Origin of the sequence: Streptococcus sp. 400_SSPC (assembly GCF_001072745.1) — a bacterium.
Taxonomy (GTDB): domain Bacteria; phylum Bacillota; class Bacilli; order Lactobacillales; family Streptococcaceae; genus Streptococcus; species Streptococcus xiaochunlingii.
Genome location: NZ_JVIQ01000055.1, coordinates 1 through 44,868, shown reverse-complemented (window position 1 = coordinate 44,868; position 44,868 = coordinate 1). Strand labels below are relative to the sequence as shown.

The following is a 44,868-nucleotide window of genomic DNA, read 5'->3' as shown; positions in this document are numbered from 1 at the left end:
AGCGAACTTCGAAGAAGTTCCATGACTTAGTTTTGGACCTAAGGTTCCAAAACTCCCGAGTGCCTGAAACAATTGTGTTTCAGGCACTTTTCTCACGGCGGAAAGCCTCTAGATATTCATGCATAACTTAAAAATATAAACATTTCTTGATTTTTTAAGTTATGTAACATGAAAAAATACGTTATCTACATTAAGAGGAACTGTTTTTTAAGCTAGCCTCTTCATTTTTAAATTCACCAACAAACTCCTTGATGGCTTCTGCAAGTTCATGGGGTTTCTGAGTATTGAGTAGATGGCCCCCGTCTGCGATTTCTAGATAGTGACCTTTAGGCAGGAGATTGGCCAACTTTTTAGAAGAAGCCTGATTGGCCCCATCCTTGCTGCCGCAAATCACTAAGCTAGGAAGAGGGCAAGTTTTAGCGGTATCGGTTAGATTGAGGCTTTTTAATTCGGTAAAGATTTGCAACATGTGCTGTTTATTGGCCCCCTGCTTTTCAAAGACATGTTTGGGAATCAGACGAAAAAGGAGAATTTGGAGCCTATAGAGGAGATTGGTGTTGAGTTTGTATTGCGTCCCTGAAAGCACCAAGCCCTTGAGTTGTGGCAAGTCTCGGCTGGAGAGATCGAGAGCGAGAACGCCTCCCAGTGAGAGTCCAACCAGAATAAAGGGCTCGCTTTCTTGCTGGAGGTGCTCCGTCAATCTTTCTTTGGCCTCTTGGTAGCTTTCGCTTGGATGGGAGAAAATAGCGAAAGATTCAGATTGCAAGGGGGAAAGTGCATCTTGGACCCCTTGCCAAGAGTGAGCATCCTGGCCTAGGCCATGTATAAAAATAAGTTTCATTCTGATTCCTCTCTAGTGAAATCGAGTGGATAGAGGCCACGCAGGGCATTACAGGCATAGACTTGGTCAGCGACTCCTAAATCCTTCAGCGTTAACAGTTTTTCTTCTACTTGTCCAGTTTCTAAGAGATGGCGGCGGTAAATCCCGTCGAGGATAGGGAGGTGAGCTGGTGGGGTATAGAGATTACCCTTGATTTCAAGGATGAGATTGCCAATTGTCGTTTCTAACAAGCTGCCATCAGGAAGATAGAAGATCTGCTCGTGATCTTTAGCTACTAGATGGGCTCGCTGGCTAGTCTTAAAATAAGTAAATGGCTTCGCTAAATCAAGCTTTTGCTCGGTCAGTTGAGCCTGCAGATAGCTAGCTGGCAAGTCCTTCAGTTCGGTGATAGCCAGCTGGAAGGACCCGTTTTTTTGCAAGGCAATCCGACAACGATAGTCAAGGTTGGAATCACAACGAGCAAGCTCTTCTTGAAGTTCTTTCAGGAGTTTTGGCTCATCATAAGGGTAGGCAAAGTAGCGGCTGGCCTCTCTCAAACGGGTCAGGTGTTGCTCCAGGAAGGTCAGTTTTCCTTGGTGGATGCGGCCGGTCGTCAGGAGCTCAAAACGAGGCTCTTGTCGGTAGAGGACTGCTGATTTTTGCTTGGTCTCTCGGTATTCACTTTCCCATTTGCTGTCCCAAGTGATGCCTCCACCTACGCCATAGATGGCTTGATGCCCTTGCATTTGGAGGGTTCGGATGGCCACATTAAAAATTCGTTTACCTTTTGGAAGAAGGATACCGATCGTTCCACAGTAGACGCCACGAGGAGCAACCTCTGTCTGTTGAATAATTTCCATAGTAGAAATCTTCGGTGCCCCTGTGATAGAACCACAAGGAAAGAGGGCCTGGAAGGTTTGGACTAGGTCGACTTCGGGGCGCAAGCGACTTTCAATGGTCGAGGTCATCTGCCAAACAGTAGAGTATTGCTCAACCTGGCAGAGACGGGTCACCTGCTCACTTCCAATTTCCGAAATCCGGTTCATGTCATTGCGGAGGAGATCGACAATCATCATGTTTTCTGCTCGATTTTTGGGATCAGCTTCTAGCCAAGCAGCCTCTTGAAGATCTGTTTGGTTGGTAAGCCCACGACGAGTCGTCCCCTTCATAGGGCGCGTGGTCAGTAGCCTGTCATCTTGTTTAAAAAAGAGCTCAGGACTAATAGAGAGGATGGACACATCATCGTGCTGAATGAAGGCATTGTAATGGGCCCTCTGTTCTACCACCAAGCGATTGTAGATGGCCAAAGGGTCAGCTTTTAGCTCTTGAGAAAGCTGGACAGTGTAGTTGACCTGATAGGTATCCCCTTGGCGGATGTGGTGCTGGATGGTCTCGATGGCTTTTTGATAAGCAGGCGCCTCTACCTCTTCCTGCCAATTGGCTGGAAGATCCACTGCCTCGTAGTCCTCTGGGAAAGGAAGGGTTTCTACTTTTTCGTGGATGGTGAAATAGAGGAGATACTCTCCCATGAGAGGTGCTGGGTGGACGGCTAATTTTTTCTCAAAAGCAGGAGCGGCTTCATAGCTGACATAGCCTACGGCATAAAAACCAGCTTCCTGATAGGCTTCCACCTCTCTCAGAAGAGTCTCTACTTGGTCAAGGTCTCTTGTTTTTAATTCCTTTAGCGGCTTGGTGAAAAGCTGTCGCAATCCAAGCTCTTTAAAATCAATAATTGTTTGTTTATGCATGCTTTGAGTATATCAAAAATAGAGGAAAAAAGGTAGATAAGGAGGCAAGGATTCCTTGCTTGGTCCTCTCTTTCATGCTAAAATAACCATAGAATCTGCATTTGGCGAAGGAGTAGGACCATGAAAAAGAATTCCCTCTATAACACTTCCAGTATTAGTCTTTTTCAATACCTCTTTGCGATTGCAGTGATTTTGGTGCATAGTGGTCGCTTAACTTCCTATGAGCCAGTGCATTTTGGCCTTAAGAGTATCCTTGGACGGCTAGCGGTGCCATTTTTTATCGTCTGTGCCAGCTTTTTCCTCAAGCCATCACTAAGAGATGCAAGGAAAATGAAGGCCTACCTGGTCAAAATCGTAAAAACCTATTTATTTTGGAGTTGTGTCTATCTTCCCTATGCCTGGGTCTTTTTTTCTAGTCTCCATCTCCCTGTCTATCTCTTTCCAGCAGGCGTTCTGATTGCTCTGCTCTATCTGGGAATGTGTTACCAACTCTGGTATATCCCTGCCTTTTTGCTGGGCCTGTTTTTGGTCAATCAATTGGTCAAACGCTTAGGTATGGTTTGGACGGGGGTGATCACCTTTCTTCTTTACTGCTGGGGCTTGATCGAGACCTATTCAGCTTATCTGGACACCACGAGTCTTCTCGAGGGTTACCAGCTCTACAGCAATTTATTTTTTACAGCTCGAAATGGTCTCTTTTACACGCCCATTTTTATCTTTATGGGTTACTATCTCTATGATCATTTTCATGCACAAACCTTTAGGGTTCACCGTTGGGAAAAGCTATCTCTCGCCTTTGGCTTGTTCTGTATGGAAGGCATCATCATTTTTCAACATGAAGGAATCGATAAGAACTTTTACTTGCTCCTTCCCTTTGTGACGGTCTATTTGGTTAATGCTTGTCTGCGATCGTCCTTTTTGAAAAGCTATGATTTACAGTACTTAAAGCAGATGAGCATGGCGCTTTATTTTTCGCATCCGATCTTTATCGAATGGGCTCGCTATGGCTTTAGCAATGTCCCGCTTTCTTATCCAGACAGGGGCAAGTTGATTTTTGTGACGGCCTTGTTGGGAAGTCATCTCTTTGGATTGGTCATGCTCTCTTATCACTCTTGGCAAAAAGAAAAGAAAAACAGAAGTCTTGAAAAGGAAGTTCTCTAGAGAGACTTTCTTTTTTATTTTAAGGGAGACTGATAGGTCAGCTGAGAGTTGCAATTCTTTTCCAGTTTGGTTATGATGTAAGGGATTACAAGTGAAACCAAAAAGGAGAAGCGCATGAAGAAAAAATGGTGGCATGATGCCGTGATTTATCAAATCTATCCCAAGAGTTTTTTAGATAGCAATGGAGATGGAATCGGTGACCTCAAGGGGATCATCAGTAAGCTGGATTATTTGGAGAAGTTAGGTATTACGGCCATTTGGCTGTCTCCTGTCTACCAAAGCCCTATGGATGATAATGGCTACGATATATCTGATTACGAGGATATTGCTTCCATCTTTGGCACCATGGAAGATATGGAAACATTGATTGCGGAGGGGCAAAAGCGCGGTATTAAGATGATCATGGATTTGGTGGTCAACCATACATCTGATGAGCATGCTTGGTTCATCGAGGCCAAGGAAAATCCAAACAGTCCAGAGCGAGACTACTATATTTGGAGGGACCGACCCAATGATCTTGTCTCTACCTTTAGTGGTTCAGCTTGGGAATTTGATCCGGCTTCCCAGCAGTATTATTTGCACTTCTTTAGTAAGAAGCAACCAGACCTGAATTGGGAAAATGAGACCCTTCGGCAGAAGATTTATGACATGATGAACTTTTGGATCGACAAGGGGATCGGTGGTTTTCGGATGGATGTCATCGACATGATTGGGAAAATTCCTGATCAGAAGATCGTAGCCAATGGTCCCATGCTCCACCCTTATCTGAAAGAAATGAATCGAGCGACTTTCGGGGATAAGGATTTGTTAACGGTCGGGGAGACCTGGGGAGCGACACCTGAGATTGCTAAGCAATACTCTGGTCCTGACAATGAAGAATTATCGATGGTCTTTCAATTTGAACACATTGGGCTTCTCTTCCAAGAGGGTCAGCCCAAATGGCACTATGCGAAGAAGCTTAATGTTCCTAAGTTGAAAGAAATCTTTAACAAGTGGCAGACGGAGCTGGGCATGGACGAAGGCTGGAACTCTCTCTTTTGGAACAACCATGACCTCCCTCGGATTGTTTCTGCCTGGGGAGATGACCAAGCCTATCGGGTGAAGTCCGCTAAGGCCCTAGCTATTCTTCTTCATTTGATGAGAGGGACACCTTATATCTACCAGGGGGAAGAGATTGGCATGACCAACTATCCTTTTAAGAGCCTGGACGAAATCGAAGATATTGAATCTATTAACTACGCCAAGGAAAGCCTCGAAAAGGGAGTGAATCTCGACACCATTATGGACCAGATCCGACATATTGGCCGGGACAATGCTCGAACCCCTATGCAGTGGTCCAAGCACCCACAGGCTGGTTTTACAACCGGTCACCCTTGGCTAGCTGTCAATCCAAACTATCAGGAAATCAATGTAGAAGCGGCTTTGGCTGATCCCTCATCCATTTTTTATACCTATCAACAATTGGTTGCCCTCCGTAAGGAGCAAGACTGGTTGATCTCGGCAGACTTTGAGCTACTGGATACAGTCGACCAGGTCTTTGCCTACCAACGAGTAGATGGGAATCAACGCTATTTGATTGTGGTCAATTTGTCTAGTCAAGTTCAGAGCTTTGAACTGGAGGAAGACTATCAGGAGGTCCTCATTAGCAATACCAATGTAGAGCAGGTCAAACAGACAAAAGTATTGGAACCTTGGGATGCTTTTTGTGTGCAACTAACTTGAGCATAAGTTCCTACAAAAAAAGAAGCGGATAGCTTCTTTTTTTGTTTTAGAGGGGACGAGGACTGTCCAATGGGAGGGGGGCAGTCTGTCTGGTAGAAGCCTTATAGTTATTTTTTATAAGGACTATTAGTTCTGGTCAATGGCAAGCGGCGAAAACCCTTGATCTATAAGGTTATAGCTTCTGGCTATACCATAAACCATTGAAAAGCAATTATACAGAAGGGGCTTCTTCTGATAAGATAGACTCAACTTGAATTTTTGGAGGACAAAACATGTCAACTACAATCATCGGATTCCCTCGTTTGGGTGAATTCCGCGAACTAAAATTTACAACTGAGAAATATTTTAGAAACGAAATTACAGCTGAAGATTTGTTGGATGCTGCAAAAGAATTGCGTGCCAAACACTGGAACATTGTCAAAGAAAAAGGCATTACTGAAATCCCATCAAATGACTTTTCACATTATGACAACTTCCTAGATGCAGCCTTCCTTTTCAACGTGGTTCCTGCATCGGTTCAAAACTTGGACTTGTCTGACCTTGAACGCTACTTCGCCTTGGCGCGTGGTTACCAGGGAGAAAAAGGGGATGTGCGTGCTCTTCCAATGAAGAAATGGTTCAACACTAACTACCACTATATCGTTCCAAAATTTGAAAAAACAACAGAAGTCAAATTGGCTGGTCACAAGATTTTTGATGAGTACCAAGAAGCCAAAGAATTGGGTCTCGATACTCGTCCGGTTGTGGTTGGGCCATTCACTTTCCTTCAATTATCAGACTTCGAAGAAGGCGTAAAAGCAGAAGACTTCGTGGATAGCTTAGTGGCTGCTTACCAAGATGTTTTTGCTAAATTGGCTGAACTTGGTGCAACTCGTATCCAACTCGACGAAGCTGCTCTTGTCAAAGACTTGACAGAAGAAGAAAAAGCCTTCTTCTTGAACATCTACAACAAGCTATTGGCTGACAAAAAAGGTCTTGAAGTCTTGCTTCAAACTTACTTTGGTGATGTTCGTGATGTCTACAATGACCTTGTGAACTTGCCAGTAGATGCGATTGGTTTGGACTTTGTGGAAGGGAAGAAAACTCTTGAACTCGTCAAAGGTGGCTTCCCAGCTGATAAGACTCTTTATGCAGGTATTGTCAATGGTAAGAACATCTGGCGCAACAACTACGAAGCAAGCTTGGAAATCTTGAAACAAGTACCAGCTGAAAACATTGTTTTGACAACTTCTTGCTCACTGCTTCATGTGCCATTTACAACTGCCAATGAAGACTTTGAACCAGCTATCTTGAACCACTTTGCTTTTGCAGTTGAAAAATTGGAAGAACTTCGTGACTTGGATGCTATCCGCAATGGTCAAGGTGAAGCAGCTCTTGCAGCAAACAAAGAACTCTTTGCGACTGAACGTGTCGGAGCAAATGCGGAACTTCGTGCGCGTATCGCTGGATTGACTGATGCAGACTACACTCGTTTGCCAGCTTTTGCTGAACGTGAAGCAATCCAAGAAGATGCCTTCAAACTTCCAGCCCTTCCAACAACAACCATCGGATCCTTCCCTCAAACGAAAGAAGTTCGTGCGAAACGTTTGGCCTTCCGTAAGGGTGAATTGTCACAAGAAGAATACGATGCCTTCCTTGCTGAAACCATCGACGAATGGATCAAATGGCAAGAAGAAGTTGGATTTGACGTGCTTGTACACGGTGAATTCGAGCGGAATGACATGGTTGAGTACTTCGGTCAAAACTTGTCCGGTTACCTCTTCTCTAAGAATGGTTGGGTACAATCATACGGTATGCGTGGGGTGAAACCACCAATCATCTGGGGGGATGTGACTCGTCTCAACCCAATCACTGTCAAATGGTCTAGCTACGCACAAAGCCGTACGGACAAACCTGTAAAAGGTATGTTGACTGGACCTGTTACCATCCTTAACTGGTCATTCCCACGTGAAGACATCTCTATCAAGGATTCTACTCTTCAAATCGCTCTTGCGATCAAGGATGAAGTTCTTGACCTTGAAGCTGCAGGCGTGAAGATTATCCAAATCGACGAGGCTGCTCTTCGTGAGAAATTGCCACTCCGTCGTAGTGACTGGTACGAAGACTACCTTGACTGGGCTATTCCAGCCTTCCGCTTAGTACACTCAACCGTAGCACCAGACACACAAATCCACACGCACATGTGTTACTCAGAATTTACAGATATCATCCCAGCGATCGACAACATGGATGCAGACGTCATCTCATTTGAGGCAAGCCGTTCAAACCTTGAAATCTTGGACGAACTCAAAGCGAAAAACTTCCAAACAGAAGTTGGACCTGGGGTTTACGATATCCACTCACCTCGTGTGCCTAACGAAGGCGAAATCGATCACACCATCGAAGCTATCCTTGCCAAAGTACCAAGCAGAAAAGTTTGGATCAACCCTGACTGTGGTTTGAAAACACGTGGAATTAAAGAAACAAAAGAAAGCTTGATCCGTCTTGTAGAAGCGGCAAAAGCTGCTCGTAAAGCGCTATAAAGCAAGTAGAAATTCCTAAGCTTGCTCGATAGCAAAAAAAGAATTGCTCAATCAAGAAAGGAATACATTTGATGACTAAGCAAACACCGTCGCTCTCCTTTGAGGTTTTCCCTCCAAACCCAGCAGTAGGCAATGACAAAATTATTGCAGCCCTAAAAGATATGCAGGGCTTGGCTCCCCACTTCATCAGTGTGACTGCCAGCAATAATAAATTTAATATCAAAGAGACGACGGTTCGTTTGGCAGACTATATCCAAAATGACTTGGAGATTCCGACCATTGCTCACTTGCCAGCTATCTACCTAACTAAGGATAAGGTGGCTGAGACTATTGCAGATTTGGATAAGGTTGGGGTTCAGAAAATCTTGGCTCTTCGTGGAGATATCATTCCGGGTGTTGAGCCTCAAAAGGATTTTCGTTACGCCACAGACTTGATTGAGTTCATCAAGGAGCAAGCTCCTCACTTTGATATTGTTGGCGCTTGCTACCCAGAAGGGCACCCTGACTCTCCAAATCAGATCTCGGATATTCAAAATCTCAAGAAGAAAGTGGACGCAGGCTGCTCCAGTCTCGTAACGCAACTTTTCTTTGACAATGAGCGTTTCTATGATTTCCAAGACAAGTGTACCTTGGCAGGTATTGATGTTCCAATTCATGCGGGAATCATGCCGATTCTTAACCGTAACCAAGCTCTTCGTCTACTGAAGACTTGTGAGAACATTCATCTCCCACGTAAGTTTAAGGCTATCTTGGACAAGTATGAGAATGACCCTGAATCTCTCAGAGCAGCAGGACTTGCCTATACTGTAGACCAAATCGTGGATTTGGTTACTCAAGATGTAGCAGGAATTCATCTATACACGATGAATAATGCAGAAGTAGCTCATCAAGTGTATAAGGCTACGGAAGCTCTCTTCCACCACAAAACCAAATTTGAAGTGAGTTGAGAAATCAAAAAATAGGGAGAAGAACAGAGGGAATTCAAAAGTACCCTCTTGCTCCTCTCCCTTTTGATTTTTTTGTTTAAGAAAAATACATGCGAAGATACACTTTTTTATAGTAATCCTAAAAATCGGAAGCTTAGATCTTGTTTGACAGGCTGACATCACGATTTACGATGCACCAAATCTAGATTATCTCTTCTATTTCTTCGCGACCAACCTAGTGACAGATGTCTATAAAAATGGTAAAAAAGTGATTTGATCCTCTCGTTTCAAACGTGACCTAAATAGTAAAAATCCCCTCATCAACTGATTCTGATGAGGGGATTTTAGTGCTTAGAACAGTATTTCCAAAGGGAGTTGGAAAATCTTTAAATGCCAACTTTGACATCTGGGAATCTCTCAGACACCTGTGCAAAAAGAGTGTAGAGTTGTTCTTCAGCGTTCTTCCTATTCTTAATGGATAGGCGGTGCTGTTTCTTTGGTTTGTCCTTGCGGATGTAGCACAATTGGAAGATCGAGCGAGCAATCCCTGATTGACGAACTCGAGTGACATGTAAGTATAGTTGTTGAACCTCTCGTAAATCAATCGTTTGCGTTCCTTTGAAATAGGTGATCAAATGATTCTTGTACAAGATAACTTTTAAGTCTTGATTGTAGTAGCTGGCTCCATCAGACAGGCGGGACAGATCTCCTTGGAGTTCGGGATAGTTTTGGTGGAGTTCCTGATAGGAAGCAATGGTCCGTTTCCGAACGGAGAAGCTGGCTACGACCATTATGATAGAAAGTCCAGCAAGAGCAGCTGAACCAATCAAGAGGAATAAGGAGTCTTTGTTGTACTCTGTAAGGCTTAAGTAATAGCTGGTCGTCATATTAAGGGACACGACAGAAGTCGGGTCGAGAAGGGAATGGATGTAGTCGCTATAGCCGACAAGGCGACCGTTACGAGACGTATTTTTGCTATCCTTTGCCAAAGGGGCCAATTGCGTTCCCTTTAGTTGATAAGGTTTGGTCAGCAGTTCCCCATTTTTTGCCTTATCAACGATTTCTTTAATCGTCGCATCGTCTTTTTTGGCTTCGATCCCTGCAAATTTACCATCATTTTGGTTATCATATTGGACGATATAGAGGACGTGGCCGTTGTCCACAGTTCCGACAGGTTCTTGTGTAATATCATAGACTTGCATCGTTACAGGATCCCCAGACTTTTCTGCCTTCGCAAAGCTAGTAGAAGGGTTCTGGCGTCCCATCCATAATGAAAATACTAATCCTGCGAATGCAAGAAAGACAAGGGCAAGCACCAGACCTGAAACAAATCCTTTGTTAGGTTTTTCCTTCATCATAACGATCTCCTTTAGTTTGATATCTAAAGTATATCATGAAAGGTTTTATGTGACAAGGGAATTTATAGATAGCTGATTTCAAAGGCTTTTTGAGAGGTTTAAGCAAAAACTTGTTTGTAAAATGATTGAAAAATGCTTTGATTTTAAAAGAGATTTGCAACTTTTTATAAAAAACTATATTTTTTTTAATTTTTTCTATATACAAAAAGCTAAATTATTGATAGAATAGAAAAGAATTGAATTAAATTTGGTTCGCGTTCGTTCTGTCTTAATATGAATGAAACAGAATGTTTATAACCTAAATACTTGCACTGGATTCTAATTCATCAGAATCATAGCTAGAATTTGAGAGGAGACAATATGACTGTTGATTTTAACAGCAAAGCTTACTTGGATAAAGTGGATGCGTGGTGGCGTGCAGCCAACTACATTTCGGCTGCTCAAATGTACTTGAAAGACAACCCATTGTTGAAACGTGAAGTGGTTGAAAACGACTTGAAGGCTCACCCAATCGGACACTGGGGAACTGTACCAGGACAAAACTTTATCTATGCTCACTTGAACCGTGCCATCAACAAATACGACTTGGATATGTTCTACATTGAAGGACCAGGTCATGGTGGACAAGTAATGGTGTCCAACTCTTACTTAGATGGTTCGTACACAGAATTGAATCCAAACATCCCACAAAATGAAGAAGGATTTAAACACCTATGTAAAATCTTCTCATTCCCAGGAGGGATTGCATCTCACGCGGCACCTGAAACTCCAGGATCTATCCACGAAGGTGGAGAACTTGGTTATGCTCTTTCTCACGCAGCTGGAGCTGTTTTAGATAATCCAGATGTGATTGCTGCAACCGTAATCGGTGATGGTGAAGGAGAAACTGGTCCATTGATGGCTGGTTGGTTGGCTAATACCTTCTTGAACCCAGTTAACGATGGTGCTGTTCTTCCAATCTTCTACCTCAACGGTGGGAAAATCCACAACCCAACAATCTTCGAACGCAAAACAGACGAAGAATTGGCCCTTTTCTTTGAAGGTCTTGGATGGAAACCAATCTTTGCAGACGTAACCGCTATTTCTGACGACCACGAAGCAGCTCATGCTTTGTTTGCAGAAAAATTAGACGAAGCGATTGAAGAAATCAAGAAAGTCCAAGCAGAAGCTCGTAAAGGTTCTGCAGAAGAAGCAACTCAACCAGTATACCCTGTCTTGATTGCTCGTATTCCTAAAGGTTGGACTGGACCAAAAGCTTGGGAAGGTACACCAATCGAGGGTGGATTCCGTGCGCACCAAGTTCCAATCCCAGTAGATGCTCACCATATGGAGCATGTGGATGCTCTTCTTTCATGGTTGGAATCATATCGTCCAGCTGAATTGTTCGACGAAACTGGTAAATTGCTTCCTGAAATTGCTGAAATTGCACCAAAAGGTGACCGTCGCATGGCTATGAACCCAATCACAAACGCAGGTGTCATTAAACCAATGGACACTGCTGATTGGAAGAAACATGCCTTCAAGATCGAAACACCAGGTGCTATCATGGCCCAAGATATGATCGAGTTTGGTAAGTATGCGGCAGATCTTGTGGATGCGAACCCACATAACTTCCGTATCTTTGGACCAGATGAAACTAAATCAAACCGTCTTCAAGAAGTCTTCACTCGTACAAGCCGTCAATGGTTAGGACGTACGAAACCAGACTACGATGAAGCTTTGAGCCCTGCTGGACGTGTCATTGACTCTCAATTGTCAGAGCACCAAGCAGAAGGTATGCTGGAAGGATATGTCTTGACAGGTCGTCATGGCTTCTTCGCTTCTTACGAATCATTCCTTCGTGTCGTAGACTCTATGATTACTCAACACTTTAAATGGTTGCGTAAATCTAAGACTCACACGACATGGCGTAAAAACTACCCTGCCTTAAACTTGATTGCGACTTCAACTGTTTTCCAACAAGACCACAATGGCTACACTCACCAAGATCCAGGTATCTTGACTCACTTGGCAGAAAAAACTCCAGAATACATCCGTGAGTACTTGCCAGCAGATACGAATACGTTGCTTGCGGTGATGGACCAAGCCTTCAAGGCAGAAGATATGATTAACTTGATCGTTTCTTCTAAACACCCACGTCCTCAATTCTACTCAGCTGATGAAGCAGAGGAATTGGTTCGTGAAGGATACAAGGTGATCGATTGGGCATCAACTGTGTCAGCAGATGAAGATCCAGATCTTGTCATTGCAGCTGCAGGTACAGAGCCAAACCTTGAAGCTCTTGCTGCCATCACAATCTTGCACAAGGCCTTCCCAGAATTGAAGATCCGCTTTGTCAATGTGGTAGATATCTTGAAATTGCGTCACCCATCCGTTGATGCGCGTGGACTTTCAGATGAAGAGTTCGATAAAGTCTTCACAACTGATAAACCAGTAATCTTTGCCTTCCATGGTTACGAAGGCATGATCCGTGACATCTTCTTTAACCGTCACAATCACAACTTGCGTGTGCATGGTTACCGTGAAAACGGAGATATCACAACACCATTCGATATGCGTGTGATGTCTGAATTGGATCGCTTCCACTTGGCACAAGATGCAGCCAATGCAGCTCTTGGAGCAGAAGCAGCTGAATTCGCAGCTCAAATGGACGAAACAATTGCCTTCCACAATGCTTACATCCGTGAACATGGTGATGATATTCCAGAAGTACACAACTGGAAATGGGAAAACGTAAATAAATAAGTTTATTCCAAAAGAAATCAGAAGTTATTCTGGTTTCTTTTTTGATAGATAGTATTGTAAAAAATCTAAAAGCTCTTATCCATAATAATTGGATAAGAGCTTTCAATATTAAGTACTTAACTTTGTTTTTTCCACCCAGACACTGCGGACTAAGAAGAGGCTGATGAGGGCAAGGGCTAGGAAAAACCCTGCGACATAATAGTAGGGTTGGTCGAGAGTTGTTGAGCGACCAGAGAGGTTGACAATGCCTCGATAGAGAGCCCCCGCAGTTGCCGTGGCAACTGCTGAGTTCCAAAGATTAAGAGTGATTCGAGAAAGGCCTTTTACCACTAGTTGCAGAGTCACTAGCAAGGTACCGCCAATCAAAGGGATCAAGAAGAGATAGTGCATGAAGGCAGAGGTTTCCCCAAAACTAAAGTGTTCGTAGATGCGACTCCCGATGAAGAAGAAAGATGAAGTCAGAGTGTACCATAGGATGGTCTTTTTCAACCGTTGTTTGATAGGATTAGTAACCGATGTAGACAATGTCACTCACCGCCCTTTCTGAGATAGTACCATTTGTAGTTGGTTTGTTAATAACTTGGCCATTGAAGTAGAGGGTAGAAGATCCACCACCATCCAGGTTGTAGGCTGTTTTAACGCCATACGATTTCATCACTTCCGCTAATTGGTAGAGAGAAAGCCCTTCACTCTCTGAAGTCCGGCCGTCCGAGACGACAATGATGTAGTGGTTTTCATCGATGATCCCAATGGCGGTACGTGGATTAGAGGCCATGGATTGACCAACCTCTGAATTGGTATCGACAGTTATTTCTCCATCTTCAACTAAGGAAGGACCGAAAGCGAGGAGATTGACGACGCCATCTTCGACTAATTGATCGGCAGAGATTTCATCTTCGTAGATAATTTTGAAGGAACCATCCTTGTAAATGGCTAAGTCGCCATTGCTAGAGTCTTCACGAACCGTATCGCGATAAACCACTCCGTTTCGGATGACATAGCCGGTGCTATTGGCTCCGTAGTAGTCTCCATTGACGGCTAGAAAGGCATTATTCTCAGCTGCAGTGACAGAGGTCTTAGCCGTCACGTTTGTTCCATAGGTATTTTGGGCTAGAGCCGTCTTGAGATAGTCTGAGGAGCTAACCCTAATATCTGCAATGTAAACCTGGGTGTTTTCAACTGTTTTTTCTGTCAAGTTTACCTGGATATTGTCATCGGAGTAACTGGTATCTGTAGTGGTAGCAGTTGCTGCAGCTTTTTTGGCCGCCGTGGTATCCGATGTGGTCGCACTAACGGTTTGGATGGCATCTGATAAGACGAAGGTCTTAAGCATAGAATAGCTGAAGGAGCTTGTTAGCAGGATACCAAAACAAGCAGCATAGGTATAAGATTTTTTAAAGAATTTCATGAGTAGGTGCAGTCCTTTCCTTGAAAATAATTTTTTTTTGAATCAGCCATGAGACGACGAAAAGCAAGAGTCCGACGAGCACTTTGCTGAGGAGCAAATGGAGACCGAAGCTTGTATAGAAGAGTCGAATCAAGAGGGTATCGAGAATAAAGAGTCCAATCGCAAGTCCCAAGTAACCACTTCCGGTTCGAGCCACGCTGTCTTTGTTCTTAAAGACTAGACGTTTGTTGGTCGAGTAGTTAAAGATGGAGCTGGCCACACGAGCAATCCCGTTTGCAAGGAGGATCCGAAGGCTAATCGGCACAGCCATCATCACGAAAAGGAAGAAGGCGTAGACCAGATAGTCAACGATAAAGCTACTCAGGGAGGAGAGGGCAAACTTGAACATGTCCTTGTAGATCATGAGACCGTCTCGAACAGGACGGAAGTGGGACCCTTCATTGTCATTGATATAGACTGTTTCGATCGGAACTTCCAAGATGGGGAAGGATTTACTAGCTGCGAGGAGAACATTCATTTCGTACTCATACCGTAGTCCATCAATTTCTAACATAAAGGGAATCATGTTGGTTGTAAAGGCTCGAAGGCCAGTCTGGGTATCTGTCACAGCGACCCCTGTTTGTTGCTTGAATAAGAAGCGGGTCAATTTATTTCCGAATGCAGAACGCAAGGGAACCTTTCCTGAAAAGGCGCGTGCCCCTAGAATCAATTGATTCGGATTATCTTGCGACTGGTTGGCCACGCGGAAGATATCCCAAACCTTATGTTGGCCATCGGCATCGGCAGTGATGACTGTTCCGTATTGCCCTTGCTCTTGAATGTAGGTGTAGGCTGTTTTGAGAGCCCCTCCTTTTCCAAGGTTCACTTCGTGGTGAAGGACTGTAGCTAATCCGTCTAATTTTTCAAAAATAGCCTGGCACTCCTCAGAACTACCATCGTCCACAACGATAATGGAGAAGTCACATTTTTCTCTCAGTTTTTTCACCAGTTTGAGAAGTTTTTGATCGGGTTGATAAGCGGGGATGACTAAATAATTCATAACCGTTCCTCGTTTCTTGTTTGTGATGAAGGTAGTATAACGGCCCTTTCTTAAAGCTAACTGATATCAGTTTTCTTTAAGGAAAGGAGGAGATTTCCTTGCTGTATAAAAACTAGAGAAAATAATAGAAGAAAAATAAATCTTCTCGAAAAGTATCAAGGGAAGGTATTTTTACTTGCCATCTATCCTAAAGTCTGGTATAATAGTTTCTTGTGAGCAAACCTCACTTACCCCTTGCAAAGGCTTGGGGTCATTAGACCAAAAGGAGGAACATATCAATGGCTAAATACGAAATTCTTTATATTATTCGTCCAAACATTGAAGAAGAAGCTAAAAACGCTTTGGTAGCACGCTTTGACTCTATCTTGACTGACAACGGTGCAACTGTTGTTGAATCAAAAGATTGGGAAAAACGTCGTCTTGCATACGAAATCCAAGATTTCCGTGAAGGACTTTACCACATCGTAAACGTTGAAGCGAACGACGATGCAGCTCTTAACGAGTTCGACCGTCTTTCAAAAATCAACGGTGACATTCTTCGTCACATGATCGTAAAAGTTGACGCGTAAGCCCTAACGAATAAAGAAGGTGACTAATGATTAACAATGTTGTACTTGTAGGTCGTATGACTCGAGATGCTGAACTTCGTTATACCCCTCAAAATCAGGCTGTTGCGACATTCTCACTCGCTGTTAACCGTAATTTTAAAAACCAAAATGGTGAACGAGATGCGGACTTTATCAACTGTGTGATTTGGCGTCAACAAGCTGAAAATTTAGCAAATTGGGCTAAAAAGGGTGCCTTAGTTGGGATTACAGGTCGTATCCAGACTCGTAATTATGAGAATCAGCAAGGTCAACGTGTTTATGTCACTGAAGTCGTAGCGGACAGCTTCCAATTGTTGGAAAGCCGCGCGAATCGTGAAGGACAAGCTGGTGGAGGCTATGCTTCAGCTGGAGGATTTGCAGGAAATGCAGCTCCAAGCTTTGGAGGATCTGAACCATCGAATGCAACACCAAACTTTGGACGTGATGACAATCCATTCGGAGCTAATCCAATGGACATCTCGGATGACGATCTACCATTCTAAGAATGGGTTTAACGAATTAAAACTATAAAGGAGAAATAAACATGGCTCAACAACGTCGTGGCGGATTCAAACGCCGTAAAAAAGTTGATTACATCGCAGCAAACAAAATTGAATATGTTGATTACAAAGATACTGAGCTTCTTAGCCGTTTCGTTTCAGAACGTGGGAAAATCCTTCCTCGTCGTGTAACTGGAACTTCAGCGAAGAACCAACGTAAAGTAACAACAGCTATCAAACGCGCTCGCGTAATGGCTTTGATGCCTTTCGTAAACGAAGATTAAAGAAAAGACCCTTACGGGTCTTTTTTTCACGAGCTTAGAAATGTGATAGCGAGTTGAGGTTCGGGTGGACCTCTTTGACCTTTCCCTAGCTCTAATCGTGTTATAATGTGGGAAGAAATGTATCAAGGAGGGAACTATGAAGGAAGGTGTAATCATCAGGAGGATGATAAAGGCAGATATTGAGCAAATCTCTCAAGCCTTTATCCACCAAGGGTGGCCGGGTAGAAAGGATATCTTGACCAGCTATTTTCAGGATCAGGAGAATGGAGAAAGGGACGTATTAGTAGCTGAGTCGGATGGATTTGTGGCAGGTTATATCACTATATTGCCTGATGCCAAGCACGGTCCTTTCGTGGGAGTCTATCCTGAACTAACTGATTTTAATGTTTTTGAGCCATTTAGAAATCGAGGAATTGGGAATCAACTCTTAGAAGAGGCGGAAAAAAGAGTCTGGCTACTTTCAGAGATTGTGACTTTAGGGGTTGGTTTACACTCGGGTTATGGCCCGGCTCAAAGACTGTATGTTAAACGGGGCTATATCCCAGATGGATCTGGGGTTTGGTTTAGGGATCAGCCCTTGAACCCTTACAGTTCTTGTGAAAACAATGATGACTTAGTCCTCTATTTTTCAAAAAGGTTGAACAAGGACATGCAGTAAAACAAAAACGGATGAAGTGTTCATCCGTTTCTTTTTAGCGTCGTTGAGGTGCTGTATTGGCACTCTTGATATTGTATTTTTTCTTCAAATAGTAGCGAAGGAGAAGAGCCCCACCACCGAGTAAGAGCATGAACCAGTTCGGTACACGAGGGTTGAGGAATTGTGGAAGAAGAGCAGTGACCATGAGAATCACAACCCAAAGGATCATGGCTAACATTAGGATAGGAAGTGACTTGGTTAAAGCAGGCCGTTTCATTCCACGTTTAGAAACTTCGTAGTATTGGTAGAAGTAGTAATACATCAAATAGAGCACAACCCCACCAGCCAAGCTACCAAGAGTTAAAGTGAGAAGTCCATAAGTGGTTCCCTGAGGTGCAAAAAGGTTCATGAAGGCTGAAATGGCAGCAAAAAGACCAAAGACGAGAAGGAAAGAATCCGTAATCATGAGAAGAGGAGTATCATTTTCTTTTGGATGCTCTTTTTCGTAGCGTTCCTTATCACTAAAAGCATTGGCCCAAACAGTTGGCGCTCCAAAGAGAGTTCGCGCCGTTACTCCTTTTGGTTGGTTTTCAAAGATAGTTGGAAGAATTTCTTCAATCAGGCTAGTAGCCTCTTCTTCTGTTTTGCCGTTTTCAATCAATTGGTGTTTAGCGATGCGAATGAATTCTTGATTTTTTTTACTTAATTGGGTCAAATCAAATTGAGACATAAATACTCCTTAGTGTTATTAGTAGGTGTTAGAACCATTTTTTATGGATGAGGTAGACAACGAGCGATCCGGTCATGGCAAAGGCGATAAAGATAATGAGCCAAAAAGCATTAGCTTCTCCATTGAGGGGTAGGTCATTGTTCTTGAAGTTCATCCCATAGGCCGAGAAAATCATAGTTGGGATGGACATGACGATGGTCACCATGGCCAAGGTCTTCATGATATTATTCTGGTTGTTGGAGATGATCGATGCGAAGGTATCAGTCATAGAGTGGAGAATGTTTCCATAAATATCCGCCATCTCAATGGCCTGTTGGGTCTCGATCAAGGTATCTTCCAACAGATCCTCATCTTCCAGGTATTTCTTAATGTTGCTAGTGGCACTGGTCAATTTCTTGATCACGCGCTCATTGGTTTTCAGAGAGGCCTTGAAGTAGACAATGGTCTTTTCCAACTCCATCAGTTCAATCAACTCTTCATTACGCGTTGATTTGTGCAATTGACTCTCGATCTGTTCGCTCTTACGATCCAAGGTACGAAGCGCAGTCAAATAAAGTTCAGCATTGCGATAAAGGATCTGGAAGATGAAGCGCGACCGCATGAAAGTATAAAAATTCCGCAAGCGACGATTGATAAAGGTATCTAGGAGAGGCAACTCTTCCAAGCAAGTAGTGATGATGGCCTCTTCTGTTAGGATGATTCCCAAAGGGATAGTGACATAGTAGGTCTGATTGTTCCGCTCTTCCTTGATGGGAACGTCTACGATAATCAAGGTATACTCATCTTCGATGGTCATACGAGACATTTCTTCCGCATCGAGTGGTGCCCGTAAGTCGGCAATGTCGATACCGAAAGCAGATGCGATTTCCATTGATTCACTTTGGGAAGGGTTGACAAGGTTGATCCAGCTACCGGGTTCCAGTGTCTCTATTTCTTTAAATTCAGTTGTGGTTGATAAAAAGACCTGTTTCATGGTGCCTCCCCTTGTTTTTTTACACCTTAACATTATAACAGAAAAAGCACGCTTTTGGATAAAAGAATGCTGAAAAATTTGATATAATGAAGGATAAATAAATTGATGAAAAGTGGAAGAAATGCTCGATAAAATTGTCATTCATGGAGCGCGTGCTCATAATTTAAAAAATATTGATGTTGAAATCCCTCGAGATAAGCTAGTGGTGGTCACTGGTCTATCAGGTTCTGGGAAATCGAGCTTAGCCTTTGACACTCTCTATGCGGAAGGGCAAAGACGTTATGTAGAGAGTCTGTCAGCCTATGCTCGTCAGTTTTTAGGAAATATGGAAAAACCCGATGTGGACTCGATTGATGGCCTAAGTCCAGCCATTTCTATTGACCAAAAAACAACCAGCAAAAATCCGCGGTCAACAGTTGGAACGACAACTGAAATCAACGATTACTTACGTCTTTTATATGCTCGTGTGGGGACTCCATACTGTATCAATGGCCATGGAGCGATTACCGCTTCTTCAGTCGAGCAGATTGTTGACCAAGTTTTGGAACTGCCAGAGCGCCAACGCCTGCAAATCTTAGCGCCCATTGTTCGCAAGAAAAAAGGCCAGCATAAGAATATCATCGAAAAGGTGCAAAAAGACGGCTATGTCCGGGTGCGTGTGGATGGCGAAATCTTTGATGTGACAGAGGTCCCAGAATTATCCAAAAGCCAACAGCACACCATCGAGGTTGTCGTAGACCGGATTGTCATCAAAGACGGCATTCGTTCTCGTCTCTTTGATTCGGTAGAAGCTGCCCTTCGAATTGCGGATGGCTACGTGGTCATCGATACCATGGACGATAATGAACTGCTTTTTTCAGAGCACTACGCTTGCCCGGTTTGTGGCTTTACCGTCCCTGAGTTGGAACCTCGTCTCTTTTCATTTAATGCCCCCTTTGGCTCTTGTCCAGATTGTGATGGACTAGGGATCAAGCTAGAGGTGGACTTGGATTTGGTTGTTCCAGATGCTAGTAAGACTCTCCGTGAAGGAGCGCTGGCACCCTGGAATCCAATTTCTTCTAACTACTATCCTCAGATGTTGGAGCAGGCAATGATCCAGTTTGGGATTGATATGGACAAGCCATTTGAAGACTTGTCTCCAGAAGACCGCCACTTGGTTTTTTATGGTTCTGAGGGCAAGGAATTCCATTTCCATTATGAGAATGATTTTGGTGGGGTTCGAGATATTGACATTCCTTTTGAAGGGGTCGTCACCAACATCAATCGCCGCTACCATGAAACGTCTAGTGACTTCACCCGTAATCAGATGTTGTCCTACATGAATGAATTAACTTGTGCTACATGCCATGGTTATCGCTTGAATGACCAGGCCTTGTCTGTCCGGGTAGGAGGAGAGAAGGGGCTCCATATCGGGCGAATCTCTGACTTGTCTATTGAGGACCATCTTAAGGTGATAGCTGATCTCAAATTAACCAAGAATGAGGAGACCATTGCTCGTCCGATTCTCAAAGAGGTGAAAGATCGCTTGAGCTTCCTGAACAATGTTGGTTTGAGCTATCTGACCCTATCTCGCTCAGCCGGGACTCTATCTGGGGGAGAGAGTCAGCGGATTCGCTTAGCTACCCAGATTGGCTCCAATCTCTCAGGTGTCCTCTATATCTTGGATGAGCCTTCGATTGGTCTCCATCAAAGGGACAATGACCGCTTGATTGCCAGCCTTAAAAAGATGCGTGATTTAGGCAATACCTTGATCGTCGTCGAACACGATGAGGATACGATGAGAGAGGCTGATTACCTGATCGACGTCGGTCCAGGAGCCGGTGTCTTTGGAGGCGAGATTGTTGCGGCTGGAACACCTAAGCAGGTAGCCCGCAATAGCAAATCCATCACCGGTCAGTACCTCTCTGGAAAACGGGCTATCCCCGTACCAACGGAACGGCGGGTAGGTAACGGTCGCTTTATCGAGCTAACAGGGGCTGCTGAAAATAACTTAAAAGAGGTGACAGCGCGTTTCCCGCTGGGTAAATTCATTGCTGTTACTGGCGTTTCTGGCTCAGGGAAGTCCACCTTGGTCAACAGTATTTTGAAAAAAACGCTGGCGCAAAAATTGAACCGCAATTCAGAGAAACCCGGGAAATACAAAACCATTTCAGGTGTCGAGCACATTGATCGACTGATTGATATCGACCAAAGTCCGATTGGCCGCACTCCACGCTCCAATCCAGCTACCTATACAGGTGTATTTGACGACATTCGCGATCTCTTTGCTCAAACCAATGAAGCCAAGATTAGAGGCTACAAAAAAGGCCGCTTTAGTTTCAACGTCAAGGGGGGCCGGTGTGAGGCTTGTTCGGGAGATGGCATCATTAAGATTGAGATGCATTTCCTACCGGACGTCTATGTACCGTGTGAAGTCTGCCATGGGCGACGCTACAACAGTGAAACCCTAGAAGTTCACTATAAAGAAAAGAACATCTCCCAGATTTTGGACATGACTGTCAATGATGCAGTGGATTTCTTTAAACATATTCCAAAGATTAATCGCAAGTTGCAGACGATCAAGGATGTCGGCTTGGGCTATGTGACCCTGGGACAGCCGGCAACGACACTTTCAGGAGGAGAAGCCCAGCGGATGAAGTTGGCTTCTGAGCTTCATAAGCGTTCGACAGGTAAGTCTTTTTATATTTTGGATGAGCCGACAACAGGACTTCATACAGAGGATATCTCTCGTTTGCTCAAGGTTTTGGAACGGTTTGTGGATGATGGCAATACCGTTTTGGTTATTGAGCACAACTTAGATGTCATTAAGACAGCGGACCATATCATCGACTTAGGACCAGAAGGTGGTGTCGGTGGTGGTACCATTATTGCGACAGGAACACCAGAAGAAGTAGCCAGCAACCCAGCTAGCTTTACAGGACAGTATTTGAAAGGGAAATTACAATGAACCAACGAATTACAAATCTACGAACTAAAATGAAGGCACAGGATCTAAAAGCTGTCCTCATTAACAACTTGAAAAATGTCTACTATTTGACAGGTTTCTGGGGATCAAATGGGACTGTTTTGGTGACAGAAGAGCGCGTGGTCCTCTTCACCGATTCGCGCTATACCATTCATGCCCATGCGACTTGTTTCCCCTTTGTTGAGATTGTTGAAACCCGCAATGAATTGGAAGAAGCAGCAAAAATTGTCAAAGACGCAGCGATCCAAGAACTTGGCTTTGAGGATGAGATCACAGTTGCCTACCATACCCGTCTAGCGACCGCTTTCTCAGGAGTCGCTCTAAGAGCCTTGTCTGATTTTGTAATGGAGTTTCGTTTGATTAAAGATGAGACAGAAGTAGCAACCATCCGCAAGGCTTGCAGTATTTCAGATCAAGCCTTCCTAGATGTGCTGGAGTTTATCAAGGTTGGCCAAACAACAGAATTAGAAGCGGCGACCTTCCTCGATTTCAGAATGCGGGAATTGGGAGCGTCAGGTGTATCCTTTGATATCATATCCGCTGCGGGAGAGCGCTCTGCTATGCCCCATGCGACTCCAAGTGATCGCATCATCTCTGCTGGGGATGCCTTGACCTTGGACTTTGGCTGTCTTTACAACCATTACGTCAGTGATATGACCCGGACCATTTATGCAGGTCATGTCAGCGACAAGGAAAGAGAAATCTACGAAACGGTCTTGAAAGCCAACCAAGCTCTCATTTCTGAAGCCAAGGCTGGACTCGGTTTCCGTGAGTTTGATAAAATTCCTCGAGACATTATCGAGGCGGCAGGATACGGCCAGTACTTTACTCATGGAATTGGACATGGTATTGGCTTGGACATCCATGAAGAGCCTTATTTCAGTCAAACTTCCAAAGAAGTTATCAAGGCCGGCATGGTCTTGACAGATGAGCCAGGGATCTACATTGAAGGCCTATCTGGTGTCCGGATTGAAGATGATCTCCTGATTACGGAAACCGGTTGTGAAGTCTTGACCTTGGCACCGAAAGAATTGATTGTGATCTAAGGAAATTTGCAGAGACAGATTTGAGAAATCTGAGCATTTGTGATAAAATAAAGAGTAATATATTTTTAAAAAGAGGTATGAAAACATGATTGAAGCAAGTAAGTTGAAAGCTGGTATGACCTTTGAAACAGCTGATGGAAAATTGATTCGCGTTTTGGAAGCTAGCCACCACAAACCAGGTAAAGGAAACACCATCATGCGTATGAAATTGCGTGATGTTCGTACTGGTTCAACTTTTGATACAAGCTACCGTCCAGAAGAAAAATTTGAGCAAGCTATTATTGAAACTGTACCAGCTCAATACTTGTATAAAATGGATGATACAGCTTACTTCATGAATACTGAAACATACGACCAATATGAAATTCCTGTTGTCAATGTTGAGAACGAATTGCTTTACATCCTTGAAAACTCAGAAGTGAAAATCCAATTCTACGGAAGTGAAGTGATTGGGGTGACGGTTCCTACAACTGTTGAATTGACAGTTGCTGAAACTCAACCATCTATTAAAGGTGCTACAGTGACAGGTTCTGGTAAACCAGCTACAATGGAAACAGGTCTTGTGGTAAACGTTCCAGACTTCATCGAAGCAGGACAAAAATTGATTATCAATACAGCTGAAGGAACTTACGTTTCTCGTGCCTAATCAGCTCTAAAATAGGTCTGATAGAAAGGAACTTCTATGGCAACTGAACAATACGGCGAAATCGTCATTGCACCTCGTGTGCTAGAAAAAATTATTGCGATTGCGACTGCAAAAGTAGATGGTGTTCATTCTCTTGAAAACAAGAGTGTATCGGATAGCCTTTCAAAACGTGCTCTAGGACGTGGGGTTTACCTTCGTACACAAGAAGATGGTCAAATCTCTGTTGATATTTACCTTTATCTAGAGTATGGTGTAGCAGTCCCTAAAGTAGCGGTTGCGATCCAAAAAGCAGTAAAAACAGCTGTCTACAATATGGCAGATGTCACCTTGGATGATGTCAATATCCATGTGGTTGGAATCGTGACTGAAAAAGCAGCGAAACCTGATTTGAAAGATTTGTTTAATGAGGATTTCCTCAATGACTGATATTTTATTTGAATCACGTCGTGATCTACGGGAGCGTGCCTTTCAAGCTCTAATGAGTTTAGAGTATGAAGGGGATGTTGTAGAAGCGTGTCAATTTGCTTTTACTCATGACAAAGAGGAAACTGACCAGGAAGTGGAAATTCCAGCTTTTCTACTCAATTTGGTATCGGGTGTTCGTCAATCAAAGGATGAATTGGATCAACAGATTGCCCAACACTTGAAAACTGGATGGACCGTCGAACGCTTGACTCTAGTGGAGAAAAACATTCTTCGTTTGGGTGTGTTCGAAATCACTTCCTTTGATACCCCTCAGCTGGTTGCAGTGAATGAAGCAATTGAATTAGCTAAAACATTTTCAGATGAGAAATCTGCTCGGTTTGTGAATGGTGTCTTAAGTCAATTCGTAACGGAAGCAGAATAAGATAGAAAAGAAACCACCTTTGAGGGTGGTTTCTTTTTGAGTATAGAGCTTTGCTTGATCATGATAAGGAAAAAGACTGGTACAAAAGTTCGGTCTTCTCAATTGACTTTGGATTGTCTAACAAGACGCAGTGGTTGAGTGGGCTCTACTGCGCTGATTTTATCAGCTTTTACAGCCCTACTCAACTGTGCGGAGGTGGGACGACGAAATCGAATTCTAACGAATTACCGATTTCTGTCCCACTCTCTTTTAAACACTTTTTCCTGGTAAAACACTAACAGGGAGAAAATAGCCTGTTGTTTTTACATCTTTTCCTTCGATTTTTTGAAGAAGAAGGTCGACCGTCAGGCGAGCAATCTCTTGTAAGGGTTGCTTGATGGTGGTGAGACGGGGGAAATAATTTTCGATAAAGTAGGTCCCGTCATAGCCAATGATCTTCAGGTCTTCTGGAATGGCAATGCCGAGTTCGTCAGCGATTTTCATCACCAAAATAGCCGTTAGATCGTCAGACGCAAAGATGGCATCCGGTTTTTGCTGGGTCAAGATGGACTTGATTTCCATTTCTTTGCGAATGGGTGAATAATCACTGGAAACATTGATAATTTGTGCTTCTGGTAGGACGGAAGCAAAGCCAGCATGCCGGAGGCCAGTAGGGGAATTGGAGTTATCATTCCCTGTGAGCATGATAATCTTTTTTGCCCCCGTCTTGGCAAGGGTTTCCGCAGCGAGAACGCCCCCAGCGTAGTTATCCGACGAGACGACAGGAATCTCAGGGGAGAGGTTCCGGTCAAAGGCGATGATAGGAGCTGTGACTCGGTTATAATCTTCAATTCCCAGATTATGACTACCAGAAATAATCCCATCTACTTGATTGGCTTCTAGCATTTCGATGTATTCACGTTCTTTTTCCGAATCATGCTCGCTATTACAAATAATGGTTTTGTACCCATGTTTGAACAATTCTTCTTCCAGTTTATCGATTAATTCTGCATAGAAGACATGGCTGATTTTTGGGAAGATTAAGCCGATTAACTTGGCTGATTTTCCTTGTAGGCTCCGAGCGATCGAATTGGGCTTGTAGCCCAATTCTCTCATGGCCTCTTTAACTTTTGAGACAGTTTTTTCAGATAAATAGCCCTTTTTGTTAATGACTCGTGAAACTGTCGTGGGGCTGACGCCAGCTAATTTGGCGACATCAGTGAGCTTTGCGACCATAGTCTAGTTCGTAGTATGTTCCGGTAGGCGTTCCAGATTTAATCAAAATACCAGTTTGATCAGTATGCGGGAAGACGCGACCAGAGAATACTTTTTCTCCTTTGTTGATAAAAATTTCAAAAATAGAATGATCGATGAAAATAGTAGCAGTTGTAGCTTGGTTTTCAATAGGGCAAGTACGAGTAGTCCCAAACTCTTGGGCATATTGTTGGCCAGCTTGGCTACGATCGACAATGACTTGACCATTTGCAATATCGAAAGTAATAGAAAGTCCTTTGCCTTCTTTATCGGCTAGGAGAACAATCTCACTTTTGCTATTTGCTTCAAAGGCTAATTCTAATTCGTAACAATTGTTGGTAACTTCTTTGTTGGTAAACTCGGATGAAGTGGAGCGGAGCTCTTTAACAGCCTCAACTGGGTATTGATAAAGTTTACCGTCCTTAATACTTAACTCTTTGACCAAAGAGAAAGCTCCTTGGTGGTCGTAACGATCAGATGGATAAGCGACATCTGGTAAACCTAACCAGCTAACAGTTAATGCTCTTCCATCAGGGGCATTGAAGCCTTGAGTTGCATAAGCTTCGAAGCCGTAATCCAAATTTTGCAATTCAGATACGTCAACTAAACGAGCCTGTTCAGGATCAAAAGAAGCCCCAATCTTATACATATTTGGGTAGATATTGTCGTAATCGAGGACCGCTTTGTCCAAACCTTGAGGGCAATAAAGAAGGATAGGTTGCTCGCCGACGAAGACCAAGTTAGGACATTCCATCATATAAGCTGTACAATCATTGTTGAAATCAAGATCGCCTACCTCAACCCAGTTGGTATAATCGTTATTCACTGCTTTGTAAAGACGAACGAATCCTTTTTTCTCAAGGTCTTGACCACCGACGATGGCATAGTATTGGCCTTTGAAATTAAAAATCTGTGGGTCGCGGAAGTGATCAGTAGAATCAGCGGGTTGATCAATCAAGATTTTGTTAATTTTTTCAATCTTTCCTTCTTTGTCCATCAAAGCGCCGACTTGGTAGGGATGACGGACCCATTCTTCATCGCGAACATTTCCAGTATAGAATAAGAATAGTTTGTCATCAAACTGCATAGCAGAACCAGAATAGGCTCCATGGCTATCTAAAGGTGTGTCAGGCAAGACCTTCACTCCGGTTTCATTAAAATGGACTAAATCGTCACTTTCGAGTTGTACCCAAGACTTCAACCCATGAGCGGCTCCAAACGGAAAGTTTTGGTAAAAGAGGATCCATTTGCCATCAAAATAAGAGAAACCATTTGGGTCATTCAAGAGACCAGATGTTGGTTCAACATGGTAGTGAGTATGCCAAGGGGATTTGGCCATCTTTTCTTTAATTCGTTTCTTTTCTTCTTCGGTCCAGTCTTCATACCGTTTGTACCGAAGTTCGGTTGTCCATTCCATTTGACTCCTCCAAAATTTTTCTTACTTCCATAGTACCGATTTCTATAAAAAAAAGCAAGACTTTGGCCAAAGAATTGAGAAAAAATGTCAAACGTTTGTCATAAAATATTGGAGTCAATCCTAGATTTGGTTTATGAAAACAAATGAAAGTATGAAAGTTTTTGAAAATTTTAAAACAGGGTATAGACTTTGATATAGAGTGTATGGTCTTTTCGGTGAGTGAAAATGAAAAATTCATCTTTCAAACAATCAAAAATCGCAAATAAATACCAAAAACTTTCTGCAAAACGGTTGACATATTTTTAATACGTGGTACAATTAAGAGCGTAGAGATGGTTTAACCGTTTTCAAAACAATAAAAAATAAGGAGATTTTTGCAAATGTCAAATACAGAAATTGCAAAAAAAGTCATCGATGCGATCGGTGGAGTTGAGAACGTTAGCAGTGTTGCTCACTGTGCGACTCGTCTTCGTGTGATGGTCAAAGATGAAGCAAAAGTCGACAAAAATGCTGTCGAAAATATTGAAAAAGTTCAAGGAGCTTTCTTTAACTCAGGTCAATACCAAATCATCTTTGGTACTGGTACTGTAAACAAGATTTATGATGAGGTAGTAGCTCTAGGCTTGCCAACTTCATCAAAAGATGAAATGAAAGCTGAAGCCGCTAAACAAGGAAATTGGTTCCAACGTGCCATCCGTACTTTTGGTGATGTCTTTGTACCGATTATTCCAGTTATCGTTGCGACAGGTCTCTTCATGGGTGTTCGTGGTCTCTTGAATGCCCTAGGTGTAACTCTTCCAGATGATGTTACGACTTATACTCAAATTTTGACAGATACGGCCTTTATCATCTTGCCAGGTCTTGTCGTGTGGTCAACCTTCCGTGTCTTCGGTGGGAATCCAGCAGTTGGTATCGTTCTTGGTATGATGCTTGTTTCTGGTTCACTTCCAAATGCCTGGGCTGTTGCATCTGGTGGTGAAGTGACTGCTATGAAATTCTTCGGCTTTATTCCAGTCGTAGGCTTGCAAGGATCCGTTCTTCCGGCCTTTATTATCGGGGTTCTTGGTGCGAAATTTGAGAAATCACTTCGAAAAGTTGTTCCAGATGTCCTTGATCTTTTGGTAACACCATTCGTAACCCTCTTTGTAATGTCTATTCTTGGACTCTTCGTCATTGGACCGGTTTTCCACGTAGTTGAAACCTATATTTTATTTGCTACAAAGGCAATTCTTAACTTACCATTTGGTTTTGGTGGATTAGTTATTGGTGGGGTACACCAAGTTATTGTCGTATCAGGTGTTCACCATATCTTTAACTTGCTTGAAGTTCAACTGCTTGCAGCTGATCACGCAAATCCATTTAATGCTATTATCACAGCTGCCATGACAGCGCAAGGTGCTGCTACCGTAGCGGTTGGTGTGAAAACTAAAAATCCTAAACTAAAAGCACTTTCATTCTCAGCTGCTTTATCTGCCTTCCTTGGTATTACCGAGCCTGCGATCTTTGGGGTTAACTTACGTTATCGTAAACCATTCTTCCTTTCATTGATTGGTGGTGCTATTGGTGGTGGATTAGCTTCACTTCTTGGACTTGCTGGTACAGGAAATGGTATCACAATTATTCCAGGGACACTCCTTTACATTGGTAATGGACAACTCTTACAATACATTTTAATGGTAGCTGTATCGTTTGCTCTTGGATTTGCTCTTACTTACATGTTTGGTTTTGAAGATGAACAAGATGAATGGCAAGATCAAATGACAGATGTTCTTTCTAAAGCTACAATCCCAAGTGTTGCATTGCGAGTGGCTCTTGATAAAGAAAATAACGAAACGGAAAAATTAGTTGAAGAAGAAACAACTGGAACTGTTCCAGAAACTCTTCAAGATGAAACGATTATCTCTCCAATCGTTGGACAAGCGGTTGCTTTAGAAAATGTGAATGACCCTGTCTTCTCAAGCGGTGCGATGGGGCAAGGGATTGCAGTGAAGCCATCTGAAGGTGTTGTTTATGCTCCTGCAGATGCAGAAGTAACCATTGCTTTTGCAACGGGACATGCTTTCGGCTTGAAGACAGCCAATGGTGCTGAAGTTTTGATCCACGTTGGGATTGATACAGTTTCAATGAACGGTGAAGGGTTTGATCAAAAGGTTGCGCAAGGTGACAAGGTCAAAGCTGGCGATGTTCTTGGAACATTTGATTCTGCTAAAATTGCAGCAGCTGGTCTTGATGATACAACAATGGTCATCGTCACAAACACAGCTGACTATGCTTCAGTAACTCCAGTAGCTACTGGTGCAGTTGCTAAAGGCGATGCGATTATTGAAGTAAAAGCATAATTTAAAATATGATTGCTCAAGGACTGGTTAGGGTATCCTCCAGTCCTTGAATTTTGTTTGGAGATGAGGTTTGGAATAAAAAAGTTTCTCACCTAATGTTGAAACATAAATAAGAGTAGTTTTTTCTATAAGGAATAGAAGTGAACCGTTTTCCTTTATGATATAATAGAAAAAAAGAGAATTGAAGAAGAGGATTGATATGACTAAATTATATGGAAGTCTTGAAGCTGGTGGAACAAAGTTTGTTTGTGCTGTAGGTGACGAAAATAATAACGTCATTGAAAAGACACAGTTTCCAACAACAACCCCTATTGAAACCCTTGATAAATGTATTGAGTTTTTCTCTAAATTTGATAATCTTGCTGGTTTAGCGATTGGTTCATTTGGACCGATTGACATTGATAAAAATTCAAAAACATATGGTTTTATTACAACAACTCCCAAACCCCATTGGGCGAATATTGATGTGGTAGGGGCTTTCCGTCGTGCATTAAATGTACCGATTTACTTTACAACGGACGTAAATAGCTCGGCATATGGTGAAGTTGTCGCTCGTAATAATGCGGGTGCACGGATTGAAAACCTAGTCTACTATACAATTGGTACAGGTATTGGTGCAGGTGTCATCCAGCGTGGTGAATTCATTGGTGGAGTGGGACATCCTGAAATGGGCCATTACTATGTTGCTAAACACCCAATGGATGTTGAAAAAGAATTTAATGGTGTGTGCCCATTCCACAGAGGCTGTTTAGAGGGTCTTGCGGCTGGTCCAAGTCTGGAAGCTCGTACTGGTATTCGTGGGGAAAATATCGAACTCAATAGCTCTGTATGGGATATCCAGGCCTACTATATTGCTCAAGCTGCTGTCAATGCTACTGTAACCTTCCGACCAAATGTGATTGTATTTGGCGGAGGAGTGATGGCACAACAGCATATGTTGGATCGCGTTCGTGAAAAATTCACAGTATTATTGAACGGCTACTTACCAGTTCCAGATGTTCGTGACTACATCGTGACTCCTGCGGTAGCTGGAAATGGTTCAGCAACCTTGGGTAACTTTGTCTTAGCAAAACAAGTCAGCAAAAAAGACTAATCAGGTAAGGCTGAATCAACAAAAAGCATGAAATGCTAGGGGAGGGAGTTCTTCGTCGGTAAGATGGATGAATGACCTTCTCTTTTTTAAGCAAGAGAGGAGAGAAGATGGAAAAAGCCATTATGAAGGATCCCTTCTTTTTGAGTCAAGTGTCTGAAGAAGCGACAAAAGAGGATTTGTATCTGGCGCAAGATTTACAAGATACCTTACGAGCTCACCAGGATTCCTGTGTTGGCATGGCGGCCAATATGATTGGTGTACGCAAGCGAGTGATCATTATCCAATTTGGTTTGATGCCCTTGGTTCTCTTTAACCCTGTTCTAGTCAAGAAAGAAGGAGTTTATGAGACAGAAGAGGGGTGTCTTTCTTTGGCAGGGAGCCGAAAAACGAGCCGCTTTGAAAAGATTCAGGTCTCCTATCGCGACATGAATTGGAAGCCTCAGCTCATAAGCTTAGAAGGTTTTGCGGCTCAGATCTGCCAGCATGAGCTAGATCACCTGGAAGGGATTTTGATCTAGGTCCAGTTGCTGCTTATTAAGGAATCGATCGAAGAGAAATTGTTGATGAAAAAAGAATATTTGTTCTATGAACGGGTTAGACCATTTTTTGTGTCCCATCCCTATTATCTTTCTTTATTAAAGTGGGCTAACCGCCTCGTCACCCTCCTGATGCCACTCCTTTACTTTTATGTTCTTTGGGCAGCCTATCTGAAAGCTTCCGAGCTTTGGGTTGTTCTTGCCTATCTGTTGGTTCCAGCCTCTGGCTTTATTTTATTGAGTGTCATTCGAAAAGCAATCAATTGGCCCCGTCCCTATGAGCTTGGCGCATTTCCACCTCTCTTAGAGAGAGAAGGCAAGGGGAGTTCCATGCCAAGTCGGCATGTTTTTTCGGCGGCAATCATTTCGACGGTAGCTTGGGGTGTGAATCCTCTTCTATCGAGCCTAGGTCTCTTCTTGGCTCTGCTATTGGCAGGAGTTCGTGTTCTGGCGGGACTCCATTTTGTCCGTGATGTCGTAGTCGGATTTGTCGTTGCACTCCTATGGGGGATCGTCAGTTTTTCTCTATTAGGAATTTTCTGATAGAGGCTGTATGAGAGAAGAAAGAAATGATTAAAAACTGCCTAACTTAGTTAGGCAGTTTTTAATTATGTGAGATTTGGTGTTGGAATTTTTGGAAGAACCGTTCACGTTCTTCTATAATCGCAGGACTAGGGTTTTTGAGGGAAGTTAACAAATCAACCAAGTCAGGTGTGACTTCTCGAATCAGCTCTCCCAGTGACCAAATGGCTGTTGCAATATGAATCTGGTTTTGCGAGGTTTCGATGATTTCTAACAGTTTAGGAATAGCAGACCGGTCATTAGCATTGGCCAAAGCAATGATAGCATTGCGCTGGAGAATATTCTTTCCCCGCCAACTACCAGCGACCATTCCAAATTTTTCCTTGAATTGTCCATTGGATAACTCAATAAAGGGGATTAATTCTGGATGAGCTAGTTCAGGATCGATATCAGTGGCTAATGGATTGTCCAGACCACGATTGTAGGGGCAACAGATTTGACAGATATCACAACCGTAGATGACCGTTTTAATCTTTTTACGGAATTCCAGATCCATCATCCCTTTGTCTTGGGTCTGAAAGGAAAGGCAACGTCGGGCATTCATAGAGCCATCTCCGATTAAACAAGAAGTCGGGCAGGCTTCTACACAGCGGTTACAATCTCCGCAACCATAGTCAACGGCTTGATCGGGTTCAATCTCTAGGTTGGTGATAAGCTCCCCTAAAAACATATAAGAACCGTATTCTTTTGAGATGACGAGGCCGTTCTTTCCGATAAAGCCAATCCCTGCTCGTTGAGCAACCGCGGTATCCACTAAGGCACCGGTATCCACCATGCCCTTGTATTCGAAGTCGGCGGTTAATTCTTCAATCCCTCGTGCTAGGCGGTCTAATTTATCCTGCAAGACATAGTGATAATCAAGCCCCCAGCTATTGGGGGTGAATTTTCCGCGTTTATAGGCCGTCTTCTGAGGTTGTTGTTTTAACTTGTGGGGATAGGCAACGGCAATGGAGATAATCGTTTTAGCAGAAGCTAAACTTAAGCGTGGTTGGATTCGTTCTTCAATATTTTTGTGCTCAAAACCAGAATTTCGGCCTTCTTCCACAGCTAGGCGGAGGGATTTTTCTAAATAGGAAAAATCATCTGCCGTGGTAAAGCCAATTTTTGAAATACCAATGGAGTGAGCCAATTCAATAATAGATTCTTTGAGGTTCATATACCTATTATAGCGGAAAGCTGGTAAAAATGCGAAAAACGTGCAAAAAATTAAAAAGGGTCTAAACAGCTTGGCATGGCTTTCAAAAATGAGTAGAATTTGGTATAATAAGGTATTGAATACAAGGATATATGGAGGCAGGTATGTCACAACCGTTATTTTTACAATCCGTCATGCAGGAAAAGATTTGGGGTGGAACTAGATTACGAGATGAGTTTGGCTATGAAATCCCGAGCGATCATGTTGGTGAATACTGGGCTATTTCGGCCCATCCACATGGTGTTTCTGTTGTTAAGAATGGACCTTATGCTGGAATGGGCTTAGACCAACTATATACAGAGCATCGCGAATTGTTTGGGAATCGACCAGAACCGGTCTTTCCTTTGTTGACAAAGATTCTAGATGCTAATGACTGGCTTAGTGTTCAGGTTCACCCAGATGATGCCTATGGAATGGAGCATGAAGGAGAACTTGGGAAAACTGAATGCTGGTATATTATTGCCGCTGATGAAGGGGCAGAAATTATCTATGGTCACCACGCCCAGTCTAAGGAAGAATTGCGCCAAATGATCGAAGCCAAAGAATGGGATGATCTGTTAGCGCGGGTTCCTGTGAAAGCGGGAGATTTCTTCTATGTGCCAAGTGGAACCATGCATGCCATCGGTTCGGGTATTTTAATCTTGGAAACCCAGCAATCAAGCGACACGACGTATCGAGTTTACGACTTTGATCGCAAAGATGATCAAGGAAATTTACGTGAGTTGCACATTGAACAGTCCATTGATGTGCTGAACTTAGGGGCTCCAGCGAATAGCCGACCGGTTGAGGAAAAAGTCGATCACTTGTCGTCTACTTTGTTAGTGGCCAATGACTTCTTTGGGGTTCACAAGTGGGTAGTCAATGGGGAGGTTCGATTTGAAAAGACCCATGATTATAGCTTGTTGAGCGTTCTCTCAGGGCAAGGAAGCCTTCAGGTGGATGGGGTAGATTATCCGATTGGAAAAGGAGATCACTTTGTCTTAACGAGTGATGTTGAATCTTGGACTTTGGAAGGGCAAGATTTAGAATTGATCGTGAGTCATCCATAAAAAAGAAAGGGTTTGAGTTAAAAGCTGTGGACAACTCAACCCTTTTTTATCTGAAAACTATTTTTATGTTAAGTCTTGACTCTGACCTAAGGGGAGGGATTATACTATCTTTGTAAGGAGGAAATCATGTACCATATCAAAGAAGCTGCAGAGCTGTCAGGTGTCTCTGTCAAGACCTTGCACCACTATGACAAGATAGGACTTCTCGTCCCTGTGAAATCTGAAAATGGCTATCGGACATACAATCAAGAAGATTTAGAACGATTACAGGTGATTCTCTACTACAAGTATCTAGGGTTTTCCTTAGACCAAATAGCAGAACTCTTAGCCGAAGAAAAATCTAACTTATTGCCCCATTTGACCAAACAGTTGGACTATTTGACTCAAGAAAGGCAACGCCTGGATACCTTGATTTCCACCTTGCAAAAAACCATTCAGGAACAAAAAGGAGAAAGAAAAATGACCATTGAGGAAAAATTTACTGGATTTAGTTACCAAGATACTAAAAAATACCATCAAGAGGCGGTAGACAAGTACGGTCAAGAAGTCATGGACCAAGCGCTTGAACGCCAAAAAGGTCGAGAAGAGGAGGCGACAAGAGCCTTTAATCAAGTCTTCCAAGTCTTGGCGAAAAACTTCCAGGCTGGTTTGCCAGTAACAGCATCGGAAAATCAAGAAGAAGCAACCAAACTTTTAGATACGATTCGAACGTATGGATTTGACTGCTCTATAGAGGTTTTTGGCCATATCGGCAAAGGCTATGCCTATAATCCAGAATTCAAGGAAAACATCGACAAGTTTGGCGCTGGTACAGCCCAGTACACTTCGGATGTCATTGCCTTTTATGTCGAAAATCAAGCAAAATAAAAAAGTGAGAGTGGGACAGAAATCGGTAATTCGTTAGAATTCGATTTCGTCGTTCCACCTCCGCACAGTTGAGTAGGGCTGTAAAAGCTGATGAAATCAGCGTAGTAGAGCCCACTCAACCACTGCGTCTTGCTCGACAATCCAAAAATAATTGAGAGGCTAGGATTTTTGTCCCAGCCTCGTTTTTTGCTTGGATCAATTTGAAAAGAAGCTGGCAGATCTAAGAGAGCTCGAATGAATGAAGACAATGAAAACTTTATGAAAATTTCACAATTTAAGTTGACAGTCTTGAAAAAAAGGAGTAGAATAACCCCTGTTTTATGAAAAGAGGCAGGGAATTCCCGGCCTCATGATCTTTTTTCAAGGAGTTTTTTATGTTTTCAACATTGAAAAAATGGTTTATTGGCCGTCCGTTGAAATCTGGTGCAGAAGGTGAAGGAGGATTGCTAGGGAAAATGCAGGCCTTGGCCATGCTCTCTAGTGACGCACTTTCTTCTATTGCCTATGGTCCAGAACAAGTTATCCTGGTCTTGATGACCGTATCAGCAGGAGCTATTTGGTGGTCAATTCCAATTGGGATTGTGGTCCTGGTTCTCCTAGCCAGTTTAACGATTTCTTATCGTCAGGTCATTCATGCCTACCCTCAAGGGGGAGGAGCCTATATGGTGACTTCGGAGAACCTGTCTCCCAAAGCGGGGTTGATCGCTGGTGGAAGTCTTTTGGTTGACTATATGCTGACGGTAGCGGTATCTGTTTCTTCTGGTGCAGATGCCATCACGTCAGCGATTCCCTCTTTTCATCCTTATAATCTTCACATTTCCATTTTGTTGGTCTTGCTTTTGATGCTGATGAACCTTCGGGGACTGCGCGAATCAGCCACATCCTTGATGATTCCGGTCTATCTGTTTATTGTCAGTACCATTGCCTTAATCGGCTATGGCGTGATCCAAATTTTGACAGGGCATTTGGCCTATAACGCGACTGCGCATGTTGGCCAAACCATTTCAGGAGTCAGCATCATTCTCTTGTTGAGGGCCTTTACGAGTGGATCCGCTTCCCTAACAGGGGTGGAAGCCATCTCCAATTCGGTTCCCTTCTTTAAGAAACCAAAAGCAAAGAATGCAGCTTCTACCTTGACCATTATGGCTTTGATTTTGGGGATCATGTTTGCAGGGATTACCTTTCTCAATTACTGGGTGGGTGTTGTTCCAGCAAAAGGGGTAACAACTCTAGCCCAAATGGCCCAAGCTATCTTAGGGAATTCCCCAGTCGGTCAAGCCTTCTTCTACGTTTTCCAATTATCAACAGCCTTGATCTTGGCAGTTGCGGCTAATACAGGGTTCTCCGCCTTTCCAATGTTGGCCTTTAACATGGCCAAAAACAAATACATGCCACACATGTATATGGAAAAAGGGGATCGTCTAGGCTATTCCAATGGGATTTTGACATTGGCGATTGGTGCGATTGTTTTGCTCTTGATCTTCGATGGACAAACAGAAAGCTTGATTCCGCTCTATACCATTGGGGTCTTCATTCCTTTTGCCCTTTCTCAAACAGGGATGGTCATTCATTGGAAACGCCAATATCAAAAAGGATTTCTTAAGTATTCCCTTGCCAATATCCTGGGGGCAGCCATATGTTATGGGATTGTCTTGATCCTCTTATTATTCCGTTTGGGTGAGATCTGGCCCTTCTTCCCTATTATTGGTCTCTTGCTTTGGATGTTCTTGAGTATTCGTAATCACTATGATAAAGTTGCGGCTCAATTGCGCTTGGGAGGTAAGATTGAAAAGACAAGTTATGCGGGCAATACCGTGATTGTCCTTGTTGGGAATGTCACTCAGGTAAGTGTGGGAGCTATGAGTTATGCAAATAGCCTAGGAAACGATGTTATAGCTATGCACGTCTCAACGGAAGAAACCAAGGTCAAAGATGCTGAGGTAGCAGAAGAATTTAAGCGGTATTTCCCTCATATTCGCTTTGAAAATGTCATGACGAGTTACCGGGATATTATCCAGCCAACGGTTGAATTTGTCTCAAAAGTAGCTGAGGAGGCCAAGGAAAAAGGGAACACCGTCACAGTCTTAGTTCCTCAATTCATCCCTAAAAAACATTGGCAAAATATTCTCCACAACCAAATGAGTTTGAAATTGAAGTATGCGCTTCGTTGGCATGAAGAAGTGGTTGTGGCAAGCTATTCTTACCATTTGTCTGAATAACTATCGCATAAAGAAGAGATGTCTACTATAGAGGTGATTCGGATTAAAAACAAAGTTTTAGTAGATGATTGAATAATTCTAACGAGTATAATTTTTATAGAATTTATTAGATTTGTATCAATGAACAGTTTGTCTTCACTTTCAGATGTCTGCTTGAGTAGCCATCTTTTTGGATTTTCTCACACGAAAAAACCACTCGAAAGTCTTGTAAGATACAGCCTTAATCTTGAAAAAATGTTTAAAAAATGCTACAATAAAGAGAACGTTTAAAATTTAAGAAATTTGAAAAGTAAGGAAACTAATGGCTAATTTATTAAAAACAATTATCGAAAATGATAAAGGTGAATTAAGACGATTGGAAAAGATGGCAGACAAGGTCTTCTCATACGAAGATCAAATGGCTGCCTTGTCAGATGATGAACTGAAAGCGAAAACAGAAGAGTTCAAGCAACGCTACCAAGATGGTGAATCATTGGATGACCTTCTGTATGAAGCTTTTGCGGTAGTTCGCGAAGGTGCCAAGCGTGTCTTGGGCTTGTTCCCTTATAAAGTACAGGTCATGGGGGGTATTGTTCTTCACCATGGTGACGTTCCAGAAATGCGTACAGGGGAAGGAAAAACCTTGACTGCGACCATGCCGGTATATTTGAATGCCCTATCTGGCCAAGGAGTTCACGTTGTCACTGTCAATGAATACCTGACAGAACGTGATGCGACTGAGATGGGTGAGTTGTACTCATGGCTAGGTCTTTCAGTTGGGATCAACTTGGCTGCAAAATCACCGTCTGAAAAACAAGAAGCTTATGCTTGTGACATCACTTATTCAACCAACGCGGAAATAGGTTTTGACTACTTGCGTGACAACATGGTTGTTCGTGCCGAAAATATGGTACAACGTCCTTTGAATTATGCCTTGGTTGATGAGGTAGACTCCATCTTAATTGATGAAGCCCGTACGCCATTGATTGTTTCAGGTCAGACTTCTACAGAAACTAGTCAACTCTATCACATGGCGGATACCTATGTAAAATCTTTGGAAAAAGAAGACTATATTATTGATGTCCCTTCAAAAACGATTGGTTTGTCAGATTCTGGGATTGATAAGGCTGAAAGTTACTTTAATCTTGAAAACTTGTACGACATTGAAAATGTTGCCTTAACACACTACATCGACAATGCCCTCCGTGCTAACTACATCATGATTTTGGATATCGACTATGTAGTCAGTGAAGATCAAGAAATCTTGATCGTCGACCAATTTACAGGTCGTACCATGGAAGGTCGTCGTTATTCTGACGGCTTGCACCAAGCGATTGAGGCTAAAGAAGGTGTACCAGTCCAAGAAGAAACCAAAACATCAGCTTCTATTACTTACCAAAACTTGTTCCGGATGTATAAGAAACTTTCAGGGATGACAGGTACTGGTAAAACAGAAGAAGAAGAATTCCGTGAAATCTACAACATTCGCGTTATTCCAATTCCAACTAATCGTCCGATTGCTCGTATTGACCATCCGGACCTTCTCTACCCAAGCTTGAAATCGAAGTTTAAAGCTGTAGTAGAAGATGTAAAAGCTCGCTATGAAAAAGGACAACCAGTCTTGGTGGGTACCGTTGCCGTTGAAACCAGTGACTACCTATCCCGCCTCTTGGTTGAAGCAGGCGTTCCTCACGAAGTCTTGAATGCGAAAAACCACTACAAAGAAGCGCAAATCATCATGAACGCTGGTCAACGTGGTGCCGTTACCATCGCGACCAACATGGCCGGACGTGGTACCGATATCAAGCTCGGTGAAGGGGTTCGTGAACTCGGTGGACTTTGTGTGATTGGTACAGAGCGTCATGAAAGCCGTCGTATTGATAACCAGTTGCGTGGACGTTCTGGACGTCAAGGGGATCCAGGTGAATCTCAATTCTACCTTTCTCTTGAAGATGAGTTGATGCGTCGTTTCGGTTCAGAGCGCATCAAAGCCTTGCTAGACCGCTTCAAACTAAGCGAAGAAGAATCTGTTATCAGATCTAACATGTTTACACGCCAAGTTGAAGCAGCTCAAAAACGAGTGGAAGGGAACAACTATGACACTCGTAAGCAAGTCCTTCAGTATGATGATGTTATGCGGGAACAACGCGAGATTATCTACTCTCAACGCTATGATGTCATTACAGCGGATCGTGATTTGGCGCCAGAAATCAAGGCCATGATCAAACGGACCATTAAACGGATCGTTGAAGGAGCTAGCCACTCAAGCAAGGAAGAGCGGATCGAAGCTATTCTGAACTTTGCCAAATACAATTTGGTCCCTGAAGATACTATTTCTGAGAGCGATATTGAAGGCAAATCTGATAAAGATGTGATTGATTACTTGTACAAACGTGCTGAAGAGGTTTATGAAAACCAAGTAGCGAAATTACGCGATGAAGAAGCAGTCAGAGAATTCCAAAAAGTCTTGATCCTTCGTGTTGTGGATAGCAAATGGACCGATCACATCGATGCCTTGGATCAATTGCGTAATGCTGTCGGTCTCCGTGGTTATGCACAAAACAATCCTGTGGTTGAATACCAATCAGAAGGATTCCGTATGTTCAACGATATGATTGGCTCCATCGAATTTGATGTGACTCGTTTGATGATGAAAGCTCAAATCCATGAACAAGAGCGTCCACGTACAGAACACAGTATTTCAACGACAGCGACTCGTAATATTGCCGCTCAAAAAACTGATTTACCAGAAGATCTTGATTTGAGTCAAATTAAACGCAATGACATCTGTCCATGTGGATCTGGTAAGAAATTTAAAAACTGCCACGGTAAAAAACTCTAATCGGATGAAAGGATCAGCCTATGTCTTTTACAGTTACTAGCCCAATCATTGATGAAACAGCAGTAACCTCTCTTTATTGCTTAGAAGGTAAACATTTAGCTCGCAAAGAAGCGCGTGACCGTGAACTAGCCTCTATTTTGAAGGGGGAAGACAAGCGGATTTTGCTTGTGATGGGACCATGTTCATCAGATAATGAGGAAGCAGTGATGGAATATGCTCGTCGCCTTGCAGCCCTTCAAGAAGAAGTTCAAGATCGGGTCTTCATTGTGATGCGGGTCTACACTGCTAAACCTCGGACCAATGGAGATGGCTATAAAGGCTTGATGCATCAGCCGGATACTGCTTCAGAACCTAGTTTTGTAGCTGGCTTAAAGGCGGTTCGTCGCCTGCATCATCGAGTGATCACCGAAACTGGTTTGACAACAGCAGATGAACTGTTGTATCCAGAGACTTACCCATTTGTTGAGGATCTCCTTTCTTATGTTGCCATTGGGGCACGTTCTGTAGAAGATCAAGGCCATCGATTTGTGGCGAGTGGCATCTCAGTCCCAACTGGATTGAAAAATCCAACGTCTGGAAATCTGTCGGTTATGTTTAATGCAATTTATGCTGCACAACATGGGCACCATTTCTTCTATAATGGTCGTTCTGTGGAGACAAGTGGAAATCCATTCGGACATGCTATTCTGCGTGGAGCTTTAGACGCGAATGGGAAAAACATTCCAAACTACCACTATGAAGATCTGCTAGAAGCTGCGCATCGTTACCAGGCCTTGGGCTTGCAACATCCATTTATCCTGGTTGATACCAATCATGATAATTCTGGGAAGAAATTTGCTGAGCAGATTCGCATTGTCAGAGAAACCCTTACAAATCGTAGCTGGAATCCAATTATCTATGATGTAGTCCGTGGATTTATGATTGAATCTTATCTAGAGGACGGTCGTCAAGATCAACCAGAAGTATTTGGTCAATCGATCACAGACCCATGCTTGGGTTGGGAAAAGACAGAAAGCTTAGTACGAGAAATTTATCAGTATGTAGCTGAATAAGAGGAGAGGGCTGGAGAAAATATTCTCAGCCCTTTCCTTCTTAAATAGAGTTGCTGATAGAAAATCATTAAAGAGGAAAAGATATGATTGTTGGACATGGGATAGATATCGAATCGATCCAATCCATTGAACAAGCCTACCAGAGGCATCCGAGATTTGCTTCCAAGGTATTGACAGAGACGGAACGAGAACGGTTCGACCAATTATCTGGAAAAAGAAAAATGGAATACCTGGCAGGTCGATGGTCTGCCAAAGAAGCCTTTTCCAAGGCTTGGGGAACAGGAATTGGTCCAGTAGGATTTCAGGATCTGGAAATTCTGACCAATCAAAAAGGAGCTCCCTATTTTTCAAAAGCTCCTTTTAGTGGAAAGATTTGGGTATCGATTAGTCACTCAGGCGATTTAGTTTCGACCAGTGTCATTTTGGAGGAAAGAAATGAAAGCTAGTATACATAGACCAACGCGAGCATATGTGGATGTAGAGGCTATTGCCTATAATGTTCAGCAAATACAAGCCCATATTCCGAAAGAGACCTTGACCTTTGCAGTTGTCAAGGCAAATGCATACGGCCATGGAGTTGAGCCAGTGGTAGAACGTTTATTGCCACTAGTAGATGCTTTTTGTGTCTCCAACCTAGATGAAGCCTTGGAAGTTCGCCAAGTAGCAGGTGAAAAACCGATCTTAATTTTGGGCGTTGCACCAGTAGAACACGTTGCGATTGCCATCAAAGAGGAAATTCGTTATACAGTAGCTAGTCTCGAGTGGTTGAAAGCATTGTTGGCTGAAAAGTCTGATTTGACTGGGTTGAAGGTTCATATTAAAGTGGATTCAGGAATGGGACGAATTGGTTTTCGTTCGGCAGAAGACTTGCAGGAAGCCATGATCCTATTAAGAGACCATGGAGCAGAAGTGGAAGGGATCTTTACTCATTTTGCTACAGCTGATGAGAAAGATGACCGGCATTTCCAAGGCCAATTGCAACGATTTAAGAACTTATTGGAGCTCTTGCCCTATACTCCTAAAATCGTTCATGCCAGCAATTCAGCAACAACTTTATGGCATGCTGATACCATTTTTAATGCTGTCCGACTGGGCGATGTCATGTATGGTCTCAATCCAAGTGGAAGAGAGTTAGAGCTTCCCTATAGCATCCGTCCTGCTCTGAGTCTGGAAACAGAATTGGTCCATATCAAACCACTAGAAGTGGGGCAGACAGTTGGCTATGGAGCGACCTATCAGACTAGTGAGGAAGAGTGGATTGGGACCATTCCAATTGGCTATGCAGATGGCTGGACCAGAGATATGCAAGGTTTTCATGTCCTTGTTGATGGGCAATGCTGCCCGATTGTCGGTCGCGTATCCATGGACCAAATCACCATTCGCCTACCGAAGGCCTACCCGATTGGGACTAAGGTAGTATTGATCGGAAGGGATGGTGATTTAGCTATAACGACAACGGATGTAGCAGTCTATCGAGGCACGATCAACTATGAGGTTGTTTGTGTCTTGAGTGATCGCGTACCAAGAGTTTATCGTCCAACAAAGGAAGACAGTGGGAAGTAAGTTGTTTGTCTTTTCCCAGCTTCCTTTTATAAAAAGTTCGAGATGAAAGAGGTTGATGACGGTGGTCCCAGCCTCCTTTCTTATCTAGGAGGAAAGAATGAACTTACACCAACCACTTTCTGTCCTGCCAGGAATTGGACCGAAATCAGCAGAAAAATACAAGAAATTGGGAATCGAAACGGTTGAGGACCTCTTGCTCTACTTCCCATTTCGGTATGAAGATTTTAAATCAAAAAATGTTTTAGATCTGGAAGATGGAGAAAAAGCAGTTGTTTCTGGAATTGTTTCCACCCCAGCCAATGTCCAGTATTATGGTTACAAGCGTAACCGTCTTCGCTTTACCATTAAACAAAGGGAGCTGGTCCTAGCAGTTAGTTTCTTTAACCAGCCCTATCTAGCGGACAAGATTGAACTAGGGCAAACAGTAGCTGTATTTGGTAAATGGGATAAGGCCAAGGGAGCTTTGACAGGGATGAAGCTGTTAGCCCAAGTCGAAGATGACCTTCAACCGGTCTACCGCTTATCTCAAGGGGTGAGCCAGTCAGCTTTAGTAAAGGTTATCAAGACGGCTTTTGAAGTAGGCTTGGATCAGCTATTGGAAGAAAATCTCCCTCAAATCTTAATGGACAAGTACCACTTGCTTTCTCGCAGACAAGCAGTCAGGGCCATGCATTTTCCCAAGGATCTTGAAGAATATAAGCAGGCCTTGAGACGAGTGAAATTTGAAGAATTGCTCTTTTTCCAATTGCAACTGCAGGTCTTGAAGGAAGAAAATCGTTCCGTCGGACAGGGAATCGTCTTGGATTGGGATAAGAAGAAGCTAAAAGCTCTTCAAGCTAAGCTTCCTTTTACGTTGACAGAAGCTCAGGAGCGAAGTCTGAACGAAATTCTAGCAGATATGCGTTCTCCTTACCACATGAATCGTCTCTTGCAAGGGGATGTCGGAAGCGGGAAAACGGTCGTTGCTGGGTTGGCCATGTATGCTGCTGTGACAGCTGGCAAGCGAGCGGCCTTGATGGTCCCAACTGAAATCTTAGCTGAGCAACATTTACAAAGTTTGACCTCTCTCTTTCCTAGTCTTAGAATTCTTCTTTTAACAGGCAGTCTAAAAGCTGCGGAGAGAAGAGAACGCTTGGAATTGATTCAGACAGGGCAAGTGGACCTTATTGTGGGAACCCATGCCTTGATTCAGGAGGGGGTTCATTTTCATGATCTCGGATTGGTCATTATTGATGAGCAGCACCGTTTCGGTGTAGCCCAAAGACGGATCCTGCGTGAAAAAGGCCAAAATCCGGATGTCTTGATGATGACAGCGACCCCAATTCCCCGGACTCTGGCAATCACTGCTTTTGGAGATATGGATGTTTCGATAATAGACCAAATGCCAGCAGGTCGAAAAGAGATTATCACCCGCTGGGTTAAGCATCAACAGTTAAATTTAGTCTTGGATTGGCTGGTCAAAGAAATCCAAAAAGGTTCCCAAGCCTATGTCATTTCTCCCTTGATTGAAGAATCGGAAGCCTTGGACCTCAAAAATGCTATTGCTCTAGAGGAAGAATTGATTGCTTATTTTGGAGACCGAGCCCGTATTGCTCTCCTTCATGGTAAGATGAAGGGGGAAGAAAAAGAGGCCATTATGCAGGCATTTAAGCAGGGAGAAATTGACTTACTAGTTTCTACAACTGTAATCGAGGTCGGCGTCAATGTTCCCAATGCTACCGTCATGATTATCATGGATGCAGACCGCTTTGGTTTGAGCCAATTGCACCAGTTGAGAGGTCGGGTAGGGCGTGGTGATAAGCAGTCTTACGCAGTATTAGTTGCCAATCCCAAAACAGAATCTGGTAAGCGTCGGATGAAAATCATGACCGAAACCACCAATGGGTTTGTCTTGGCAGAAGAAGACCTCAAGCTACGAGGCTCTGGGGAAATCTTTGGAACACGTCAATCAGGTATACCAGAATTTCAAGTGGCCAACCTCATTGAAGATTATCCAATCTTAGAGGAGGCACGAAAGGTAGCTGTTCAGGTGGTCGCAACTCCTAATTGGCGAGAGCATCCAGATTGGCACTGTCTGTCTCTACATTTGGAACAGAAAGAACACTTAGATTAAGAAGTGATAAGAAAGAGACTGAGACAAAAGTCCGGCCTCTCAATTATCTTTGGATTGTCGAACAAGACGCAGTGGTTGAGTGGGCTCTACTACGCTGATTTTATCAGCTTTTACAGCCCTACTCA

37 protein-coding genes are annotated in these 44,868 nt (G+C 43.2%); 26 read left to right on the top strand and 11 right to left on the bottom strand.

The features are described 5' to 3' along the window. Positions 1-190: 190 nt before the first annotated feature. Both ADH49_RS07210 and pabB read right to left on the bottom strand, forming a co-directional pair. Complete coding sequence (locus ADH49_RS07210; protein WP_048691170.1) at positions 191-841, bottom strand: alpha/beta fold hydrolase; 651 nt, start codon at positions 839-841, stop codon at positions 191-193. Further along, positions 838-2,568 carry an aminodeoxychorismate synthase component I gene (pabB, locus tag ADH49_RS07205; RefSeq protein WP_048691168.1) on the bottom strand — a complete coding sequence of 577 codons (1,731 nt, stop codon included), beginning with the start codon at positions 2,566-2,568 and terminating at the stop codon, positions 838-840. Before pabB ends, ADH49_RS07210 begins: the two co-directional genes overlap by 4 nt. A gap of 120 nt (positions 2,569-2,688) precedes the next feature. On the opposite strand from pabB, the gene ADH49_RS07200 reads away from it, so the two are divergent. The 4 genes from ADH49_RS07200 to metF all read left to right on the top strand — a co-directional run bounded on the left by ADH49_RS07200 (position 2,689) and on the right by metF (position 8,920). Continuing rightward, positions 2,689-3,729, top strand: coding sequence for an acyltransferase family protein (locus ADH49_RS07200; RefSeq protein ID WP_048691166.1), 1,041 nt, complete (start codon positions 2,689-2,691; stop codon positions 3,727-3,729). Positions 3,730-3,843: 114 nt separating this feature from the next. Next, on the top strand, positions 3,844-5,451 hold the full coding sequence (locus tag ADH49_RS07195; RefSeq protein ID WP_048691163.1) for a glycoside hydrolase family 13 protein: 1,608 nt from the start codon (positions 3,844-3,846) through the stop codon (positions 5,449-5,451). A 272-nt stretch (positions 5,452-5,723) separates the two neighbouring features. After that, on the top strand, positions 5,724-7,973 hold the full coding sequence (metE, locus tag ADH49_RS07190; RefSeq protein ID WP_048691161.1) for a 5-methyltetrahydropteroyltriglutamate--homocysteine S-methyltransferase: 2,250 nt from the start codon (positions 5,724-5,726) through the stop codon (positions 7,971-7,973). Between the two features lie 71 nt (positions 7,974-8,044). After that, complete coding sequence (gene metF / locus ADH49_RS07185; RefSeq protein ID WP_048691159.1) at positions 8,045-8,920, top strand: methylenetetrahydrofolate reductase [NAD(P)H]; 876 nt, start codon at positions 8,045-8,047, stop codon at positions 8,918-8,920. A gap of 365 nt (positions 8,921-9,285) precedes the next feature. Here the strand turns inward: metF and ADH49_RS07180 are convergent, their stop codons facing one another. Further along, positions 9,286-10,257, bottom strand: coding sequence for a hypothetical protein (locus ADH49_RS07180; RefSeq protein WP_048691157.1), 972 nt, complete (start codon positions 10,255-10,257; stop codon positions 9,286-9,288). 360 nt (positions 10,258-10,617) lie between these two features. On the opposite strand from ADH49_RS07180, the gene ADH49_RS07175 reads away from it, so the two are divergent. Next, complete coding sequence (locus ADH49_RS07175) at positions 10,618-13,002, top strand: phosphoketolase family protein (protein ID WP_048691154.1); 2,385 nt, start codon at positions 10,618-10,620, stop codon at positions 13,000-13,002. A gap of 108 nt (positions 13,003-13,110) precedes the next feature. On the opposite strand, the gene ADH49_RS07170 is transcribed toward ADH49_RS07175, so the two are convergent. From ADH49_RS07170 to ADH49_RS07160, 3 genes are read right to left on the bottom strand one after another with little or no spacing between them, the layout of a single operon-like run. Continuing rightward, a complete protein-coding gene (locus tag ADH49_RS07170; RefSeq protein WP_082161872.1) occupies positions 13,111-13,527 on the bottom strand; it encodes a hypothetical protein in 417 nt (138 codons plus the stop codon). Continuing rightward, entirely contained in the window at positions 13,508-14,410 is a 903-nt protein-coding gene (locus ADH49_RS07165; protein ID WP_048691150.1) for a phosphodiester glycosidase family protein, read from the bottom strand. The genes ADH49_RS07170 and ADH49_RS07165 overlap by 20 nt, the downstream gene beginning before the upstream one ends. Beyond that, a complete protein-coding gene (locus ADH49_RS07160; RefSeq protein ID WP_048691148.1) occupies positions 14,397-15,449 on the bottom strand; it encodes a bifunctional glycosyltransferase family 2/GtrA family protein in 1,053 nt (350 codons plus the stop codon). Before ADH49_RS07160 ends, ADH49_RS07165 begins: the two co-directional genes overlap by 14 nt. Before the next feature lie 278 nt (positions 15,450-15,727). Here ADH49_RS07160 and rpsF point away from each other — a divergent pair, with 278 nt between their 5' ends. The 4 genes from rpsF (at position 15,728) to ADH49_RS07140 (ending at position 17,478) form a co-directional block, all read left to right on the top strand. Next, positions 15,728-16,018, top strand: a complete 291-nt coding sequence (gene rpsF / locus ADH49_RS07155) for a 30S ribosomal protein S6 (RefSeq protein ID WP_006595679.1) — start codon at positions 15,728-15,730, stop codon at positions 16,016-16,018. 26 nt (positions 16,019-16,044) lie between these two features. Next, on the top strand, positions 16,045-16,539 hold the full coding sequence (locus ADH49_RS07150; protein ID WP_006595680.1) for a single-stranded DNA-binding protein: 495 nt from the start codon (positions 16,045-16,047) through the stop codon (positions 16,537-16,539). A 41-nt stretch (positions 16,540-16,580) separates the two neighbouring features. Further along, positions 16,581-16,820, top strand: a complete 240-nt coding sequence (gene rpsR, locus ADH49_RS07145; RefSeq protein WP_000068664.1) for a 30S ribosomal protein S18 — start codon at positions 16,581-16,583, stop codon at positions 16,818-16,820. Between the two features lie 136 nt (positions 16,821-16,956). Beyond that, on the top strand, positions 16,957-17,478 hold the full coding sequence (locus tag ADH49_RS07140) for a GNAT family N-acetyltransferase (RefSeq protein WP_048691145.1): 522 nt from the start codon (positions 16,957-16,959) through the stop codon (positions 17,476-17,478). Positions 17,479-17,512: 34 nt separating this feature from the next. On the opposite strand, the gene ADH49_RS07135 is transcribed toward ADH49_RS07140, so the two are convergent. Beyond that, on the bottom strand, positions 17,513-18,187 hold the full coding sequence (locus ADH49_RS07135; RefSeq protein ID WP_048691143.1) for a DUF1129 family protein: 675 nt from the start codon (positions 18,185-18,187) through the stop codon (positions 17,513-17,515). A gap of 28 nt (positions 18,188-18,215) precedes the next feature. Continuing rightward, positions 18,216-19,160: a magnesium transporter CorA family protein gene (locus ADH49_RS07130; RefSeq protein WP_048691141.1), complete on the bottom strand. Its 945-nt coding sequence runs from the start codon at positions 19,158-19,160 to the stop codon at positions 18,216-18,218. 121 nt (positions 19,161-19,281) lie between these two features. On the opposite strand from ADH49_RS07130, the gene uvrA reads away from it, so the two are divergent. From uvrA to nusB, 5 genes are all read left to right on the top strand, one after another. Continuing rightward, entirely contained in the window at positions 19,282-22,107 is a 2,826-nt protein-coding gene (gene uvrA / locus ADH49_RS07125; RefSeq protein WP_048691138.1) for an excinuclease ABC subunit UvrA, read from the top strand. Next, positions 22,104-23,171, top strand: coding sequence for a M24 family metallopeptidase (locus ADH49_RS07120; protein ID WP_048691136.1), 1,068 nt, complete (start codon positions 22,104-22,106; stop codon positions 23,169-23,171). Before uvrA ends, ADH49_RS07120 begins: the two co-directional genes overlap by 4 nt. 85 nt (positions 23,172-23,256) lie before the next feature. Then, a complete protein-coding gene (gene efp, locus ADH49_RS07115) occupies positions 23,257-23,817 on the top strand; it encodes an elongation factor P (RefSeq protein ID WP_006595686.1) in 561 nt (186 codons plus the stop codon). A gap of 36 nt (positions 23,818-23,853) precedes the next feature. Continuing rightward, positions 23,854-24,243, top strand: coding sequence for an Asp23/Gls24 family envelope stress response protein (locus ADH49_RS07110; RefSeq protein ID WP_006595687.1), 390 nt, complete (start codon positions 23,854-23,856; stop codon positions 24,241-24,243). Continuing rightward, positions 24,236-24,664 carry a transcription antitermination factor NusB gene (gene nusB / locus ADH49_RS07105; protein WP_048691133.1) on the top strand — a complete coding sequence of 143 codons (429 nt, stop codon included), beginning with the start codon at positions 24,236-24,238 and terminating at the stop codon, positions 24,662-24,664. The genes ADH49_RS07110 and nusB overlap by 8 nt, the downstream gene beginning before the upstream one ends. A gap of 249 nt (positions 24,665-24,913) precedes the next feature. On the opposite strand, the gene ADH49_RS07100 is transcribed toward nusB, so the two are convergent. After that, a complete protein-coding gene (locus ADH49_RS07100) occupies positions 24,914-25,879 on the bottom strand; it encodes a LacI family DNA-binding transcriptional regulator (protein WP_048691131.1) in 966 nt (321 codons plus the stop codon). Then, positions 25,860-27,314, bottom strand: coding sequence for a sucrose-6-phosphate hydrolase (locus ADH49_RS07095; protein ID WP_048691128.1), 1,455 nt, complete (start codon positions 27,312-27,314; stop codon positions 25,860-25,862). Before ADH49_RS07095 ends, ADH49_RS07100 begins: the two co-directional genes overlap by 20 nt. Before the next feature lie 380 nt (positions 27,315-27,694). On the opposite strand from ADH49_RS07095, the gene ADH49_RS07090 reads away from it, so the two are divergent. From ADH49_RS07090 to ADH49_RS07075, 4 genes are all read left to right on the top strand, one after another. Beyond that, positions 27,695-29,653: a sucrose-specific PTS transporter subunit IIBC gene (locus ADH49_RS07090; protein WP_048691126.1), complete on the top strand. Its 1,959-nt coding sequence runs from the start codon at positions 27,695-27,697 to the stop codon at positions 29,651-29,653. A gap of 199 nt (positions 29,654-29,852) precedes the next feature. Then, a complete protein-coding gene (scrK, locus tag ADH49_RS07085; RefSeq protein WP_048691124.1) occupies positions 29,853-30,746 on the top strand; it encodes a fructokinase ScrK in 894 nt (297 codons plus the stop codon). A gap of 107 nt (positions 30,747-30,853) precedes the next feature. Next, complete coding sequence (locus ADH49_RS07080; protein ID WP_048691122.1) at positions 30,854-31,264, top strand: peptide deformylase; 411 nt, start codon at positions 30,854-30,856, stop codon at positions 31,262-31,264. A gap of 45 nt (positions 31,265-31,309) precedes the next feature. Then, complete coding sequence (locus ADH49_RS07075) at positions 31,310-31,825, top strand: phosphatase PAP2 family protein (protein ID WP_048691120.1); 516 nt, start codon at positions 31,310-31,312, stop codon at positions 31,823-31,825. A gap of 61 nt (positions 31,826-31,886) precedes the next feature. On the opposite strand, the gene queG is transcribed toward ADH49_RS07075, so the two are convergent. Beyond that, on the bottom strand, positions 31,887-33,020 hold the full coding sequence (gene queG, locus ADH49_RS07070; protein WP_048691115.1) for a tRNA epoxyqueuosine(34) reductase QueG: 1,134 nt from the start codon (positions 33,018-33,020) through the stop codon (positions 31,887-31,889). Positions 33,021-33,163: 143 nt separating this feature from the next. Between queG and manA the strand changes: the two genes are divergently transcribed. The 8 genes from manA (at position 33,164) to recG (ending at position 44,743) form a co-directional block, all read left to right on the top strand. Then, complete coding sequence (gene manA, locus ADH49_RS07065) at positions 33,164-34,108, top strand: mannose-6-phosphate isomerase, class I (RefSeq protein WP_048691113.1); 945 nt, start codon at positions 33,164-33,166, stop codon at positions 34,106-34,108. 126 nt (positions 34,109-34,234) lie between these two features. Continuing rightward, complete coding sequence (locus tag ADH49_RS07060; protein WP_048691111.1) at positions 34,235-34,975, top strand: MerR family transcriptional regulator; 741 nt, start codon at positions 34,235-34,237, stop codon at positions 34,973-34,975. Between the two features lie 374 nt (positions 34,976-35,349). After that, entirely contained in the window at positions 35,350-37,194 is a 1,845-nt protein-coding gene (locus tag ADH49_RS07055) for an APC family permease (RefSeq protein WP_048691108.1), read from the top strand. Positions 37,195-37,495: 301 nt separating this feature from the next. Further along, on the top strand, positions 37,496-40,015 hold the full coding sequence (gene secA / locus ADH49_RS07050; protein ID WP_048691105.1) for a preprotein translocase subunit SecA: 2,520 nt from the start codon (positions 37,496-37,498) through the stop codon (positions 40,013-40,015). A 20-nt stretch (positions 40,016-40,035) separates the two neighbouring features. Then, entirely contained in the window at positions 40,036-41,067 is a 1,032-nt protein-coding gene (locus ADH49_RS07045; RefSeq protein WP_048691103.1) for a 3-deoxy-7-phosphoheptulonate synthase, read from the top strand. Between the two features lie 83 nt (positions 41,068-41,150). Beyond that, on the top strand, positions 41,151-41,513 hold the full coding sequence (gene acpS, locus ADH49_RS07040; protein ID WP_006595699.1) for a holo-ACP synthase: 363 nt from the start codon (positions 41,151-41,153) through the stop codon (positions 41,511-41,513). Beyond that, positions 41,503-42,630 carry an alanine racemase gene (alr, locus tag ADH49_RS07035; RefSeq protein ID WP_048691101.1) on the top strand — a complete coding sequence of 376 codons (1,128 nt, stop codon included), beginning with the start codon at positions 41,503-41,505 and terminating at the stop codon, positions 42,628-42,630. Before acpS ends, alr begins: the two co-directional genes overlap by 11 nt. Before the next feature lie 97 nt (positions 42,631-42,727). Then, entirely contained in the window at positions 42,728-44,743 is a 2,016-nt protein-coding gene (gene recG / locus ADH49_RS07030; protein WP_048691097.1) for an ATP-dependent DNA helicase RecG, read from the top strand. Positions 44,744-44,868 lie beyond the last annotated feature (125 nt).

Coding starts and splice junctions, on each gene's coding strand:
- ADH49_RS07210 (WP_048691170.1), bottom strand. CDS start 841: ATGAAACTTATTTTTATACATGGCCTAGGCCAGGATGCTCACTCTTGG.
- pabB (WP_048691168.1), bottom strand. CDS start 2,568: ATGCATAAACAAACAATTATTGATTTTAAAGAGCTTGGATTGCGACAG.
- ADH49_RS07200 (WP_048691166.1), top strand. CDS start 2,689: ATGAAAAAGAATTCCCTCTATAACACTTCCAGTATTAGTCTTTTTCAA.
- ADH49_RS07195 (WP_048691163.1), top strand. CDS start 3,844: ATGAAGAAAAAATGGTGGCATGATGCCGTGATTTATCAAATCTATCCC.
- metE (WP_048691161.1), top strand. CDS start 5,724: ATGTCAACTACAATCATCGGATTCCCTCGTTTGGGTGAATTCCGCGAA.
- metF (WP_048691159.1), top strand. CDS start 8,045: ATGACTAAGCAAACACCGTCGCTCTCCTTTGAGGTTTTCCCTCCAAAC.
- ADH49_RS07180 (WP_048691157.1), bottom strand. CDS start 10,257: ATGATGAAGGAAAAACCTAACAAAGGATTTGTTTCAGGTCTGGTGCTT.
- ADH49_RS07175 (WP_048691154.1), top strand. CDS start 10,618: ATGACTGTTGATTTTAACAGCAAAGCTTACTTGGATAAAGTGGATGCG.
- ADH49_RS07165 (WP_048691150.1), bottom strand. CDS start 14,410: ATGAAATTCTTTAAAAAATCTTATACCTATGCTGCTTGTTTTGGTATC.
- ADH49_RS07160 (WP_048691148.1), bottom strand. CDS start 15,449: ATGAATTATTTAGTCATCCCCGCTTATCAACCCGATCAAAAACTTCTC.
- rpsF (WP_006595679.1), top strand. CDS start 15,728: ATGGCTAAATACGAAATTCTTTATATTATTCGTCCAAACATTGAAGAA.
- ADH49_RS07150 (WP_006595680.1), top strand. CDS start 16,045: ATGATTAACAATGTTGTACTTGTAGGTCGTATGACTCGAGATGCTGAA.
- rpsR (WP_000068664.1), top strand. CDS start 16,581: ATGGCTCAACAACGTCGTGGCGGATTCAAACGCCGTAAAAAAGTTGAT.
- ADH49_RS07140 (WP_048691145.1), top strand. CDS start 16,957: ATGAAGGAAGGTGTAATCATCAGGAGGATGATAAAGGCAGATATTGAG.
- ADH49_RS07135 (WP_048691143.1), bottom strand. CDS start 18,187: ATGTCTCAATTTGATTTGACCCAATTAAGTAAAAAAAATCAAGAATTC.
- ADH49_RS07130 (WP_048691141.1), bottom strand. CDS start 19,160: ATGAAACAGGTCTTTTTATCAACCACAACTGAATTTAAAGAAATAGAG.
- uvrA (WP_048691138.1), top strand. CDS start 19,282: ATGCTCGATAAAATTGTCATTCATGGAGCGCGTGCTCATAATTTAAAA.
- ADH49_RS07120 (WP_048691136.1), top strand. CDS start 22,104: ATGAACCAACGAATTACAAATCTACGAACTAAAATGAAGGCACAGGAT.
- efp (WP_006595686.1), top strand. CDS start 23,257: ATGATTGAAGCAAGTAAGTTGAAAGCTGGTATGACCTTTGAAACAGCT.
- ADH49_RS07110 (WP_006595687.1), top strand. CDS start 23,854: ATGGCAACTGAACAATACGGCGAAATCGTCATTGCACCTCGTGTGCTA.
- nusB (WP_048691133.1), top strand. CDS start 24,236: ATGACTGATATTTTATTTGAATCACGTCGTGATCTACGGGAGCGTGCC.
- ADH49_RS07100 (WP_048691131.1), bottom strand. CDS start 25,879: ATGGTCGCAAAGCTCACTGATGTCGCCAAATTAGCTGGCGTCAGCCCC.
- ADH49_RS07095 (WP_048691128.1), bottom strand. CDS start 27,314: ATGGAATGGACAACCGAACTTCGGTACAAACGGTATGAAGACTGGACC.
- ADH49_RS07090 (WP_048691126.1), top strand. CDS start 27,695: ATGTCAAATACAGAAATTGCAAAAAAAGTCATCGATGCGATCGGTGGA.
- scrK (WP_048691124.1), top strand. CDS start 29,853: ATGACTAAATTATATGGAAGTCTTGAAGCTGGTGGAACAAAGTTTGTT.
- ADH49_RS07080 (WP_048691122.1), top strand. CDS start 30,854: ATGGAAAAAGCCATTATGAAGGATCCCTTCTTTTTGAGTCAAGTGTCT.
- ADH49_RS07075 (WP_048691120.1), top strand. CDS start 31,310: ATGAAAAAAGAATATTTGTTCTATGAACGGGTTAGACCATTTTTTGTG.
- queG (WP_048691115.1), bottom strand. CDS start 33,020: ATGAACCTCAAAGAATCTATTATTGAATTGGCTCACTCCATTGGTATT.
- manA (WP_048691113.1), top strand. CDS start 33,164: ATGTCACAACCGTTATTTTTACAATCCGTCATGCAGGAAAAGATTTGG.
- ADH49_RS07060 (WP_048691111.1), top strand. CDS start 34,235: ATGTACCATATCAAAGAAGCTGCAGAGCTGTCAGGTGTCTCTGTCAAG.
- ADH49_RS07055 (WP_048691108.1), top strand. CDS start 35,350: ATGTTTTCAACATTGAAAAAATGGTTTATTGGCCGTCCGTTGAAATCT.
- secA (WP_048691105.1), top strand. CDS start 37,496: ATGGCTAATTTATTAAAAACAATTATCGAAAATGATAAAGGTGAATTA.
- ADH49_RS07045 (WP_048691103.1), top strand. CDS start 40,036: ATGTCTTTTACAGTTACTAGCCCAATCATTGATGAAACAGCAGTAACC.
- acpS (WP_006595699.1), top strand. CDS start 41,151: ATGATTGTTGGACATGGGATAGATATCGAATCGATCCAATCCATTGAA.
- alr (WP_048691101.1), top strand. CDS start 41,503: ATGAAAGCTAGTATACATAGACCAACGCGAGCATATGTGGATGTAGAG.
- recG (WP_048691097.1), top strand. CDS start 42,728: ATGAACTTACACCAACCACTTTCTGTCCTGCCAGGAATTGGACCGAAA.